This is a genomic window from Petralouisia sp. (assembly GCF_056822245.1).
Genome location: NZ_JBQIOP010000023.1, coordinates 1 through 56154, shown reverse-complemented (window position 1 = coordinate 56154; position 56154 = coordinate 1). Strand labels below are relative to the sequence as shown.

66 protein-coding genes (1 of these 66 only partly in view) are annotated in these 56154 nt (G+C 53.9%); 3 read left to right on the top strand and 63 right to left on the bottom strand.

All coding sequences use genetic code 11. The annotated features are described in order from the left end of the window. From ACTO17_RS10865 to ACTO17_RS10835, 7 genes are all read right to left on the bottom strand, one after another. Positions 1-69 carry the 5' end (the start) of a DUF7768 domain-containing protein gene (locus ACTO17_RS10865; RefSeq protein ID WP_482557943.1) on the bottom strand. It extends 378 nt beyond the left edge of the window, so 69 of the gene's 447 nt are visible here — the first part of the coding sequence; its start codon is at positions 67-69; the stop codon falls past the left edge of the window. Beyond that, the gene (locus ACTO17_RS10860) at positions 69-227 is read right to left on the bottom strand and encodes a hypothetical protein (RefSeq protein ID WP_016303006.1); all 159 of its coding nucleotides are present in this window, start codon (positions 225-227) and stop codon (positions 69-71) included. The genes ACTO17_RS10865 and ACTO17_RS10860 overlap by 1 nt, the downstream gene beginning before the upstream one ends. A 172-nt stretch (positions 228-399) precedes the next feature. Continuing rightward, the gene (locus ACTO17_RS10855) at positions 400-858 is read right to left on the bottom strand and encodes an RNA polymerase sigma factor (protein WP_482557942.1); all 459 of its coding nucleotides are present in this window, start codon (positions 856-858) and stop codon (positions 400-402) included. 485 nt (positions 859-1343) lie between these two features. Further along, a complete protein-coding gene (locus ACTO17_RS10850) occupies positions 1344-1511 on the bottom strand; it encodes a hypothetical protein (protein WP_172550538.1) in 168 nt (55 codons plus the stop codon). A gap of 142 nt (positions 1512-1653) precedes the next feature. After that, complete coding sequence (locus ACTO17_RS10845) at positions 1654-7902, bottom strand: InlB B-repeat-containing protein (protein ID WP_482557941.1); 6249 nt, start codon at positions 7900-7902, stop codon at positions 1654-1656. 25 nt (positions 7903-7927) lie between these two features. Then, the gene (locus tag ACTO17_RS10840; protein WP_482557940.1) at positions 7928-8329 is read right to left on the bottom strand and encodes a response regulator; all 402 of its coding nucleotides are present in this window, start codon (positions 8327-8329) and stop codon (positions 7928-7930) included. After that, positions 8262-8594 carry a hypothetical protein gene (locus tag ACTO17_RS10835; RefSeq protein WP_482557939.1) on the bottom strand — a complete coding sequence of 111 codons (333 nt, stop codon included), beginning with the start codon at positions 8592-8594 and terminating at the stop codon, positions 8262-8264. The genes ACTO17_RS10840 and ACTO17_RS10835 overlap by 68 nt, the downstream gene beginning before the upstream one ends. 190 nt (positions 8595-8784) lie before the next feature. On the opposite strand from ACTO17_RS10835, the gene ACTO17_RS10830 reads away from it, so the two are divergent. Together ACTO17_RS10830 and ACTO17_RS10825 are read left to right on the top strand one after the other, a co-directional pair. After that, positions 8785-9540: a LytR/AlgR family response regulator transcription factor gene (locus ACTO17_RS10830; RefSeq protein WP_482557938.1), complete on the top strand. Its 756-nt coding sequence runs from the start codon at positions 8785-8787 to the stop codon at positions 9538-9540. Next, the gene (locus tag ACTO17_RS10825; RefSeq protein ID WP_482557937.1) at positions 9537-10859 is read left to right on the top strand and encodes an ATP-binding protein; all 1323 of its coding nucleotides are present in this window, start codon (positions 9537-9539) and stop codon (positions 10857-10859) included. Before ACTO17_RS10830 ends, ACTO17_RS10825 begins: the two co-directional genes overlap by 4 nt. Positions 10860-11801: 942 nt before the next feature. Here the strand turns inward: ACTO17_RS10825 and ACTO17_RS10820 are convergent. The 55 genes from ACTO17_RS10820 to ACTO17_RS10550 form a co-directional block, all read right to left on the bottom strand. Next, positions 11802-12254 (bottom strand): DUF3888 domain-containing protein, encoded by a 453-nt coding sequence (locus ACTO17_RS10820; RefSeq protein ID WP_482557936.1) that lies wholly within the window; start codon positions 12252-12254, stop codon positions 11802-11804. A 421-nt stretch (positions 12255-12675) separates the two neighbouring features. After that, positions 12676-13998 (bottom strand): N-acetylmuramoyl-L-alanine amidase, encoded by a 1323-nt coding sequence (locus tag ACTO17_RS10815; RefSeq protein WP_482557935.1) that lies wholly within the window; start codon positions 13996-13998, stop codon positions 12676-12678. Between the two features lie 2 nt (positions 13999-14000). Then, on the bottom strand, positions 14001-14420 hold the full coding sequence (locus ACTO17_RS10810) for a phage holin family protein (RefSeq protein ID WP_482557934.1): 420 nt from the start codon (positions 14418-14420) through the stop codon (positions 14001-14003). Positions 14421-14528: 108 nt separating this feature from the next. Continuing rightward, positions 14529-15923 carry a hypothetical protein gene (locus ACTO17_RS10805; protein WP_482557933.1) on the bottom strand — a complete coding sequence of 465 codons (1395 nt, stop codon included), beginning with the start codon at positions 15921-15923 and terminating at the stop codon, positions 14529-14531. After that, positions 15895-17763 carry a hypothetical protein gene (locus ACTO17_RS10800; RefSeq protein WP_482557932.1) on the bottom strand — a complete coding sequence of 623 codons (1869 nt, stop codon included), beginning with the start codon at positions 17761-17763 and terminating at the stop codon, positions 15895-15897. The genes ACTO17_RS10805 and ACTO17_RS10800 overlap by 29 nt, the downstream gene beginning before the upstream one ends. A gap of 108 nt (positions 17764-17871) precedes the next feature. Then, positions 17872-19509 (bottom strand): P-loop NTPase fold protein, encoded by a 1638-nt coding sequence (locus ACTO17_RS10795; protein WP_482557931.1) that lies wholly within the window; start codon positions 19507-19509, stop codon positions 17872-17874. Between the two features lie 152 nt (positions 19510-19661). Then, entirely contained in the window at positions 19662-20024 is a 363-nt protein-coding gene (locus ACTO17_RS10790) for a hypothetical protein (protein ID WP_482557930.1), read from the bottom strand. A gap of 2 nt (positions 20025-20026) precedes the next feature. Continuing rightward, on the bottom strand, positions 20027-22960 hold the full coding sequence (locus ACTO17_RS10785) for a phage tail tape measure protein (RefSeq protein ID WP_482557929.1): 2934 nt from the start codon (positions 22958-22960) through the stop codon (positions 20027-20029). A 99-nt stretch (positions 22961-23059) separates the two neighbouring features. Then, positions 23060-23224: a hypothetical protein gene (locus ACTO17_RS10780; RefSeq protein ID WP_482557928.1), complete on the bottom strand. Its 165-nt coding sequence runs from the start codon at positions 23222-23224 to the stop codon at positions 23060-23062. Next, positions 23221-23598 carry a hypothetical protein gene (locus ACTO17_RS10775; protein ID WP_482557927.1) on the bottom strand — a complete coding sequence of 126 codons (378 nt, stop codon included), beginning with the start codon at positions 23596-23598 and terminating at the stop codon, positions 23221-23223. Before ACTO17_RS10775 ends, ACTO17_RS10780 begins: the two co-directional genes overlap by 4 nt. A gap of 3 nt (positions 23599-23601) precedes the next feature. After that, positions 23602-24210 (bottom strand): major tail protein, encoded by a 609-nt coding sequence (locus ACTO17_RS10770; RefSeq protein ID WP_482557926.1) that lies wholly within the window; start codon positions 24208-24210, stop codon positions 23602-23604. 3 nt (positions 24211-24213) lie between these two features. Continuing rightward, entirely contained in the window at positions 24214-24531 is a 318-nt protein-coding gene (locus ACTO17_RS10765) for a hypothetical protein (protein WP_482557925.1), read from the bottom strand. A gap of 58 nt (positions 24532-24589) precedes the next feature. Further along, on the bottom strand, positions 24590-24970 hold the full coding sequence (locus ACTO17_RS10760; RefSeq protein ID WP_482557954.1) for an HK97 gp10 family phage protein: 381 nt from the start codon (positions 24968-24970) through the stop codon (positions 24590-24592). 2 nt (positions 24971-24972) lie between these two features. Beyond that, positions 24973-25314 carry a phage head closure protein gene (locus ACTO17_RS10755; RefSeq protein WP_482557924.1) on the bottom strand — a complete coding sequence of 114 codons (342 nt, stop codon included), beginning with the start codon at positions 25312-25314 and terminating at the stop codon, positions 24973-24975. Beyond that, a complete protein-coding gene (locus ACTO17_RS10750) occupies positions 25314-25589 on the bottom strand; it encodes a head-tail connector protein (protein WP_304957065.1) in 276 nt (91 codons plus the stop codon). Before ACTO17_RS10750 ends, ACTO17_RS10755 begins: the two co-directional genes overlap by 1 nt. A gap of 105 nt (positions 25590-25694) precedes the next feature. Then, on the bottom strand, positions 25695-26915 hold the full coding sequence (locus ACTO17_RS10745) for a phage major capsid protein (RefSeq protein ID WP_482557923.1): 1221 nt from the start codon (positions 26913-26915) through the stop codon (positions 25695-25697). Next, positions 26912-27796 (bottom strand): phosphoadenosine phosphosulfate reductase domain-containing protein, encoded by an 885-nt coding sequence (locus ACTO17_RS10740; protein ID WP_482557922.1) that lies wholly within the window; start codon positions 27794-27796, stop codon positions 26912-26914. The genes ACTO17_RS10745 and ACTO17_RS10740 overlap by 4 nt, the downstream gene beginning before the upstream one ends. A 184-nt stretch (positions 27797-27980) precedes the next feature. After that, positions 27981-28706: a head maturation protease, ClpP-related gene (locus ACTO17_RS10735; protein WP_482557953.1), complete on the bottom strand. Its 726-nt coding sequence runs from the start codon at positions 28704-28706 to the stop codon at positions 27981-27983. A 63-nt stretch (positions 28707-28769) separates the two neighbouring features. Next, positions 28770-30215: a phage portal protein gene (locus ACTO17_RS10730; protein ID WP_482557921.1), complete on the bottom strand. Its 1446-nt coding sequence runs from the start codon at positions 30213-30215 to the stop codon at positions 28770-28772. Between the two features lie 25 nt (positions 30216-30240). Then, positions 30241-31842 (bottom strand): terminase large subunit, encoded by a 1602-nt coding sequence (locus ACTO17_RS10725; RefSeq protein WP_482557952.1) that lies wholly within the window; start codon positions 31840-31842, stop codon positions 30241-30243. Between the two features lie 11 nt (positions 31843-31853). After that, complete coding sequence (locus ACTO17_RS10720) at positions 31854-32078, bottom strand: hypothetical protein (RefSeq protein WP_482557920.1); 225 nt, start codon at positions 32076-32078, stop codon at positions 31854-31856. Positions 32079-32126: 48 nt separating this feature from the next. Next, a complete protein-coding gene (locus tag ACTO17_RS10715; protein WP_482557919.1) occupies positions 32127-33200 on the bottom strand; it encodes a DNA cytosine methyltransferase in 1074 nt (357 codons plus the stop codon). Then, entirely contained in the window at positions 33151-33672 is a 522-nt protein-coding gene (locus ACTO17_RS10710) for a ParB N-terminal domain-containing protein (protein ID WP_482557918.1), read from the bottom strand. Before ACTO17_RS10710 ends, ACTO17_RS10715 begins: the two co-directional genes overlap by 50 nt. Next, complete coding sequence (locus ACTO17_RS10705) at positions 33669-34106, bottom strand: ParB N-terminal domain-containing protein (protein ID WP_482557917.1); 438 nt, start codon at positions 34104-34106, stop codon at positions 33669-33671. Before ACTO17_RS10705 ends, ACTO17_RS10710 begins: the two co-directional genes overlap by 4 nt. A gap of 35 nt (positions 34107-34141) precedes the next feature. Beyond that, positions 34142-34744, bottom strand: a complete 603-nt coding sequence (locus ACTO17_RS10700; RefSeq protein WP_482557916.1) for a class I SAM-dependent methyltransferase — start codon at positions 34742-34744, stop codon at positions 34142-34144. A 4-nt stretch (positions 34745-34748) separates the two neighbouring features. Continuing rightward, the gene (locus tag ACTO17_RS10695; RefSeq protein ID WP_482557915.1) at positions 34749-35288 is read right to left on the bottom strand and encodes a P27 family phage terminase small subunit; all 540 of its coding nucleotides are present in this window, start codon (positions 35286-35288) and stop codon (positions 34749-34751) included. A 111-nt stretch (positions 35289-35399) separates the two neighbouring features. Further along, entirely contained in the window at positions 35400-35756 is a 357-nt protein-coding gene (locus tag ACTO17_RS10690; protein ID WP_160281068.1) for an HNH endonuclease, read from the bottom strand. A gap of 112 nt (positions 35757-35868) precedes the next feature. Next, positions 35869-36360 (bottom strand): hypothetical protein, encoded by a 492-nt coding sequence (locus tag ACTO17_RS10685; protein WP_482557914.1) that lies wholly within the window; start codon positions 36358-36360, stop codon positions 35869-35871. After that, the gene (locus ACTO17_RS10680) at positions 36353-37594 is read right to left on the bottom strand and encodes an SNF2-related protein (RefSeq protein ID WP_482557913.1); all 1242 of its coding nucleotides are present in this window, start codon (positions 37592-37594) and stop codon (positions 36353-36355) included. Before ACTO17_RS10680 ends, ACTO17_RS10685 begins: the two co-directional genes overlap by 8 nt. 135 nt (positions 37595-37729) lie before the next feature. After that, positions 37730-38236, bottom strand: coding sequence for an HNH endonuclease (locus ACTO17_RS10675; RefSeq protein ID WP_160280995.1), 507 nt, complete (start codon positions 38234-38236; stop codon positions 37730-37732). Next, positions 38214-38498 carry a VRR-NUC domain-containing protein gene (locus ACTO17_RS10670; protein ID WP_482557912.1) on the bottom strand — a complete coding sequence of 95 codons (285 nt, stop codon included), beginning with the start codon at positions 38496-38498 and terminating at the stop codon, positions 38214-38216. The genes ACTO17_RS10675 and ACTO17_RS10670 overlap by 23 nt, the downstream gene beginning before the upstream one ends. Before the next feature lie 173 nt (positions 38499-38671). Further along, positions 38672-40912, bottom strand: coding sequence for a phage/plasmid primase, P4 family (locus ACTO17_RS10665; protein ID WP_482557911.1), 2241 nt, complete (start codon positions 40910-40912; stop codon positions 38672-38674). Between the two features lie 5 nt (positions 40913-40917). After that, positions 40918-41340, bottom strand: a complete 423-nt coding sequence (locus ACTO17_RS10660; protein ID WP_482557910.1) for a DUF7768 domain-containing protein — start codon at positions 41338-41340, stop codon at positions 40918-40920. Next, positions 41321-41512: a hypothetical protein gene (locus ACTO17_RS10655; protein WP_160280991.1), complete on the bottom strand. Its 192-nt coding sequence runs from the start codon at positions 41510-41512 to the stop codon at positions 41321-41323. The genes ACTO17_RS10660 and ACTO17_RS10655 overlap by 20 nt, the downstream gene beginning before the upstream one ends. Before the next feature lie 45 nt (positions 41513-41557). After that, on the bottom strand, positions 41558-43486 hold the full coding sequence (locus ACTO17_RS10650) for a DNA polymerase (protein WP_482557909.1): 1929 nt from the start codon (positions 43484-43486) through the stop codon (positions 41558-41560). A gap of 92 nt (positions 43487-43578) precedes the next feature. Then, positions 43579-44151 (bottom strand): DUF2815 family protein, encoded by a 573-nt coding sequence (locus ACTO17_RS10645; RefSeq protein ID WP_160280989.1) that lies wholly within the window; start codon positions 44149-44151, stop codon positions 43579-43581. A gap of 12 nt (positions 44152-44163) precedes the next feature. Next, entirely contained in the window at positions 44164-45285 is a 1122-nt protein-coding gene (locus tag ACTO17_RS10640) for a DUF2800 domain-containing protein (protein ID WP_482557908.1), read from the bottom strand. Further along, entirely contained in the window at positions 45285-45623 is a 339-nt protein-coding gene (locus tag ACTO17_RS10635) for a DNA ligase (RefSeq protein WP_302595728.1), read from the bottom strand. Before ACTO17_RS10635 ends, ACTO17_RS10640 begins: the two co-directional genes overlap by 1 nt. After that, on the bottom strand, positions 45611-45832 hold the full coding sequence (locus ACTO17_RS10630; protein ID WP_482557907.1) for a hypothetical protein: 222 nt from the start codon (positions 45830-45832) through the stop codon (positions 45611-45613). The genes ACTO17_RS10635 and ACTO17_RS10630 overlap by 13 nt, the downstream gene beginning before the upstream one ends. Positions 45833-45904: 72 nt before the next feature. Further along, positions 45905-46717, bottom strand: coding sequence for a sigma-70 family RNA polymerase sigma factor (locus ACTO17_RS10625; RefSeq protein WP_482557906.1), 813 nt, complete (start codon positions 46715-46717; stop codon positions 45905-45907). A 163-nt stretch (positions 46718-46880) separates the two neighbouring features. Beyond that, the gene (locus ACTO17_RS10620) at positions 46881-47066 is read right to left on the bottom strand and encodes a hypothetical protein (protein WP_160280984.1); all 186 of its coding nucleotides are present in this window, start codon (positions 47064-47066) and stop codon (positions 46881-46883) included. Positions 47067-47081: 15 nt separating this feature from the next. Beyond that, positions 47082-47873, bottom strand: coding sequence for a helix-turn-helix domain-containing protein (locus tag ACTO17_RS10615; RefSeq protein ID WP_160280983.1), 792 nt, complete (start codon positions 47871-47873; stop codon positions 47082-47084). 193 nt (positions 47874-48066) lie between these two features. Further along, a complete protein-coding gene (locus tag ACTO17_RS10610; RefSeq protein WP_482557905.1) occupies positions 48067-48390 on the bottom strand; it encodes a hypothetical protein in 324 nt (107 codons plus the stop codon). Next, positions 48383-48670, bottom strand: a complete 288-nt coding sequence (locus ACTO17_RS10605; protein ID WP_160280981.1) for a hypothetical protein — start codon at positions 48668-48670, stop codon at positions 48383-48385. Before ACTO17_RS10605 ends, ACTO17_RS10610 begins: the two co-directional genes overlap by 8 nt. After that, on the bottom strand, positions 48667-49623 hold the full coding sequence (locus tag ACTO17_RS10600) for a ParB N-terminal domain-containing protein (protein ID WP_482557904.1): 957 nt from the start codon (positions 49621-49623) through the stop codon (positions 48667-48669). The genes ACTO17_RS10605 and ACTO17_RS10600 overlap by 4 nt, the downstream gene beginning before the upstream one ends. Then, positions 49613-50425, bottom strand: a complete 813-nt coding sequence (locus tag ACTO17_RS10595; protein ID WP_482557903.1) for a ParA family protein — start codon at positions 50423-50425, stop codon at positions 49613-49615. The genes ACTO17_RS10600 and ACTO17_RS10595 overlap by 11 nt, the downstream gene beginning before the upstream one ends. Beyond that, the gene (locus tag ACTO17_RS10590; RefSeq protein WP_120409407.1) at positions 50415-50726 is read right to left on the bottom strand and encodes a SymE family type I addiction module toxin; all 312 of its coding nucleotides are present in this window, start codon (positions 50724-50726) and stop codon (positions 50415-50417) included. Before ACTO17_RS10590 ends, ACTO17_RS10595 begins: the two co-directional genes overlap by 11 nt. 157 nt (positions 50727-50883) lie before the next feature. Continuing rightward, positions 50884-51354 carry a hypothetical protein gene (locus ACTO17_RS10585; RefSeq protein ID WP_482557902.1) on the bottom strand — a complete coding sequence of 157 codons (471 nt, stop codon included), beginning with the start codon at positions 51352-51354 and terminating at the stop codon, positions 50884-50886. Then, a complete protein-coding gene (locus ACTO17_RS10580) occupies positions 51351-51821 on the bottom strand; it encodes a PcfB family protein (RefSeq protein WP_300830968.1) in 471 nt (156 codons plus the stop codon). The genes ACTO17_RS10585 and ACTO17_RS10580 overlap by 4 nt, the downstream gene beginning before the upstream one ends. A 57-nt stretch (positions 51822-51878) precedes the next feature. Then, entirely contained in the window at positions 51879-52679 is an 801-nt protein-coding gene (locus ACTO17_RS10575) for a hypothetical protein (RefSeq protein WP_300830966.1), read from the bottom strand. 6 nt (positions 52680-52685) lie between these two features. Then, positions 52686-53183: a YodL domain-containing protein gene (locus ACTO17_RS10570; protein ID WP_482557901.1), complete on the bottom strand. Its 498-nt coding sequence runs from the start codon at positions 53181-53183 to the stop codon at positions 52686-52688. A 218-nt stretch (positions 53184-53401) separates the two neighbouring features. Further along, positions 53402-54520 carry a tyrosine-type recombinase/integrase gene (locus tag ACTO17_RS10565; RefSeq protein WP_482557900.1) on the bottom strand — a complete coding sequence of 373 codons (1119 nt, stop codon included), beginning with the start codon at positions 54518-54520 and terminating at the stop codon, positions 53402-53404. Positions 54521-54593: 73 nt separating this feature from the next. Beyond that, positions 54594-54743 (bottom strand): hypothetical protein, encoded by a 150-nt coding sequence (locus ACTO17_RS10560; RefSeq protein WP_482557899.1) that lies wholly within the window; start codon positions 54741-54743, stop codon positions 54594-54596. Further along, complete coding sequence (locus tag ACTO17_RS10555) at positions 54740-55255, bottom strand: hypothetical protein (protein ID WP_482557898.1); 516 nt, start codon at positions 55253-55255, stop codon at positions 54740-54742. The genes ACTO17_RS10560 and ACTO17_RS10555 overlap by 4 nt, the downstream gene beginning before the upstream one ends. 75 nt (positions 55256-55330) lie before the next feature. Further along, the gene (locus tag ACTO17_RS10550) at positions 55331-55498 is read right to left on the bottom strand and encodes a hypothetical protein (RefSeq protein ID WP_482557897.1); all 168 of its coding nucleotides are present in this window, start codon (positions 55496-55498) and stop codon (positions 55331-55333) included. A gap of 224 nt (positions 55499-55722) precedes the next feature. Here ACTO17_RS10550 and ACTO17_RS10545 point away from each other — a divergent pair, with 224 nt between their 5' ends. Continuing rightward, complete coding sequence (locus ACTO17_RS10545) at positions 55723-55902, top strand: hypothetical protein (protein ID WP_147424683.1); 180 nt, start codon at positions 55723-55725, stop codon at positions 55900-55902. A gap of 52 nt (positions 55903-55954) precedes the next feature. Here the strand turns inward: ACTO17_RS10545 and ACTO17_RS10540 are convergent. After that, a partial coding sequence (locus ACTO17_RS10540; protein WP_482557896.1) for a hypothetical protein occupies positions 55955-56154 on the bottom strand: 200 nt, incomplete at its 5' end.

The window sequence follows — 56154 nt, the reverse complement described above, 5'->3', positions numbered from 1 at the left end:
CGCCGCTTTCCTTGCATTCCCTTCCATGTCTCCCCGGAAGGGGCTGCAGATAAAAACCTTCTTACGCATCAGTGCCTCCATCCTTTCTTCATTTTCCTGTCATGTGCCGCTTTTGCGGCTTCATAGGCTTCCACTTCCTTCTCGATCTGCATCAGCTTGGCGGCGAGGCTTTTCGCAACGATGCTGATTGCCTGCAGGATGCCGATAAGCTCCTGTGACTTTTCCATAGGCTCCGTTCCCTCCTTTCCTGCCGTTTTGGAAGGCTCCCAAAATATACCCTCCTAAAAACCGTAATGACATTTTTTTGGAAAGTGGCGAAGGAAAACAGGAAGAAATTTATAAACCGTTCGACAAACATACGGAAATATGCCGGATTATTCCGTATGCCGTCAGATAATGTCATTTATGCACATCAAATCCCCTGTCCTCGAAAAACAGGCGCAGCTTCTCCAACACCCTGTCCCTGCGGCTGACAAGCGTCCTCCTGTTCTCTTTTTTCATCCGGGCAAACTCAGCCACCGGCATTTCCTCACCGATCACCCTGACAGCCAGCTCCCTTTCCTCCGGAAGGAGCGCATCCAGGGCTTCCCCCAGGATTTCCAGCAGTTCCCTTTTTTCAATGACCGCATCCGCGCCTTCCACCTGCGGGCCTTCGTCCTCCTGCCCGTCCGTAAGCCCGTCCTTCCATCCCTCGTAGGATTCTTCCGTGTAGCCGTTCTGCTCCATCGCCTCACGGTTCCGCTGTTCCTTTTTCTTCATCCGCCACCACGGGCGGTAATACCTCTGGTATTCCTCTTCCGTGACATCCATTGTGATTTCTTCATTCCCTGACTTTACTGTGATTTTCCTAAAAGACATAAGGCGTTCCTTTCTTTACGCCTTCGTAAAGCCAGATACGCCTTGATGCAGATATGGGACACACCCGGCAACGAAAAAAGGCCGGAGTAAGCTACTTGAATCTCTAGCTTTACTCCGGCCATTCGGTGACTCGTTGTTTAAGCGGTCCCACTCGCTCGGTCGTAAACATTATTCTGTTTACACTGGATTTGTCATGCCGCCGGCATGATGATCTTTACTATTTTTCCGCAGTGCGGGCATCTAAGCCTGAAAACGACTTCAAAAGCCCTGTCGCGCCTGACGTCCAGCACCCTCCGGCTGCATACCGGGCATACACCTGTTTCCATCATATGGCTTCCTTTCCCCGTTTCCCGTATGCCGGGGAAACGTGTTTCCAATATTTTCCATCCATGTTATAAAGTATTGCCCGGTTTTTATTTCCTATACAGTTTTGCAATAAAAAGGCAGCCGGATTTTTAGCGTTCCCGGCTGCCCTTATGTATGCATTATTCTTTTTTTGGTTCCCATACTGCCGTGACAAGGTTGTTGCATTTGGGGCATTTCGTTGTGATCTCCACCTTTCCGGGGGAATCCGTCCCTATGTCCAGCAGACGCCCGCCGCATCTTGGGCATCTTAACTGTTCCATCGGGTATTCATCTTTTTCAGGAATCATTTTCCACCCTCCTTTGGCTGTTTATGCCGAAAGGGAACCGGGCAGATAATCCCGGTCCCCTTTTCTTTTGTCGCCCAGGGGCGAGGGGGTTCTCCCGCAATGCCCTTCTTTGCATCTCCACGGCATACGGCAGCCCTTCCGGTCACTGCCTGCCGTTTTCATCTTTCCCTTTCTTCTTTACTGCCACGAACACTCCTGCACCGATAGCGGCTGTCAGCAGGAGGATCACTATCATAATCCACCATACCGCGCCTGTCTGCCCGGTACCCGGATTTTCCGGCACACTGCTGTTCTCCGCCGTCCCGTCCCCGGCTTCCCCATCGGTTCCTTCCGGCTGTATGGGTTCCGCAGCGCCGTCTCCTTCTTCCTGTTCCCCGTCTATCGCGATCACATAATCGGACGCATGGGTGAATGCAAGGGATACCGTGCCGTCCTCTGCGATCTGGTCTTTACAGATAAATTCAAGCTCCCCTGTGCTTTCGTTGTAATAATACAGGCTTGCCGTGTATCCGGCGTTCTCTTTGCCAAGATTTATGGAAAGTACCGCCGTAAAGCCGAACTCCCCTTCATAGGCGAGGCTGATCTGGATGCTGTAATTCTCCCCGGTGACATTGTTAATAATATCAACCGGCACAGTCTTTACGCCCGTCTTTACGGAAAAATCAATGTCGCCCGCCTTGTCGGTGGTGATGTTCTTCCCGTCCACACTCCAGAGGATGCCGCTGCCCATGTCGAAGGTGATGGTGATGTCCTTTCCCTTAATGCTGTCAAATATATCTCCCGGAACCACGGTGGAACCGTTCATATCCACGTTGATAACGCTGCCTTCCTCTGCGTTTTCTTCCTCGGCGCGGATGACCTCCCAGCCAATCTTGCCGTCCGCTCCCTTGATGAATGGCTGTTTTGTCCCCTGTGCGGGTGTCCCCGCGCTGCCGCTGCCCGGAGTAGTTCCCGGCCTTACTGTATTTCCGGTTCCCGGATTTACGGGCGTTGTCCCTGTTCCCGGTGTGGCTTCGTTACCTGGATTTGTATTATCTGCTGGCGGGATCACGGGTATCTGCGGCGTATTGCTTCCATTGCCCGGATTTGTACTGTCACCTCCGCCGCTGCCCTGTCCGCCGTTATTTTCATTGTCCCCGGAATTTCCGCCACCATTATTACCGGAACCGCCCGAATTTCCACCATCACCCGAACCGCCGCCATTGTTTCCGCCGCTGCTGTTGCGGGTGTAGTTCGCCTTTACGGTCACTGATTTTGCGGGCATGGTAAAAGTTGTGGTCTTTGCTTTGCTGTCGGCAAAACCAACGCCGTCTTCGCTGCTCCAGCCGGTAAAGGTATAGCCGCTTCTGTCATTTGCCGTGACCGTCACGGTGTCCCCCTCGGCATATTCGCCGCCGCCCGTGCCATCCGTCACGGTGACGGTGTAAAAGCGTTCCACGATATTCAATGTGCCGTTCACATAAGTGATATGATAGCTTTCGCTGTTTCGCAGCGTGCCGCCGTTTATCACAATATCATATTTTCCAAGGGTGTCCGTATTCTGTACACCGGCTATTATGGAAGGGGCTGTCGTAAAGGTATCGCCGTTCACCAGGCCGTCCGCCCGGTAAGTAAATGCAGGCATGGGATTCCCCCTCACAACCGTCTTGCTGTCAGCCCTCACCGTGAGCGCCTTCTTCGCAACCGTGACATTCCTGCTTGCGGAAGCCTCGTTGTATTTGTCATCCCCCTCTTTTATGGCGGTGATGGTGGCTGTGCCTGCCCCCACAATGACTGCCCTGCCGTCCTCTATGCGGATCACATCCTCATCAGAGCTTTCATACCTGACCGCGCCGCTGCCGTTTCCTCCGGTGGTCTTAAGGGTGACAGCAGCATCGCCATAGGTCTTTGCCCCGATTGCATCCAGGGCGAAATCCTGCTGGTTCTGCTTCGCCGCATCAAAGGTAAACTCCCGGCTTACAGCTTCCTTATAATTGCTGTCGCCTGCATAAACCGCCTTTATGGTATACGTTTTATCCAGAAGCCCATCCCATGTGTAAGAGGCTGTGCCATTACTTAACGTGGCTGCCCCTATCTCCACTTCCGTACTGCCCGTGCAGTCTATGAAGGTTACCGTTCCTGTGGGGAAAGCGCCTGCGCCTGCCTTTGCCACGTTCACGGTAATCGCTGACTGCCGGTCGTCTTTGCTGCCGGAGACCGCTGCCGTGATGCTGACTGCAGGAACCGCTTTTTCTACTTTGACTGACACCTTTTGGGTCGTATCTGTGATTGTTTCATAGTTTTTCTTCGTTTCTCCACTTGCCGTGAATACCACCGTATAGCCAGTATTATCCACAGCCGGTACCATACTGCCGTTTTCCCATGCAAATGTCCCGTACTCCGTACTGCCTCCGGTCAGGGCACTGTCAGATAATTTCTGCCCGTAGGCGATACTGCCTGCCGTAGGATAAGTAATAGCCGGTGCAGGCGCTTTCTCTATCGTAATCTTCCCTGTTGCCGTTGCCGCTTTGTAATTGTCGCTCTCCGCTTTGGTTGCGGTGACTGCCACGGTTCCCACTCCGATGATGGTCGCCTGGTCGCCGTTTACCATAAGTACGCCGTTATTTTCAGGAACCCGGTAAAGGACTGCGCCGTCCCCACTTCCTCCGGTGGTGGACAGGATGAATGTTCCGTTCTTTTCATACTGCGTTGTCACTGCCGTGGCTGCAAAATCTTTCTGTTCCGCCTTTTCTATGGAGAATGTTTTCTTTATCTCAAAACTGTAATTTTCTTTGCCTTTGACAGTGACGGTGGCAGTATCCGTACCAGCATTGATGTTATTGGCATAGGTTACGCCATAGTCTGTCTCCGCCAGCTTTGTGCCGTCCAGCGTAACGGTAACTCCGGGTTCACGAGGATTGCCATCATAGATCAGCCTCTCCGTACCTGCCAGGGCAACAGACAACGTGGAACCGCAGGCACACCTACTGTCAGTGTAGCTGCAATTTTCTTCGTCCCATTTCTTGCCGCAGGCAAGGCAGGTCTGCTGGTGGGTGGTGGTGCTGGTGGCATGGGTGTACTCACAGACGCCCTCGCCGGTATGGTTGCACTTCTTCACCGTCACTGTGCCGGTCAGCGTGGCTTTTGTATCAAGCGATACTTCCCCCCAAGTATTGCTATCCACCCATCCTTCTGCCTTTGTAACAGGTAGGTTATTTCTGTGATAGGCATAGCCCTCCGCAAGTAGATTTTTCAGCGTGACAGACGCATCGGCATTTATAGATACTGCATATCTTCCTATGAGGGTTCCGCCGGAGAGAACTGCTTTCCCGGAATTGTGTACCCACAATCCCGTTTCCTCTCCCGAGATAACTCCGCCGGAGAGAACTGCTTTCCCGGAATTGTCTACCCACAATCCCGTTTCCTCTCCCGAGATAACTCCGCCGGAAATATTGACGGTTCCACTGGTAATTGCCACACCGTAAAATCCCGAAACAGTCCCGCTTTCGATGGATAGAGTTCCGCCAATTACACTGACTGTAATATTTGAACTCTCAATCTTTCCACCGGTTCCGCTGTCTTGAATGGTAATGCTGCCACCTAAGATATTAAATGCGCCATAGTCAGCTGCTTTGACAGTTTGACCGTTCAAATCCAACGTGAAGGTGCAGCTATCGAAGATGCGAATGTAGTTGGTACCTAAATCTGCCTCCGACAGCAGGGTTACTGTTGCGCCGGAGTTTCCTTCTGTGAACGCATCGGCCAAAGCGCCCACGAAGGTGGTGGAGCTGCCATTTACGACCTTCGCAACGGCGGAAATGTTGACTGGCACCGTCCCTGCCGCGTCCGCCATATTGTTATTCCCTACGAATTTCGCGGTCAGGGTGATGGGGTCGCCATTCGGCACCACATTCCCCTGTTTCAGCACATCAGCGGCCTTTACTGCTATCGCGTAGCTGCCGTCTGCACCAACGTCCACCGCCTCGGACACCTGCATATCACCCACAAACACCGCCATCTGGCCTGCAGTCGGTCCGCTCCGCAGACGTGCCGCCGCTTTTGTTGGAGCCGCCCCGGTTGCGGTGGGCGTGGCCTTGACAGTGATGGTATCATCAGCAGTGAAGTCACTGCACACTACGCTGCCTTTATAGGTTTTCACAACACCATCCCCTACAAACTGCGTGCCGGATTGCACCACGGTAAATGTCTTGCGGATTTCCTTATCGCCTTTAGTGAATGTAACCTTATACTCTCCTGCATCTTTTACAACTGCCGGTTCGATGTTACGCGTCCAGCCCTTTGTATCTGCGGTAAACTCCACCCCGCAAACCGTAGCGTTCTCTTCCAATATAATCTGGTCTGTATAGTCCTTCCCTGTATAAACCCGTCCTTCCGGAACAGAAATCATATCCTCATTTACATCGATCAGGAATTTTCCGTTCCCTGTCAAAGCGCCTGTTCCGGTCAGAGAATCCTTTTCATGGATACGCATCGTACCGTTGTTTTCTAATATAATGCCATCTGGAATCGTCAGCGCAGCTCCATCCGGAATCACGAAAGAACCGTTCTCCGCCACAGTCAAATTCGCTGCAAGGGTGTGGCTGCCGTAAACCTGATAAGCCGCTCCCATATCGGAATTGAAAAATTCATAGATAATTCCCTTCATCGTACTGCTGTCATCCACGGTAATCGCTTTCTTAGAGCGAAGCAGAAACCGGCCGCTGCCTGTCACCTGTGAATTGGTAACAGCCATCTCTTCCTCACAATGGATACCTGCATCAGGAACATAAGCTGATATCGTGGAATTGGTAATAGACGCCTTATACTCCGATACCTGTGTGGATATCTTCGTCACATACACTCCAAAACCGCTGGGATTGGTTATCTTCAATGTGCTGTCGGTGATTGCTGCTTTATTGGTTGCAACACAGTAATCAACAGCGCCTGACAAATTGGTTATGGTCACATCGCTGCGATTTTTTATGGTTAAACCACCGTGCGTAGTGTAAATATAACCATTTGACCCATTCATGTTGAAGTTCACTGTTGCGTTGTTGATCTCCATGTCATAGGAAAGAAAAATCATCCCCTGTGTGGTGACATCCACGTTTACTCCGCGAATAAAAATATAGCGGTCAGACCAACTTTTTCCATCCAAAGAAAGGGAAGCCCCCTGATCTCCTGTAATCGTTGTACTTCCAAACGCATTTCCATAAATGAGTTTTTCACTCGTTTTTACAGAATTATCCCCCTTTAGATAAAGCGTAAACTCCAGGTCGGCATTGGTGATGTGAACAAAAACCTCACCGGAATTATCAGAATGATAATCCGCTAATGTCAGAACACCGTCTGCATAGCTCCAGCCATCTCCGCTGTCACCGCTACAGACCTTCTGTCCAAACAACTCCAAATCAGGCGTCCCCTCCTCCACCGGATCAGGTATATTGGCCGCATCCAGCGCCTCTTGCAGCTCCAGACAGTGGGATATATCAATCTTTTCCTGTTCGCCCTCGTTCAGCTCCCGGTAGAGGTCGAGGATATGGTCAAGCTGTGCCCGCACATCCGCCGCATTGTCCTCCGTCACCGTATCGGGCAGGGCGGCGATCAAGTCCTCAATGGGGCAGATACGGCACTCATAAGTACACGGACTTCCTTCACTGTCCTCCGATTCCGGCTGGTAGCCGCAGGCATCGTCATGTTCCTGATGATGCTTGCAGATGCCGGTATCTTCCGGCTGTTTTGTATCTTCTTTTTCAGCTTTCCCTTTGCAGTCCGACAGGCCGGCATCCTCTGCGCCGCAGACCGGGCAGTCAGGATTGATTTGACCCTCTGTACAGAGGGTCAAACAAGAGCATTGCTCTTGTTTGATGATTCCTGTTTCCGGTTCCTCGTCGGCTTCGCCGCTGTCCTGCGGATTGCAGATTTCACACACATAGGTGCATGGTGTTCCCGGCGTACTTTCGGTGTAGCCGCACTCGCTGTCATGCTCATGCCGGCAGTCCAATTTTTCCGTAATACAGCCGCTTTCCCCATCGCAGATATGGGGGCAGTTTTCCGGCTCCCGTTTCTCTGCGTTTGCCGGTGTAGCCTCGTTGCCCGATACGCTGTCCTCTGTTTCCTCTGGGTAACACTCCGGCGTATGCTCGTGGACGCACTCGGTCACTTCAATATAGCAATCTTCTGTGTGTTCGTGGCCGCATAGTGTTCCCGGCGTTTCTTCCGTGTAGCCGCAATCGTCCGTGTGCGCGGCGTGGTGTTCGCACAGCCCGGCCTTTCCCTCCGAAGCGTATGCGGCGAATCCGCCAGCCGGGAGCATATTGAATGCCACCGCCGCCGACAGGAGTATTCCCATAACGCGGTGCGCCATTTTCCGCTTCAGCCTTCCTCTATTTGATATAAAAACAGGTTCCATAATGATAATCCTCCACTTCAAATTCTTACAGGCAGTCTATTTCCATTCCCCGCCAGCAGGCGGGCATCTTCTGCCACGAATCAGTTTTTCCTGCCATGAGTTTCCTTACCGTCTCCCTGAACCGGGATTCCGCAAGCGGGCGGACGATAAAGTCAAAAATGTGCGTCCGTATCGCAACCCCCGCAAAATAGGGGTCATCCGTAATCCATATCACCAGCGCATCGCCAAACCGCTCCCGGTAAGCGCAGACAAGCTCCATCCCCTGCGCGCCATCCACGCCTACCACCACAATGTCGTACTTATGTTCCAGGTGGTAATGCCCGTCCATGCTGCCCTGCGACACACGCATTCCTGGTGACTCATCCGCAAGTATCCCTGAAAGCATCCCATATTCCTGCCTGCTCTTCGTAAAAACAACGGCATCCATTCCCGTTCCCTCCTTTTCCCTCCTGTGAAAACGCAAAAAGACCGCCGGGGAGCGCGGCATCCTGCACGGCATGATAAGCCTGCAGGAAATGCCCGCCCCTGGCGGTCCTGGTTCTGATGGAACTATATGTAAAAAGACATGACAAAAGGACAGTATTATCCTGTCTGTCTGTCTGTCTGTCTGTCTGTCTGTCTGTCTGTCTGTCTGTCTGTCTGTCTGTCTGTCTGTCTGTCTGTCTGTCGTTAATTATCTCCCGCTGTGCCATGCCCTGTCAACCTCCTTCCGCAAAAAATTCCTATTTTTAAGATAGCGGAATTCCGGTAAAAAACAAGGCTTCTGGCAGGAACGTCAATTTTCTGGCAAGAACGTCAGGGAATTTTTAAATGGGAGGCTGGCAGATTTGAAACTTATCTTCTTTTGTGCTATACTTAGATTGGATTTTTATACGAATTGAGGTGAAACCTATTTTAAAGATAGCTTTAGTGGATGATGAACAGGAATACCTGGACGGGATGGGAAAGCTCTGCAACAGTTTCGGCAGAAGCGCCGGATACCCTGTGGAGGCAGTCCCCTTCTGCAGCGCAGGGGATTTTCTTGAGGCGTTTAGCGGCGGCAGCTTTGACCTTGTGTTCATGGATATCTATATGGAAGGCATGGACGGGGTCGCCGCCGCACTGGAAATGCGTAAGTCTGACAGCGGCTGCCTCCTTGTGTTCCTGACCTCCAGCACGGATTTCATGCCGGACGCCTTCTCCTGCCACGCCTTTGAATATGTCACCAAGCCTTTTTCTGAAAAGCGCATCTTTGACATACTGGCGGATGCCGTGAAAGTGCTGCCGCAGGAACAGAAATACATAGAACTTGCCGCGGACAGGAAAACCGTGCGCGTGTTCCTGAGTGACATTGCTTCCGCAGCCACGGACGCACATTACATAATGGTCACACTTGCAGACGGCAGGGGGCTGCGGTGCCGCATGACCATGCCGGAATTCATGGAAAAAACAGGCGGCGACGCCCGCTTCATCCCCATCAATAAAGGTATTGCCGTGAATGCCGAATTCATCCTTGAATTTAAAAACGGATGCTGCGTCATGGAAAGCGGAGCCAGGTTCCCGGTCCGTGTGCGTGACAGTGCCAGGGTAGAGCAGATGGCAAGCGATTACCATTTTGAGAAAATACGCAGCAGACAGCGGCACAGGAAGGGGGAATGAACATGGATATGCACAGGCTTCTGTCAGCACTCCTGCAGCTGCTGGTCCTCATCCCAGGCGCGGTGTCCTGTTACCTTCCGGCAAAAGGACGGATGCGGTTTACGCCGTCAAAGACTGCCGCACTGTGTGCCGCTGTCCTCCTGCCCTGCGCTGCTGCCACAGCCCTGCTTTACGCACTGTTTTCCATCCACATGAACTGGATGCTGTTCCCATCCCTGGCGCTGTTCTTTTTCCTGTACCGCCGCACGGTAGACCTGGACCTGCCCCGCTCCCTCGCTATTTATGTGGGGGTCTGCGCCATAGAATCCTTCCCGGCACAGTTTGCCTGTTCCTTCGATGCTTTCCTCCATCCTGCATCGGGCGCGGCAGACCTTTCCCCGGAAGCCGCGCTTTTCCAGCTCATGATCTCCCTCCTGCTGCTTGCCGCTTTCTTCCGGCCGGTCACACGGCATTTCACATGGACGGTGGACCGGATTGGCTTCCCAAAAATCTGGTATTCCACGGTTGTGATTTCCGCTGTTTCACTGATCATGAACGTGATTGCCATCCCCCAGTCCTATGCCACCCTCCACACCGGACGCATGTACTGGATCTTCCCTGTGGCTGAGGCAGGCGCGCTCGCAGTCCTTACAGGGTTCTATATCCTGTTCTACCGCGGTGCGGCGCTCATACTGGAACAGGCAGAATTAAAGGAACGCTCCCAGCTGCTTGAGATGCAGTCCCGCCAGTACCATGTGCTGTTAGAACACGTCCGGCAGACTGCGAAGCTCCGCCATGATTTCCGCCATTCCCTGCGACTGATTGCCTCCCTTGCCGAGCAGGGCGATAACGGCAGCATCCGGGCGCACGTAGCGGAATATGAAACCATACTTGACCGGCACGCCATTGCAAATTACTGTAAGAACGCGGCGCTGAACGCCCTTTTCGGCCATTACCATGAGACAGCCGCAGCCGCGGGCATCCGGACAGACTGGAGCATTGAGCTTCCAGAGCCGTCCCCCTTTTTGGAGCTTGACATGACGGGGCTGTTCGGGAACCTGATGGACAACGCCATCGCCGGATGCCTGACCGTGCCGGAAGGCTCCCGGTATTTCTGCCTGACCGCACAGGTTCGCCACGGCAGAAGCCTGTATGTCGTTTCCACCAACAGCTTTGACGGGAAAGTCCGTAAAGGGAAGGAAGGATACCTCTCCACAAAGGACAATGGGAACGGGATTGGACTTTCCGCCATTGCCGCGGTTGCCGAAAAATATGGAGGCTCGGCAAAAGCCTCCAACAGCGATACGGAATTTTTTGTGGACATAGTGCTGAAGATATAAGGAAGGGTGCAAATGGACACGGGGGTTCACTTTTTCTGGACACAGGGTTCAAATGCCTGTTGGGGAGGGTGCAGAAGTGAACCCCCCTGCCCTCTGCCTGCCGCCTTTTTCCATGCCACTGCTATGAACCTGAAAAACTTATAAGGGCTTCCGTACACATCAAATGTGCCGGAAGCCCTAGTTTTCAACGGTTTTTCTAGTATTCTGTTCTTGCACTTTGTATCAATTAAGCGATTTTCATTTCCGCATAGATATAGGATTTCAGATTTTCTGTGCTTTGCCGATAAGCCTCACAAGCCATTGATGGATTCTGCTTTTCCCTATTACTTCGAAAGAAAGCCGTTCCTGCTAAAGTAGGAATCCCCTGAATTATATCATAAAATTTTTCTGTTTTTTACCCGATGGCATGAAACGACTATTTTTTGGAAATGGAAAGCAAAAAAGAGCCATTGAACAGCCCTTTCCTCGTCTCATCAATATTCCATTTAGTTTTTACCGTTTTTATCATATGCAAACACGGAAACTCTGCATACTATCACGGAAACCCTTATATTATCACGAAAACTCCCAGCAGGTTTCCGTGATAATACAGGCAGTTTCCGTGTTTGTATATGGGTTTTGCCTGCGAGTATCGACTTTTGCGTGATAGTATGGAGTTTTGCCTGATAGTATCCGGGTTTCCGTGATAATAAGCGACTTTTGCCTACGAGTATATACTATCAGGCAAAACAACCTCAGAACAACAGTTTGTACTATCGCCAATGTAAAAATGCCCTTAAAAGCACACGGAAATAATGTATCTTTCAAAGCTATGTAGTGCCAAAAATGGCGGATTTACGGGCTTTCCCGGCTTTCCGTGTCCGTATCTGCCGGAAACTAAGACACCATGACAAAATTCGACAATATCGCCTAAATTTCAACACCATTTTCACAGAAATATTCTCACTCAATAGGCTTTATCATATACTTTTGAAACTTCTCCGGCACTTCATAGTTTTTTAGATGTTCATAGCCCGCCAGTTCTTTACTCCCACTTGACTCAACACGATAAGCCAGTTCATCATATCCTAAAGGATTGTGCGCCCCTACCTGTGGAGTAACACCGAATTTTACAGAAATAAATCCCGGCTCTTTCTTTCCAATATCTACAATCTCTATTTCATAATCGTAAACTGCAATTTCTCCCGAATAATATTCTGAATAAAAATTTGTAACTGCATTGGTAATGTCCTCAATAAATAAAGCTATGACCAGTTCATCCGTAATTTCTTCCTTTGTTGTAGCATCCGCATTGAATGTTTCTATGGTCGAATTCCTATTCCCATTAAAAATATTGAACAATAGAAATGCCAGTAAAATTAACATGCAGGCAGTTATAAACCTATACTTTTTCATAAGACTCCATGCTTTTTATTACTATATCTACACCACGCCTATCTGCAATATTCCATTGACATTTACATAGAGACGTTTCCGTGTTTGTATTATATCCCCCATATTTCAACAGCATTTTTCTACAAACAGGCAAAACTCCATACTATCACGGAAACTCTTATACTTTCACGCAAAACTCGGATACTATCACGGAAACTGCCGACTTTTGCCTGATAGTATAATTCCGCCCCAATCGCCCGACTATCAGCGGCATCAAAAACCCAAAAAAGAGAGGCCCACCAACCACTCCGGTGAACCCCTCTACGCTCAAAATTCCTTGATTTTAAGCCATTCTTCAATACTTTCGCCTGCAAGTACCCAAATTCCTATGGCATCATTTGGAAATAGCCGCCTGTGCCGCTGTTAAATACTTTTTAATCTCCTACACCCTCTCGCAGAAATCAAGGGAAATCCACCCGGCTCCGCTTTTCAGCTTTCCCCACCTGGAAGCCCCTTTCCCATTAGCCTCCTCAACAACCGTGAAAATCCCGGCTCCCGTGTACTTCCCTGTCTTCTCCTTATCCGTCCCAGGTCCTTTCCGAATGTTCAGGTCAGGGATGGACACCCGCACCAGATATGGCCGGAACACATCCCCTCCCGCCATACCCAGGATGCCCTCCAGGATAACAAGTATCTTCTCCCCATAACCTGCCCCGGCAGCCCATCCTTTCCCTGCCGGGTTCTCCTTCTGCCCAAGCCACTCCACATACTCCGCACAGCCCCTTGTGACATATTTGAACCTCGGGTCAATGCAGGCGTTCCTCAGCCCCTCCACGGAAGCATAGGCTTTCAGATGCTGCAACTGTGCCCGGATGCCCAGCAGCGGCGTGTCAAAGGAATTCCCTTTCAGACCTTTCCCCGTCACGCCCATACCGCAGAAATTATTCTGCGCCAAAGTGACCACAGAGCCGGAAAACCCGAAGTTCCCGGTCTCAAGGCAGGACTGCGCAAAGGCAATATCACCCCTCACGCCCTCCGCCTCTCCTTCCGAAAGGTACAGCGGGATCATGTCAAAGACAGACTGCGCCGCCTCCGGATTCTTCGCTTTAAGATACGCCTCCATCTGCTCCGCCGTTGCTTCGGCTCTCCCCATGATCCTGGTATAGCCATCCGTGCCTGAAGGACCGCCCGCCATTGCCGCCCTGACCGCCCTGCGGAACCCGTCCATCGTGTATCCCAGGCCAAGCTGTGCCCACAGATGCTCCGGGTCGCCGTGGTTGCTGGCAATGCCCCTGGCACAGCCCTCCCTATGGCTGATGACAACACCATCCGCCAGCGGGTCAAGCCCATACTTCCCGCAGAGCATGACAAACAGCTCCACCGCCGCTCGGTAAGTCCTCTCCGCCACCGCCTTTGCCGCGGCTGTATCAGAGCAGGTAAAATTTGAGCCTGACGTGTACCGGATACACGCAGGCTCACACATCTCCACCCCGATATGGGTATTATTCCCGCTGCCCCTGCTGCCGGAGCCGCAGTGCCATCCCCTGTGGTTCCAGGGGAGCGTCTGGTACACCGTCCCGTCCTCCCCGTCAATGAACCCATGGACGCAGGAACTGTCATGTGACGGGCTGTCCCACGAACTCATAAATGCGGATGCCTTCGGCTGTGGGCATCCAACGGAATGGAGCATCAGCCCCTTTACCGTAATTTTCCTCCCCGCCGCATAACACGGATTCTTAGTCAGAATGCTTTCCACCAGCTTCATGCCTACTCATCTCCCTTCCCATTTTCCGCCCTGTCATGGAGCTGCTCCAAAATCTCCTTCAATTTCTCCGGAATAGGCAGCCCAAGGTGCCCCGCATTCTCCAGAAGGCTCACGCCCTCATTGGAGAGATAGAAAAAGATGACCGCCGTGCGGAGCACAGAGCCGCTGCCGATGACCTGCGCGTCAATAATGTTCGCGATCCCCACCAGCAGAAATACCAGCACCTTCTTCGCAATGCCCCTAAACCCCACCTCGCTGGACAGCTCCTTATCCGCCACGGCACACATCACCCCCGTGATGTAATCCACCACAACGAACGCGACCAGCGCATACAGCAACCCGTCACAGCCTCCAATGAACCAGCCGAGCCATCCACCGACAGCCGCAAAAATAAGTTGGACCGTGTTCCAGAATTCCTTCATGTCAAAACCCTCCGTTTCTGAAATTTTTTTGTATGATAAAAGGCCGCCCGCCAGACGGCAGACAGCCCTGTATCCAGATGATATTTATTTACCCGCGGGAGCCGCCTGTCACGGCTCCTCCGTCAACGTGTACGTGATCTTCATGGTCTTATCCGTATTCTTCACCACGGCAGCCCCCAGGTTGTTGATGCTCGCCAGATAAGGCATGGCCAGGTACGCCATCCTGTAATCAGAACCATAGTTCCCGCCCCAGCCAAACAGAAACTCCTTATACTGGAACAGCGGCGTCGCCACATTCGTGAACCTTGCACCCCCTGCCGTCTGCACCACCGTATCATCCGGCTTCACCTGGAAATCCCACCCGATAATCAGGTCATTCACCATCAGCAGGTAATTGGAGCAGGTGCCGGAACCAGTCTGCGACTTGCCCGCGGACGTAAACCCGAAGGGTATCTGCGTGACATCGGCCACATTGCCCAGATTGATCTTATAAATGCCCGTATTGTCATAAGCGGGCGTATACAGATACCCGTCCCGGATGACGCCCCTGGACGACCTCTCCACATAAGTGTCAACCTTGAAGCTGCCAAGAGTCCTTATGCAGACATTGGACAGCGTCCACACGCCCTCAGTCATGGACAGGTCATCCTTCTTTATCTTCACCCAGTACACCGTGGCATTCCCGGAAGAATTCCCGGAATTGGAGAACCCGTACCAGTATCCGTCATGCCCGTCAAGGAAATCCCCGTAAGGCGTATAGCTGCCCTGGAACTTGAAGGTGCTACAGGGGATGGCCGTCTCCTCCAGCAGGGTGCATGTGGTATCGTCCAGCCTGTCATTGAGCCCCACCGTAAAGACCGGCAGCCTCTTTTTCTTCACAATCACCGACTGGTCCGCAAATGTCAGGCTGTACATCAGGTTGTTCCCAAAATCCACCTCAACGGCGCTATACAGCTCCGCCAGCTCCTCCTTCGTCTGCTCCTCCAGCTTCGTCTCCATGACCTGCAGGAAAGAAGTCGCGGAACTGTCCATGCTGCCGTATGCATTCTTCCCTCCCAGGGCCGAAGTCAGCGCCACGGCAGCAATCGTCCCGTTGCCCTGGCTCGGCGTGAACTCCCAGACAAACTTATACCCGTCCTCCAGTGCCTTGCTCTCCGTCAGGTTCAGGCTCCCCCTCGCCACATTCGCCGTGGCGTTCACATCATTGCCGGCATACGCCACCGGCAGCTTCGCCGTGGACGGGTAGATATTATCCGCATCCTCCTCCAATGGGTCAGAATAAAGCAGGATGCCGCCAACCATGTTCGGACAGATGGGCAGCAGCTTATCATTCCAGAGCAGGTGTGCGTCATACTCCCCGGCGACCGCATAGAAGATCCCCATGGGATTCAGCCCCAGGATGTCATTCACCGCATTGGTGACCATGTTGCCTTCCTCAATCCGCTCCTCCTCCCCGGTATTCCCATCCACCAGCTCAATCACCATGTTCCCTTTCAATTTCATACCAAACCTCCATTTCCACCGGCCTTGCAAATGCGCCGACCGCTGCCCTGCCGCGAACCACATCACTGCATTCCCGTTTCATTGTCTCGTCAATCTCCATCCCAATCTCACCGTCGGCCGGAACAGCCCGGATGCCGCCGCCAATGGCTGCCCTGCCGACCCATTCCTCAACCTTGATTTCCCCGTCCCATGCGGACTGCGCTCCCATGGACTGCCCGCTGATGCTGGCAATGCAGGAGCCGGTATCCACCGTTCCCGTGCCGCCGCCCATCCGCATATACACATTGAATACATTCGTATAGTTTGCCACCACGCCCTCAATGGGGTAATACAGAAGGATGGTATGCCGCCCAGAATGCCAGGTCTCCTCCGGCTGATGAATCGCCACCACAGAATCATTAATCTCAAACGTAAAATGCGCTGCTGCCTGCCCGTCCTCAGACCAGATGACAGGCAGCTCCACCTCCAGCGCCTGCCCCGCATCCCCAGGGCTTTCCTCCCCGCCTGTTCCGGCATCCGTACCGCCGGCCGCCGGGATAACAATTTCCCCCTTTGCCAAAGCTGTCCGCTCCACCGCATCCGCCTCCACATCCACGATGACGGAACCAAAAAACTGCGCATGGTTATCCTCGCTTGTGGCAAACTCAATGGTGATGATCTTCACGTCCGTCTCCGCCACCGTGAACGCAGAGGCATTCGTGAACGTATGGATGCCTATCCTCCCCGCCTCGATCTGGTTCAGCAGCCCGGAGATGTTCTTGTCATTCTTTGACTTCGCCTGCGCCAGCCGCGGGTTCTTCCCCACGCATTTCAGCGTCTGCTTCCCGCCAATCTTACAGTTGAAAGACGTGATACAAGCAATCTGCGCCCCGTCCGCCTGCCCGCCCGTGAAGGTCAGCACATCCCCCAGGTCCAGCGCCGGGTTCCCTATGGTGCTGGAATCGAAGGGCACATAATTCACCACAGCCAGGTCACCCAGAATATTCCTGCACAGCTTCTCCCTCGTCTCCTCCAATCCGAACTGCAGGAGCGGATTCACCGCAAGGTTCATGGTCAGCCCGTCATCCGGCTCCAATGCATAATACTCCGCCGTCTGCGTCCGCAGATTCGTGGAACTGACTGCCGTATATCTAGTAATGAAGTCGGAAAAACTGCTGGTGAACCGATGCCTGCTCTTAACCTCCATCACCGACAGCCTGCCATACTTCCTCAGCTCCAGCTTCCCCTCCCGGTTTATGCAGAAAAAGCCGCCCAGCACCTGCCCCACGAAGTACAGCACATCCCGGTACGTCTCAATGTCATTCTCCGTATAGACAGACAGCAGCTCCGCCCCGTTGGGCATCGCCTCAATCTCATCCTTCGTATGCGCCAGCTCCACAGAACAGGCTCTGCAGCACAGATCCAGAAAAGCATAGGCATTTCCCACGGTCTCAAAACCGTTGAATCCCTTCTCAAACCGCAGCATATAATCATAGGCTTTCAGCTCCAGGCAGTGCGCCGTCCGGTTCGCCTCGCTGACCTCAAAAATGCCCATCGGCACTTCCTCAAAACTCCCGTCCGCAAGCCGCAGATGGTATGAAAGCCGCACCTCCGCTCCTTCCAGCGTGTAACGGTCTATCTGGGAAAACAGCGTGATTCCCATCTCCGCGGCATACACCGTCCCCAGCTCTATCTCCGCGCTTCCGCAACACTGCGCCGTGATATACCCGCTCCCCTTCACGATATCCTCATAACCGAACGGGTACACGGCGCCGCCTTGCGTCCTGATTTCCCCCGTCCAGTAATACCGCCTGGTATTCTCCTGCACCGCCTGCAGGAACGCATCGCTAACCGGGTACATGAAAACACCCCTTTCCACAGAAAAAGCACCAGCCATTTCTGACCGATGCTCTTTGAGATTGCTATTTTACAAAACAGCAATCTATTTACCCTATACTTCTTTTTCTGCTTATTTTTTACTTGTTATTTCTTCTAATATTACATCAATTCTATGTGCTGCCATATTATCACAATGCATTTTCAATTCCTTGCAATAATCTAAAAATCTGTCTTTATTCTCATAATGTAATACATACATGATATTATAGTTGGTCCAATACCGTTGCTCTGTTACGTCATAAATCGGAAACGATTTTTCATTATACAAAGAATCTACATTACCTGAAATATCATTTTGGAAAAAAACATTGTCCACAAACTTTCTGAGATTATATGAATACTGGAAAGCTCGATCCCCCTGTGTATTCTCCGAAAGATATCTTATATGCTCATTGATTACCTTCTTTGTAACAATTTTACATACATCTTCGACAACACTTTGATTTATTGAAGATTGTATATGAAATGCGTTTACGCCAAATGTCAGGTAATCCATGACACCCTTCATAACTTCATTATAAATCATTAAAATAAGCTTTTCTTTATATTCATTTTTTGTTTGTCCAATATCCAGTTGTAAATGCTCACTCCAAATAAAATATTCATCAGCATATTGCACTATTGCTGCAATATTAGTCCCTTGTCTAATTTTTTCAGCCAAATCAGGTAATAGCTGTTTTATTTCTTCATCTGATTTATAATAATTCGCTTTGTCACCAGCATGTATAAATATTTGATATCCAGCTTCAATCTCATCAGCAGTTATATCAGTTTCATTTTTATAATATTTTTGCAACATTTCAACCATACTATTGCTTATTCTAGTTCCTTGTAGATAGTGTAGAATAATTCTTCTTTCGAGTGTATTATTGATTTGTTTCACAACTTCCAGAGCAACACTATCTTGATTTTTATCAGGTTTTTCCACATATAAGTTCTCAATAGTCTCAACTACTATAGCATAACAAACCAATCGAATTTCATCATAAAATTCTTCTTTATAAATATTTTTCAACTTCAGCTTAACATCATCATATAGATTCTGTGCCTTTTGCAGTGTTCGCAAATTCTTGACATGATGTTTATCAAGAAACCCCTCTATAAAATCATGATGGATTCCTAAATCCCCCCAGTTAACTTTTCCAGGGCGTTCTGTTATATAATAAGTTCTATCAATAACCTTTTCGCTATATTTATCAAACATTTCCCGTTGTGACAATTGTTCTATATTAGCAACCAAAATTACTTTTACATAATTACACCTTTTTAATTCATCTATAATACCAAATACTTCTTCTAGCCTGATATTCTCATTCATTCTTTCCAAATCATCTATCACAATAAAGTGAAACTTATTAAAAGTTTTAGATAGTTTTAGAAATAATTCTTTCTCCTGTATCAAGGATTCTATAACACTCTTTACATTAGATATTTTTTTTGAAAATATGGCAGCAACATCTTCCGCTTTAGAAAGAATATTACGAATCGTATGTTTATCCTTCACTACTAGCCGGAAAAAAACTTCATGATAAATTTTCTGGGCATCCTCCATCCCAAACATTGAAATATGACACGCATCACTATTATTCCCCAGCATTTCATTTATCGCATATGACTTACCTACTCCCCATGGACCACTTATAAGAATACATCTATACGGCAATTTATCATATAATTCTATAATATCCTTTATGCAATCAGCTTTCATTTTTAACCTCGCTTTGATACAAATCTATATGCATATTCGATTTAACAGCAAACTGTTGCTGATATAAATCCATAAAATTATATATATTATTTTTTCAATCTGCCATTCCATTATATCAAACATGCGGTAAAAAATCATCCATCACTTGATTCTCAAAATTCCTTCAACGTGAAGGAAACCTTCCACAGCCCCTTATAGGACGTGTCCTTCACAAGGCTTGCCTTGTATCCGTCAATGAACATCTCCGTCCGTTTGATCTCCAGCGTCTCCGTGTCGAAATAATCCACAGACAGCTTCTCCTTCTGCTTGAACCCCGTCAGAACCTTAAGCCACTTCGGGGAAAGGGAAAACGTAACGGGGATGGACACCACGCCCATCCTCACCACGTCCCTCTGCGTAGTCCCGGCCTCCGTCTCGCCGCCGGAATCCGCCTCCACATCGCTCATCTGCACCCCATAGGAATCCGGCAGAGGGAGCGGCACCCCGTCAAGCGTCAAATACTGTATATATGCCATACTTATCTCCCTCCTGACCTTAAGTTCTGCCTTGCCTGCGCGTCCACCACCACTTCATCCAGCAGCGTCCCGCCCACATACACAGGGATACAGATAGTGCCTCCCCCTGCCATCTCCTGCAGGCCGGAGAGCATCTCCCTGAGGCCGCCCAAAAGCTCCCTCACGGAATCCCCGGACGCGCCGCCTCCGCCCTGCATCTGGACGGCTGCCGCCTGTGGCTGGAGCATCAGGTCAGACGCCACGCCGGACACCGCCTCCTTCACCATGCCCCGGCCTTTCTCAATGCCCTTCGCCAGCCCTTTCATGAAGTCCGGCATCCAGCCCTCATAATCCGTCAGAGGCCCTTCATCCGGTACCGAGAAATGCAGGAAGGAGCGTATCTTGTCCGCCACGTCCGACACTGCGCTCACCACGTTGCCAATGGCGCTCCGGATGCCGTCCGCAATCCCATTGATGAAATCCTTCCCCCATTCCAGAGCTTTCCCCGGCAGCGAGGTGATGAAGCTGATGGCGGACTGGAACCCGGACTGCACCACGCTCCCCAAAGAGGACAGCGCGGAGCCGATGCCGGAAACCATACTTTTGAAGGCGTTCACCGCCGCCTGCTTTAAATTGGACGCAATAGACGACACAAGGTTTTTCAGCCCGTTCCATGCGGACGAAGCCGTATTCTTTATAGCCGCCCAGATATTCGCCACAGTATTTTTCAGCCCGGTGAACAGGATGGAAACATGGTCCACAAGCCCCTGCGCCAGCGAACCCACCACCTGCTGGATACCCGACCAGATAGAAGACGCCGCATTCTGTATATTCGTCCAGATATTCAGCGCATCCTCTTTCAGCTTCGTAAAGTTCCCCGTCACCAGGTCAATCAGCAGCAGCACCGGCCCCAGGATGACATTCTTGATCAGCTCCCATGCCCCGGAAGCCGCCGTCTGGATGCCCTGCCAGACGCCCTGCAGCGTCGTGGAAAGGTTCTCCCAAAGGGAGCGTATCATGTCCACGATCCCGGTCAGGACAGGGTTGTTCATCATATCCGTCCAGATACCGCTGAAAAAGTCACCCACGGACTGCCACAGCCCGCTCCACCACTCCGGGATCCCCTGGAAAAACGACACCAGCGAATTCCACGCATCTGGTATGGTCTCCGTAAAGAACGAACAGATGGCCTGCCATGCAGACACAAAAAATTCTTTGACCTGCGACCAGATGGCATTGACCGCATCCCGGAACCATCCGCACTTGTTATACAGCACCACGAGGATTGCCACCACCGCGGCAATCGCCAGAGGCACCCATCCGATAGCCGCAACCACCGCAGAGATGGCCGGGATCACCGTCCCGGACACAAACCCTATCACGCCGGAAATCGCCCCGGCTATCTGCGGCACCACCGTCATGATAGTTCCGATGGCCCCTACCACCTTCCCGACCACGATCAGCATCGGCCCCAGCGCGGCCGCCACCAGGGCAACCGTGACAATGATCTTTTTCGTGCCCTCGTCCAGACTGTTCAGCCAGTCCACAAGCCCTTGTATCCACCCAACGATCTGCCGGATATAGGGCATCAGTATCTCACCGATGGAGATGGCAAGCTCCTCCAGCTGGCTTTTCAAAATCGTAAGCTGCCCCGCAAGGTTATCCTGCATGGTCTCCGCCATCTTCTCCGCCGTGCCGTCACAGTTACTGATGGCACTGTTCAGCTTCTCAATGTCACCCGGCGCGGCATTCATCACCGCAAGGAACCCTGACATGGCATTCTTCCCCACCAGCGCCTCCGCATTGGCCGCCTTCTCCGATTCGGACATCTGCGCGAATGCCGCCCGGCAGTCCGTGAGGATGTCCCCAAGGCTCCTCATGCTCCCGTCCGTGTTGGTGGTCTGCACCGTCAGCTCCCCGAAGGCATCCCCCACAAACTTCACTTCCCCGGTGAGGTTGGTCATCATGGAGCGCATAGCCGTCCCCGCCTGGGAAGACTTGATGCCCGCGTTCGCCATCAGCCCGATGGCCTCCGCAGTGTCCTCCGCCGTGAACCCCAGGGCGCCTGCCACCGGCGCACAGTATTTGAACGTCTCCCCCATCATGGATACGTTCGTGTTGGCATTGGAGCTTGCCGCCGCAAGGATATCCGCAAAATGCCCGGAATCCTCCGCGGACAGCCCCAGGGCAGTCAGAGCATCCGTCACGATATCGGACGTAGTCGCAAGGTCTTCCCCGGAAGCGGCGGCAAGGTTCATGATACCCTCGATGCCAGAGAGCATGTCAGAAGTCTTCCAGCCCGCCATCGCCATGTAGTTCATGGCCTCGGCAGCCTCGGACGCAGAGAACTTGGTCTTGCTCCCCATCTCCCGCGCCTTGTCCCTCAGCGCCTCCAGGTCCTTTCCTGTGGCCCCGGAGACCGCCGCCACCTGGCTCATGGCCGAATCAAAGTCAGCCGCCACCTTCACTGCCGCAGTGCCAAGCCCGCCCACAGCCGCAGTGACCGGCATCAGCTTCTGCCCCACGCCCTCAATGGCGGATTCCACCGTCTTTAACTTCTCCCCTGTGGCAGCTATCTTCTGCAGCACCACGGCGGACCGGTCTGCCTGCTGCTCCAAATCCCGCAGGTTATGCTCCGTCTCGATGATCTCCCTCTGCAGGGCATCATACTGGCTCTGGGAAATCTCGCCCCTTGCCAGCGCGTCATTCGCCTGCTCCGCCGCAATTTTCAGCGTCTCCAGCTTCTCCTTCGTCTCTTTGACCGCATCCCCAAGGAGCCGGTGCTTCTGCGCCATCAGTTCCGTATTGCCGGGGTCCAGCTTCAGCAGCTTCTCCACATCCTTAAGCTGTGACTGCGTGTTCCGTATCTCTGTATTCACGCCCTTTAGGGCCGTCTGGAGCTTCGTGGTATCGCCGCCGATCTCCACGGTGATGCCCTTGATCCGATTTGCCGCCACACCAACACCCCCTCAATGGCACAAAAAAAGCCCGGCTCCCCAGACTTAAAAAGGATGCGGGATACCTCATCCCATCCCGCATCCACACACTACTTCCAGTTAAAATAAATCAAACTCATCCTGCCCCGCGATGACGGCATAATCCGCCCCGTCATTGCTGTACTCCGCATACATGTCATTGACCATGCCGATGGTCAGAAGGTCCAGGTCCCGGATGGAAATACCAAGCTGCACACACCGCAGAAGGAACAGCGGCGTGGTCATCGGGCGGTCAGTTGCGCGAAGTTTTTTTTAGCCTCCACATCAGTCTTCACGTTCAGCCCCCACAATTCGATGAGCTGTGGAAGAATCTGGTAAATGGAGAACGTGCCGAAACCGTCCAGCCACTCCTCCGGCGTGTCCGGGATGGCGGGATCGGCGTGCTTCGCCATGATAAAGGCAATGTTCTCGAACAGCTCCAGCGAGAACAGGTCCAGGTTCGAGTTCTCCGAATCGCTGTCCCCGATGCTCTTCTCCAGCGCGCTCAGATCCTTATAGATGTCCCTGTGGAACTTGATACGGTAAATCCGCGGCACCGCCGCCGATGCCCGGAAAGGCACCTCTTTCTCGTCAATCATGATCTTCCTCGTCATGCTCATACGCTAAACCTCCCCATACACATCATCTTCCCCACCGCCGGCATCCGCGACCGCCGGCATATACACCGCCTTGTACCAGTCGTTATACACCGCCTCATCCGTGGAGTCCCCGGTCTTCGCCTTCACCATCCCGTCCGCCAGCGGCGTGGCCTTGACGGTCAGCGTCTCCGTCTGCACCTCCCGGCTCTCCTCGTTGGTCTTGCCCTCAATGCCCGGCCTCGATGCCGAACAGTTGTAAAGCACATGCCGGATATGCCTCTGGTCGCCGTCAAACTCGAACAGCAGAGCGAACGCCGCCAGCTCCGCCGAAGCGTTCTCGATCAGCACGCCCTTGCTGTCCAGCACCTCCCTTAGAGCGTCCTTGCGGAAGGACTCCGGGATCATGGCAAGCTCCAGGTCGCCGTCATAGCCCATGTTGTTGTTGATGACATAATAGGCCGTCCCGTCCGCATAGAAATTCTCCGGCTCCCCGTTGGCGTCCAGGGAGATGGAGACCGAGCCGGGCATCGGCACAGGCGTCCCATAGGACACCGCCCCGTCCTCCGACACGGTGAGCATCGCATAATGCGTGTTCTTAAGGTTATATTTCACTTTGTTCTTCTTATTCTGCATCCGTCATGCCTCCCATCCAAAAATATACAGCACCTCGTAAAGCCTCTCGCTGTCGATCCATGTCTCCGATTTGTTATAGAAGACCTCATGCGCATCCAGCACATCCTCCACCCGTTTCTCCAGCTCCGGGGCTTTCTTATCCGTATAGACTTCCATGTGGACGTCTGCGCCTTTATGGTACACCTTCCCGTCCGCCGCAAAATTATCACTCCCCGGCAGCAGGTAACACAAAAACGGCGGCTCCGGGGATTCCCCTTCCGCAAAATGGTCATAGGCAAAAGGGAGCCCCGTTTCCCGTATCATCTTCACCAGTTTCTCCATCCTGTCACCTCCTCAAAGCCTTTTCTTCCACTGCCATCTTCATCAATCCGTCCTCCCGTCACCCCTTCAAAGCCCTTTCAATCTCCTGCTCCAGCGTCCGCTCCGCCCGCTGCTCCGCCGGCGCGATATGCGCCTTTCCCGGGACGCGCCCGCCGCCCCGCTTCGCATGGCCGAACTCCAGCAGGTGCGCCAGCTGGTAACGGTTCCTGGAATGCACCACCAGCTCAATGGAGCTTGATGTCTCCTTCACATTCTTCACAGCCCAGCTCTTCGCATAGGCGCCCGTGTCCTTCGGCGCATCCGCCTGGATATCCTTCCTCACGGAACTGCCCGTCTTTTTCACCGCGGCCTTCATTTCATCCGCCACAAGCTCCGCATACTCCGTCAGCCCCTCCATCACCGCTGCCGCAAGCTGGTCTATCCGCACCCTGTCCGACATCTTCACCGCCTCACTTTCCTGCAGGTAAACTTCAAAGATTTCTTCTTGAAATTCATATGGTCCACATTCACAATGTCATAAACCTCCCCACGGAACAGGACCCGGTATCTGGTGGACATGATGTCCACCGCTTTCCTGCAGTACCGGACAGTCACCGTCATGGACGCATCCTCCACGGTCATCCCGGCCTCCTGCACTTCCTTTGAAGATGCCAGCCCCTCCCCTCCGATAGTGGCAGAGCAGGCATAATAATCCGTCCAGACATTCCTGTGGTTCCCCACATCATCCGCGACAGCCTCATTCTTCTGGAACGTCACCCTCTCATTCAGCAATGCCACATCCATCAGAAGCCCTCCTTCCTGCTGCCGAAGAGCAGCGCCCGCAGGGTCAGGGTGAGCGCATGGTGGTCAGCCTCCTCCCTGTGCTCATAAAGGTAGGCCGCCGCATACAGCACGGAAATCCTGGCATTCACCACGGCGGCAAACTCACTCCTGTCATCCATCCTCGCCACATCCATGCAGATCTTCTCCGCCGCCCCGATCATGCTTTCAATCAGGTCATCGTCCTCATCATAATCCACACGTAGATAGTTCTTCATCTCTTCCAGCGTCACCAACAGCACCGCCTCCTTTAAACCTCAAAATGCACCTGCTTTATATGGGCGGGATGCCGGCTCCTGCACCGGCATCCCCAATACTCCCAAAGCCTCCGGAACCGCTGCCCTTTATGAGCCGGATGCCGCTTTCTGCGCCAGCACCTTCACCGCTTCCGCCAGGACCAGCTTGCCGTCCACACGCTGGGAAGCCAGAAAGCCCACCTGCCCGGTGGCCGCATACAGCTCATTCAGCCGCTTGAACGAACGCCCCTGCCTGTCAGCGATCCAGTAATAAGAGAAATCACCGAAGGCAATGGTCTTTGCCCCTGCCGCAATGGCCGGCATATATGCGGAAGTCTTCACCGGCCTGCCAAGGATAGTGTCCGGCGTGCCCGCCACAAGGGAAGGCTGCCACAGGTACTGCCCGTTGCCGTCCTTCAGCTTGCGGATGGCCTTGATGGTGGAATCGTTCAGCACCCACACGGATTTCTTCCTGTAAGGGGCCTTCAGCGAATAGAACAGGTCTATCATCTCATCCGCCGTCACTGCCGTAGCGGATGCAGCCGTCACGCCCGTCTCCGCACCGCCTGCTGCCGCCAGCACGCCCAGCGGCTTGCCCTTGCCGTCCCCAACAAAGAACGCCTCCTCTTCCTTCGCCCCGATCCTGCGGGCAAACTCACGGGAGATATAGGACTGCAGATCAAACACGCTGTCATTCAGCAGCTCCTCGGAGACCTTGATCATCGTCCCCAGCTTGTATGCCCCGATGGACACCTGCCCGAAGGAATCATCACTCTCCGGGAACGCGCCCTCCTCGTCAATCCAGGATGCCGTACCCTTGCCTGCAACCACGGGGATCTTCCGGTCGCCGCTGGAAGTCCTGATGACCTTCGCCATCTGCCGGAAAACGTTCTCCTCCTCCAGAGCCTCCACCAGCGTGCGCTCATACTCATCCGGCACCAGGTAGCCGCCCTCGGAGTCCGTGCCCACCTGCAGGGCATTGGCCACATTCGGCATAGGGGCCTTGGAGCGCATGGCATTCCAGAAATTCTTCCGGTAGTCATCAGAGGCGCGTCCCGTCTTATCCCCCTCCCCGTCATCCGCCCTGCTGCCGGGCTTCGCCGTGATCGGCGTGCTGGTAGCCCTGGACAGCTCCGCGTCGATCGCCGCCTGCCGCTCCAGCCGCTCGATCTCCTTCCCCAGGTTCACCACGTCCGCTTCCATCTTCTCATAGGCAGCCGTGTCCTCCGCGGACAGCATCCCGTCCGCTCCCCTTTTGGCATCCAGGAACTTCTTTGCAGCATCCCATGCCTTTGCCCTCTTCTCACGCAGTTCCAAAATCTTACTCATAAAAAACCCTCGCTTTCTTGATTTGCGGCATCCGCTCCCGGGATGCCTGTTTCTGTGCAAAATAAAAGAGCCGGTTCCTCAGCCCCTGACTCCTTCTTCCTGTGGCGGCAGAACTTCCTGCCCTGTTCTTCCGCCTCAAAACGTTCATCCAACGCACCGACCGTCCAGCCCTTCCGGAACATCCCCAGCGGGGTCTCCCCGAACTGCCCCAGCGCACGCGCATCCATTTCAAGCATCCTCCCCCATAATTCTGGATGGTGCTTCCTTAACTTCCGCAGCTCATCTATCCTCTGGAACGGGCAGCACCAGCAGGAACACCGGTGGTAGATTTCATACAGCCCGCCCCAGTCAAAACCCTTCCCATAGCAGTACCGCAGGGCCTGTTCCTCCGTCACCTGCCACTCCACAAGCGGGTAACGCTCCCCCTTGCACCGCTCCTGTTCATCATAGGCAATCCCGACATAGGAGACAGCATCGTACTCCCCTTTCAGGCGGTTGACCTCCTTCGTGATCAGGTGTGTCTTTAACTGCCCCGTACACCACCTCACCCGGATGCCCGGCCAGCCATTCCCGCATAAAGGCACCCCGTCCCGGATGCGCCGCTCCACAGCGGATTTCTTCTGCTTCGGCTCATCAAACATCAGCCACTCAAAACCGCGCGGATGGCGCAGGACATGGATATGCAGCCCCCGCTCCCGGAACAGGTACGCATCCACTTTCCCGATATGCCGGTACATCTCCGGGAACTCCATGCCCGTATCCGCCCAGAACACACCGTCAACCGGCATCCCTTTCTCTATCATCATGAGGAGCATTGCCGTACTGTCCTTCCCGCCGGATAAGGACACTGCATGGTAATCCCCTTTCCCGGTCTTCTTCACCGTTTCCACCTCCCCCCAGAAACAGAAAAAGAGCCGATTGCTCAGCCCTTATCCCATTCTTCCTGATTTCAGCAGAACTCCCTGCCTCCTTCTCCTTGTAATGTCTGGACTCCCTGCCCTGTCCATCTGCTTCAATGCTTCAAGACATCCGATGTGCCAGCCGCCCGCCTCTTCTAAACCGCCCCTAATGCAGGAGCAGGTTCAGCCTCTTCTCCAGCTGCTCCACCGGAGTCCCCGGCTTCTTCGGCGGGATGAGCCTGCCCAGCATGGAATTCATGACCGCCTGCCTGGAAAACATCACCGGCGCATCCATTTCATCCGAAAACAGCACGCCGCCAGCATCCTGCGCATTCTGTCCAGAGAACATGACCTCGTCCGCGAACCCAAGCTCCACCGCCTTCTTCGCATTGAACCAGCTCTCCGCATCCATCAGCCTTGAAATCTTATCCCTGGCAAGCCCGGTCTTGATCTCATAGGCGTTCATGATGGACTCCTTCACCTCGTCCAGCATCTTGACCGCTTTCTTCATCTCCTCGGAATCCCCAATCGCGATCGTGGCCGGGTTGTGGATCATCATCATTGCCACCGGCGACATCCGCACCTTCGTCCCCGCCATCGCAATCACCGATGCGGCACTCGCCGCCAGACCGTCAATCACCACCGTCACATCATAGGGATAATCCATCAGCATGTTGTAGATCTGCGCCGCTGCGAACACATCCCCACCCGGGGAATTGATCCAGACATTGACCGGCCCCTTCCCGGCATTCAGCTCATCCCGGAAGATCCCCGGCGTGACTTCATCCCCGAACCACGTCTCATCTGAAATCTCCCCATTCAAAAAGAGCGTCCGCATCTCTGCCCCGCTCTCATCCTGGTTTTTTATCCAGTTCCAGAACTTCCTCTTCATCATCCACCTCCATAATCCGCTGCACTATCGCAGCACTTCTCCGGTCTCGCAAATCCGCAGAGCCTACATCCCCTGATCCGGATGCCTGGCCTCCAGGTTACCGCCAGTCCTTTTTCCGGGATGCCCTCTGCCTTTCCCGGTATTTCTGTCCTTCCCAGGGCTGCTGCCGGAACCATCATCCCTTTCTGCTGCTCCCACAGAACCGGCTCCCGGATTCCTCTGTCTTCCCTCCCTGACAGCCAAACCGCCGCCATCTTCCGTGCCTCCTGCAGGAATACCCACGCCGTAACCCAGCCCGGCATCCTCCAGCTTCATCATGTTCCCGTTCACCAGATACAAATCTCCTCCAAGCTCCTCCGGGATGCGGTCAAGGTTCTCAAGCTCCCGGATATCATTTGCCGACATCCACCCGTTCTGCCGCCCCACGGCATACCCGTTCATGCGGCTCTGGTAATCGCCCCGGAGGAGCCCATCAACGTTGAACTTCACGAAATACTCCTTTTTCTCCTCCGCAGTAAGCAGAGACCGCGACATGGACTGCTCCCACCGGGACACCCACGGGTCAAGCGTATATTTCACAAACTCAAGGCTCTGCTGCTCAATGTTTGAAAAAGAAGACTTATCCAAGTCCCCGACCATATGCGGCGGCACACGGAAAATCCTCGCGATCTCATTGATCTGGAACTTCCTTGTCTCCAGGAACTGCGCCTGCTCCGGTGAAATGGAGATAGGCGTATATTTCATGCCCTCCTCCAGGACCGCCACCTTGTTCGCATTGTGGCTTCCCCCAAAAGTGGACTGCCAGCTCTCCCTCACCCGCGCTGGGTCCTTGATGGTGCCCGGATGTTCCAGCACGCCGCTGGGCTGTGCGCCGTTGGCAAAGAACTTCGCCCCATATTCTTCACAGGCAATCGCCATCCCGATGGCATTCTTCGCCATGGCAATAGGCGAATACCCCACCAGCCCGTCAAACCCCAGGCCGGGGATATGCAGCACCTCCGAAGGCGGCAGTACCACCGTGCTGCCCTTCACCGTAGGCGCGTCATCCACACCTAACGTATACTCATAATAAAGCTGCCCGCTGCCGTCCCGCTCCACACTCATCCTGTCCGGCATCAGAGGGTACAGCGCAATGACCTCCCCCCTGCCGTTGCGGATGATCTGCGCATAGGCATTCCCCCAAAGGAGCAGGTGTGTCATCAGCGTCTCCCGGAACACAAAAGAAGTCATCTCCGGATTGGGCTCATCATGGAGCAGAAAATACAGCGGATGCCCCGCCGCCTTCTCCTTCCCACCGTCCTCCGTATAACGGTAAAAATGCAGCGGCAATCCTGCCACCGCCTCCGAAAGAATCCGGACACAGGAGTACACCGCCGTCATCTGCATGGAAGAACGCTCATTCACCCGTTTCCCGCTTGTACTGTTCCCCAGGAAGAAACTGTAAGCGCTTCCTGATGTCCTGTCCTGAGGTTCGCCCCTCGCCCGAAACAGCCCTCTCAATAATCCCATTGCTACCACTTCCTTCCTACTCCTGTCAGAATACCAGCAGCCCCCTTGTGTCATAGACCGACTCCCGCGTGTCATTCCCACACCGTATTGCCCTGTCCAGCCCCATGATCATGGCAATGGCACCGTCAATCTTCTCCGTTGACTTCTCCTTGTCCGCCTTGATATTCCCCGCCGGATCCGTCCGAATGAAAATATTGTCCATCATCCACCGCAGGACAGGGTGCCCCCCGTGGGCTATCCCCTGCTCCAGCGTCAGCTTCATCAGCTCCTTGGTCGGCGGCGACATATCCTTGAACCCCTGCCCGAATGGGACTACCGTGAACCCCATCCCCTCCAGGTTCTGGACCATCTGCACCGCTCCCCACCGGTCAAAGGCGATCTCCCGGATATTGAACCGCTCCCCCAGCCGCTCAATGAACTTCTCAATATACCCATAATGCACCACATTCCCCTCCGTGGTCTCCAGGAACCCCTGCCTCTCCCACACATCATAAGGGACATGGTCACGCCTCACGCGAAGCCCCAGCGTCTCCTCCGGTATCCAGAAATAAGGCAGCACACAGAACTTATCCTCCTCATCCAGCGGCGGGAACACCAGCACAAAAGCCGTGATGTCCGTTGTGGAAGACAAATCCAGCCCGCCATAACACACACGCCCCTCCAACTCTTCCGCATCCACCCGGAACCCACAGGCATCCCACTTCGCCATCGGCATCCACCGGACAGCCTGCTTCACCCACTGGTTCAGCCTAAGCTGCCGGAAGGAATTCTCCTCCCCCGGGTTCTGCTTCGCCGACTCGCAGGCCGCCTTCACCTTGTCAAGCCCCACCGTGATGCCCAGGGACGGGTTGGCCTTCTTCCAGACCTTCGGGTCCGTCCAGTCAGCCGCCTCATCCGCGCCATAGATCACCGGATAGAAAGTAGGGTCATTCTTCCGCCCTTCCAGGATATCCACCGCTTTCTGATGCGTCTCATAACAGATGGAATTCGTATCCGTCCCCGCAGTGGTGATCAGAAAATACAAAGGCTGCATCCTGGCATCCCCGGATCCCTTCGTCATGACGTCAAAAAGTTTCCGGTTCGGCTGGGTATGCAGCTCATCAAACACAACCCCATGGATATTGAACCCATGCTTGGAATACGCCTCCGCCGACAAAACCTGATAAAAAGAGTTGGTCGGCTGGTACACGATCCTCTTCTGGGACGCCAGTATCTTCACCCTCCTGTTCAGCGCCGGGCACATCCGCACCATGTCCGCCGCCACCTCAAAGACAATGGAAGCCTGCTGCCGGTCAGCCGCACAGCCGTACACCTCCGCACGCTCCTCCCCGTCCCCGCAGGTCAAAAGCAGTGCCACCGCTGCCGCAAGCTCACTCTTCCCCTGCTTCTTCGGAATCTCCACATAGGCTGTGTTGAACTGCCTGTACCCGTTCGCCTTGACCGTCCCGAACACATCCCGGATGATCTGCTCCTGCCAGTCGATCAGCTCAAAAGGCTTCCCCGCCCAGGTCCCCTTCGTATGGCACAGACACTCAATGAAGCTGACCGCATAATCCGCAGCCGCCTTGTCATACACAGACCCCCTCGCCTTGAACTTCGTGGGCCTGTACTTCTTCAGCTTCCGCATCGCCACCAGCCTCACCTCCTTCCGTCATGCCCCGGCTTTTTCCCTGCCAGCATACAGAACCGCAAACGACAATCCCGCCCAAACAACCGGGCATCAAATTTCATCATGCAACAGAGCAGAACCAGCCCTCCTTCCTGCCGCATCCTGCCCCACATCAAATACACCATAACCATATCCCGGAAACACAGCCACCGGGACAGACAACCGCCCACCGTTTCCTGGCAAGGGCAACCCATCCCGGCATGGCTCCATAGACGCAGGCACCCATTCAGCCCCGCCACCTGTCATTTCAGCCACTGCCAGTACACTTGCTCCGCAATCTTCGCCATCATCACCGGCGGCACGCTCATCCCACAGACATACTGCACATTCTGGTCCATGAAATCATAATCCTGCGGGAACGTCTGGCAGCTGATGATATCCCTGTCCGTCATGAGCATCCCGTCACACATGCGGAAATTATACCCTCCTGCCGTGATCGTCCTCACCGGCTCATCATCGTGGTTGATCGGGGACGTATAACCGCTCTCCTTCCTCCGCACCCTCTTGTTGATGTCTATGACCTTCCTGTCCGAAGGAAGCCGGTACTTCATCAGCTTCCCAAAAAGGCTGCCCTCCGGGACCGCTTTCCCATACGGCTCCCGGACATCCGCAAAGGGGATCGGCTTTGAATCAAAGGCCATGGACAGCTTCGGATAATGCAGGTCCTTCCTATGGGCGATGAAAAACACCCGCTCCCTCTTCTGCGGGACTCCCATCCGCGCGGCATTGAAGAGGAACACCTGCACGGCATACCCCGCCCCGTCAAATGCCTTCACGATCTGGTTCACCCAGCCTTTCGCATTGCCGGTGACCAGCCCCTTCACATTCTCCGCAATAACCACCTTCGGCTGCAAACGCTCCGCCACCCGGATGAAATAGAAAAACAGGTCATCCAGCCGCTGCTTCGCCTGCCCCTCCCGGAAAGCCTTCTCCACATTCCATCCCTCCTCCCGGACACCCGCCAGCGAGAATACAGAACAGGGCGGCGAACCGTCCAGGACATCCAGGCATTTCAGCTTTTCCGGCAGCTCCCCGTCCGGCAATTCAACAAAATCATGGATGTCCATGAGGAAACTGTGCTCCGGGTGGTTGTTCTTCCGGTATATCTTCATCATGTCCGGGTCGATCTCACAGTTGCCGACAACCTCATACCCCGCCAGCTTATACCCCATGGAAGAGCCGCCCCCGCAGCTGAAACAGGAAAAGACCGTATGCCCGTGCTTCGGGCGCTTATCCAGGTCCCCCAGCCGCCAGTCCCACGGGAAATCAGTTGAACCGGAAACCGCACGCCGGGCACTGGTACTTGAACTCTTCATCCCCGAACACCTCCGCATCATATTCCGTGGAGCCCGTGATCTCCCTGTCCGCGCCGCTATCCGTGCCGCCGCCCGCGCCATCCCCCGCGCCTGCGCCGTCCACGGGCAGCTCCTCCGCCATCCCGAAGAAATCGAACCCTTCCAGGTCAAGCCCCTCCAGCTCCACTTCCAGCTTCAAAAGGTCCCACGTTGCCTTTTCCCCGGTCTTGTTGTCCAGGTACCGGTATTTCCTCTTCTGCTCCTCCGACAGCCCCTCGCAGACCAGGCACTGCGCCTCCTCCACGCCAAGCGCTTTCAGCGCCTTGTACCGGGTATGCCCCGCAATGATGACATTCCCCTCATCCACGATGATGGGCGCAACATAGGAGCACTGCCGGATGCTCTCCGCCACGGCATTCACCGCCCCGTCATTCTTCCGCGGGTTATTCCCATAAGGGACGATATCCGCAAGTTTCAAAACCTCCAGCCTCATACTTCAAACACCTCCCCACAGCACGGGCACGTCTTCACCACAGGGCCTCCCTGCTCCCCTCCACCGGGAGCGGCAGGGGCAGGCTGCCCGAAATCATACCCGCAGAAATCCACGTCCGCCAGCTCCGCGCCCAGCTTCTTCTGGTCCCACCCGGCAAACTCCGCCGTCTTGTTGTCATAAAGCCGGTACTTCCTCTTCTGGCCCTCCGTAAGCCCGGCGGCTATGACCACGTCACACTCCTCATACCCCAGCTTCAAGAGCGCCTTATACCTGGTGTGCCCCGCCAGGATCACCCCGTCCTCATCCACGATGATGGGGGCGATATAAGAACACTGCCGCATGCTCTCCACCACGTCATCCACCGCCCCGTCATTGATCCTGGGGTTATTCTCATACGGCCTGATCTCCGCAAGCCTCTTCTTCACATACTCCATTCCATTCCTCCTGCAAACTTTTTCCTGCGCCTCCGTCAGTTTATCCACCGGATGACCGGCTCGCCGGCAAATCCCTTTTCCCACACGAACCACGCATACGCCACCGCGCTGGAAGGCATCTTCACAAAATCGCCGTTCTTTGCGCACCCCAGCCTTGACGAACTCACATATACCGTCTTCGGCGGGTTCTCCAGGAAGAACCGTTTCCTGCCCTTCCCTTCCAGGAACTGCAGCTTCAAAAACATGGCCACCTTCCTGCCCGGCTGTACAATCCGCAGCGCTTTCCGCACAAACTCCAGCGCATATTTATAGGGCGGGTTCGTGATGATGTCACCGTCAAAACCGCCCTCCGCTTTCAGGAAATCCACCGCTTCCTGCCTCCCATACCCCCGGTAGACCAGATCCGTGCTGACCACCTCATGCCCGTGCGCCTCCAGTACCCTTGACAGGTGCCCTTCCCCACAGGCGCACTCCCAGACAACCGGGGCAAACCTTTCCTCAGCAAGCAGTAGCTCCATTGCCTTCGGCTCCGTCGCATAATAATCATCCGGCGCCCTGGCATCCGCACTGTGGCTGGATGCGCCCAGAACCGCATACACGCTCGCCCCGTTCCCTGTCCAGTCCTTCTCCGCACCCATCCCGTCACACCCCGTTCCTTGCCCGGAGCAGCCGCTCCATCACGTCATCCTGCGGCGTGGCCCCCTGCCATGCCACGGAACAGTTCTCCTTCACGACCTGGTAGATCTGGTACCAGACCTGGTTGACCTGCTTCATATACTGCTGGGACATGGAGACATAGGGCGAGGCAATGGCGTTCCCTGTCGTTGGGTGCTTCGCCAGGAACCCGTATTCGGAAATACATTCCTCGCACTGGATCCACCTGGACACCGACATGGCATACTGCTCCACAAGCTGCACGCCCACAAGCCTCTCGCACCCACGCTCCTTCAGCCACCTCCAGGTCTCCTCATAGACCTCCGCCGCGCAGAGGTCCTTCCCGCTTTTCTGCGCCGCTTTCAGGTAATCCTTTACCGGCGGCATATCCGCGCCGTCAATCGCGGGCGGCTCCGGCAGCTCCATCACCGCCGCGCTGCCGCCCTCGCCGATCTTCTCCGCCAGCGCCTTAGGCTTCCGCCCGGCCCCGGCCCTTGCGCCGCCCCTTGCAGTCCCGTCCTTTGCCATTTCCCTCACCCCTCTCCCGCAGGGGATAATACCCCGTTTGATTTCCGCTTTTTGTGCGTGTGACCCCCGCCCCGTTCCCCAGGGGAGGGGCCATGGAGATTTCCATCCCCCCTACCGGCCCCACCGGTCGCCGCGCTCCGCATGGATGCGCGAGTGACACGACTTGCACAATGAAATCAGGTTGCCTGCATCATGTGTGCCACCTTCACTCAGCGGTACCTTGTGGTGCACTTCCTCCACGGGCACGGCCGCACCCTTCTCCAGGCACTGCTCACAGAACGGATGCCGTGACGCATACCTGTCACGTATCCTCTTCCACGCCCTGCCGTACCGTTTCTTCGCCTCCGGGCTCCTCCCGTACTTCTCATACCTGCTGTTCATCACCCTGGCATGTTCCTCACAATACCTGCCATCCGTCAGTTCCGGGCATCCCGGATACCCGCATGGGTGCTTTGGTTTCCTCGGCATCTGCCCCGCCTCCTTCCAGGCATAGGAAAAGCCCGGCAGGACTTTCTCCCGTCGGGCTTCCCCGTTTTTCATTTTTGCCACTTTAACATTACCACACATACCCCTTTGACATCTACTGACATCCAGTGACAACTTCAGGAATCTTGATCTCCAGCAGCGCCCTGTCATGTATCCGGTACAGATGCCTTACATTGTACCCCATGTCCACGGCGATCTGCCCCCAGGTATGGAAGTTCAGGTACCTCTTCTCCAGAAGCGTCTGGAATTCCGGGTCATCCACCTGCCTGATCACTTTCATGATTTCCGTTTTCAGTCCCACTATCCTGTCAATGTCCGCATTGATCTCCGCCTGCAGGTCAACGATCCTTTCCACGGCATTGGCCATGGAGGACACCGCCCGGTCCGGGTTCCTGGGCATCCCGCTGATGGCACACCCGGCTTTCCTCGCCAGGTCATTCAAGGACTCCACCTGCTCAATCTTGCTGTTTATCCTCTGGTCCAGGTAATATGCCTGGGACAGATATTCCCTTGCTGTCATCCCGGCAGACCCTCTTCCATCCAATTCCCCGCCCTTTCCCGTGCTCACCTGTCCTGACTTACCCATACGCTCCCACCTCCGCTTTCACCGCATCGATCAATGCGGACTGCATGTTATCTTTTTCTGACAACGCCTTCATGATTCGCCCGTCTATGGTGCCATCCGTGATGATGTGCTGCACCACCACGGTCTCCGATGACTGCCCCTGCCGCCACAGCCTCGCCACTGTCTGCTGATATAATTCCAGTGACCAGGTAAGGCCGAACCACACAAGGGTGGAACCACCCGCCTGCAGGTTCAGGCCGTGCCCGGCAGATGCCGGATGGATCAGCGCCACTGGGATTTCCCCTGCATTCCATTTCCGGATGGTGGCATCCACGTCCAGCCTGTCATATGGGATTTTCAGCTTTTGGAGCCGCTCTGAAATCATCTCAAAGTCATGCCGGAACCAGTAAGCCACCAATACCGGCTTGCCGTTCGCTGCTTCAATGATGTCCTCCAGCGCATCCAGCTTCCTCTCATGGACGGAAACGGTCTCCCCTGTATCCGTATATATGGCCCCGTTCGCCATCTGCGACAGCTTCCCGGAAAGGGCCGCCGCATTGGCGGCTGTGATGTCCCCGTCCGGCAGCTGCAGGACAAGGTCTTTTTTCAGTTCCTCATATCTTTCCTGCTCCTTTTCGGAGAGGTACACCGTGTATCTGGAATTTACAAGCTCCGGCATCCGCAGGTGGTCAGTGGACTTCATGGAAATGGTGATGTCGGATATCCTGCCGTAAATCTGCTTCTCCGCACCCGGCAGCGGCTTATAGGAAAATACCACCTGCCCGTTCTGCTTATCCGGCCGGAAATAGGATGTCCGGTACTGCCCGATGAACCGCCCAAGCCTCTCCCCCATGTCCAGCAGCCGAAACTCCGCCCACAGGTCCATCAGCCCGTTGCTGGAAGGCGTCCCTGTCAGCCCCACGATGCGCTTCACCTTCGGCCTCACTTTCATCAGCGCCTTGAAGCGTTTTGTCTGGTGGTTCTTAAAGGATGACAGCTCATCGATCACCACCATGTCAAAATCAAAGGGGATGCCGCTCTCTGAAACCAGCCACTGCACGTTCTCACGGTTGATCAGGTAAATGTCCGCCTGCCGTCTCAATGCAGAAAGCCTCTCCGCCGCCGTGCCGACCGCCACGCTGTACCTCATCCCTTTCAGATGGTCCCATTTCTCCATCTCTGCTGGCCAGCTGAATGAAGCCACCCTGATGGGCGCTATCACAAGCACCTTATGGACCTCAAAGCTGTCAAACATCAGGTCATTCACCGCCGTCAGCGTTATCCCTGTCTTGCCCTCAACCCAAGCCCATATCCAACAGAACAGCCGCTATCGGATGGCTTTCAATATATTCGATCGCAAATTTCTGATAACTGTGTGGTACGAACTTCATCAGGCATCACCTCCCTCTGCATCCAATTTTTCAAGTTCTTTTATGAACCATCTGAACTCCGCATGAAATTTTGCATGGTCGCTTTGGGATTCAAATACCCTCAGATTTTCTGGCTTATTGTTACGCTTATTGCCATCAATATGATGAACAACCTCTTCTGGCAATAATGTCCTGCCAAGAATCTGTTCTGCAACAATACGGTGTTCATGCTTTCCATAACGTTTGGCATAGGTTCTCCCTTTGCCTGTATTCAAATGGATTTTTCTTAATTTTTCTCTGACCTCTGCGGTCATTCTCGTTTTATTTGTCACCTTGTTTATCCTTGTGAACGTAGCTGCAATATTGGTAAAGTCTTTCAGCGATGCATAACCGTCTGGATTTTTAGATTTACTGCTAAAATCCGCTAAACACTGCCTACAGCAGAAATGATGCTTCTTCCCCTTTAGGAAAGCTGAATCCCTCATGAATTCCTTCCCGCACCAGTCACACCGAATTTTTAATTTCATCAATCATCCCTCCAATCTGTGACTCATCATCCAAAACATACACCTTAAACCCCAGCTTCCGTAAAAGCCTGTGCCGTGCCAGCTGCAGGGGGCGGGGCTTTTTCCCCGGTGCCTTGACCTCCACAAACGCCATCTTCCCATCCGGGAGAAGTACGATTCTGTCAGGCACCCCATCAAAACCGGGCGATGCGAACTTTAATGCCAGACCACCTGCGGCCTTGACTGCCGCCCTGAATTTCTGCTCTATGGTCTTCTCTCTCATGCAATTGCCTCCAATCCCTTATTTTTCAAGCATTCCAGCCTTTTGGGTGCAGGTCGGTGCAAGTCGTACCTAAAACTCCTCTATAAGTGATTTTTTGCTGAAAAAACTGCCCTAAAGGGGGTTTATACCAAGACCTGCACCGACCTGCACCTTTCCCCAAAACATGGGCTTTCTCAGCCTTCAAAATCTTCCTCCTTTATCCGCAGCCCATACACGATAATGCCGACCTTTGCCTTCCTCCGGGAAAAGCCGGCAGACTCCAGCGCGTTATAAAAATCTGCCGTACTTCTGGTGTACTCACCCGTCCTCATACAGTAACTGCGGTATTCCTGGTACAGCACGCCGGACTTCTCCCGGTATGTCTTATCAGCCTCGCAGCACTCACACAGAAAATGCCCAAGCCAGTCATTGTCCTCCCTATACGCTTTGATGGCATCTTCCACGCATACAGGACAGGGGATATGAAAGTTCCTGCTGATTGCCTTTTTTGCACCTTCAATGATCCATGCCATGACAGCCGGTGCCGCCTCCGCCACAAGGAAATCCGCATAATTCTTCACATCCCCCGCCCCTTCAATTTTGGCATGGAAAGGAATCACAATCAGGCGCCGCCATGTCCCCGGGTCATTCGCGCCCACCCTTGGCAGGTGGTTGGTATAAAGCACCAGCGTATGGCTCGGCGTAAAAGAAAACGGATCCTTATACTTTTTCTCCGCAAAAATCTCATCCGTGGAACACATCTGCTTCACCACGGAAGTATTCAGCCTCATCCCCTCCTCCAGCTCGGCGGCAATAATAAGCCGCTTCCCCTTCGCCTCTGCAAGTTCCGGCTTCACATTCCGCTTGCACCCGACCGTGAGGGTATCTGCGGACATATTCCCGCTGTAGGTCCCAAGCACACGGGCAACCGTGTTCCAGAAGGTGGACTTCCCGTTCCTTCCCTCACCATAGGCAATGATCAGCGATTCCATATAGACGCGCCCCACCGCCGCCATGCCCACGATCTGCTGCACATAGTCAACCAGCTCCGCATCACCGCAGAAAATGGTCTCCAGGGAATCCAGCCACAGCTTCTCCCCCTTGTCACCGGGAGCTGCCGCCGTTATTTTTGTGATATAGTCCTCCGGGCTGTGGTCACGCTTCCCCTCCAGCCCGTCCGGGAGGTAATAGGTGCCGTCCGGCGTGTTCAGAAGGAACCCGTCTTTATCCAGGTCAGACACGCTGATCTCCAGCATAGGCTTCGCCGCCTGCAGTGCGGAAACCACATACTTCATGTCCCGCCGCTTCATCACGAACGCCTTATACGCCTGGGCGGACATATACGCAAGGTAGGCGTCCATCTGCCCGCCGCTTATTTTCTTCTCCAGCGACTTGCCGCCGGAGGTGATGGCCTCCTCCGATATGCCGGTATCCATGAGCGCCTGTTTCGTCCGGGCGATCTCATCCTTCGCATCCGCAAGCTGCAGGTCAAGGAACTCCTCCGCCGCTCCCACCGCCTGCTGCTTCGACTCCACCCAATACTGCCCGCAGAAACGCAGGTAATCCGTAGCCGCCGTATAGCGCAGCTCCACTCCGTACTCCCTGGTCAGCACCTTCGCCTGCCCGATGTCGGAATAATCGCCCGGCTTTAAGGACTCCCTCCCGAACTCGTCATTGTACGCATCCGGGGCGACATAGCCCTCCTGCCCCTGCACCTTTTCCGCAAACCGGCAGGCGCTCTGCCAGATCATGGCAAGCTCCGCATCCTCCAGAGGCGGATTGCACTTTCCCGCCTCTTCCATGAAGATTTCATGCGCCTTTTCCGTTGCCCCGTACCGTTTCACCACACGCCCCGCAAAATGGGACATGGTGGCGTTCCTCTGCCCCTGGGGTATCTCCCTGCCGCCCTGCGGCTTCACGATGCAGTCAATGGTGATCTCGCCCTCATGCCAGAGGATGGAATCTGCCGGATGCCCGAAAATGAAACGGGCAGAGTCCAGCGCCTTGGCGTCAAAGAACGGGAATTTCTGCTGTATGGCCTTCTTCAATGCCGCACACGCCTCCCCGTCAGTCACCGGGTCATGCGGAAAATATACATGGAACCTGGGCCTTGCAGACTTCCCCTCCTTCGGCTTCATGTTGTTCCGGCTCGGCACCACGGCAAACGCCACATCTGCCCCGACCTTTTCTTCCAGGTATTCCGGATGAATCCAGTCCTCCGGGTTGTCAGAATGGCTGTTGTCACAGTCCATCACATCCACATCGCAGGAGAGGAAATTATCCCCGCTCCTGCGGCAGTTCCGAAACTCCGCGCACACATGGTCAAACGCCACCACCTCCATGCAGTCATCCTCATTGTCAATGACCCGCCTGTTGGGATACAGGCTGTTCTTCGCGTTCCCCTTGCAGTTCGCCGTGTAAAATGTCATCCTCATGCCCTTCACACCTCCTCGCAGTCCTCCGTGAAATAACGGATGACCATATCCCGTTTCTCCGCTTTCTCAATCTCCGCCGCCATCCCCGTGGATATGGTGCTGCCGAACACCCACAGCTGGTCGCACTTCCCCAGGAGCACCAGCCCCGCGAATATGCCGACCGCCCGCTCCGCAGGCTTCCTGTCATCCAGGAACTGCGGGAACAGCAGATGCGGCGCAACAGGGATCGCGCCGTTCCCCACCGCAAACCTGCTGTACCGCCTGGCCTTCTGCACATTCCCCTCCATATCCCCGGCAAACGGGGAACATATATAGACAAGCGGCCTGTATGCCCGCTTCCCGGCCATCTCCTCCCTGCTGATCCCTTTCAATGCCTCATAAGTCGTGGGGTCAGGATACCCCTCGCTGTTATACCTTCCGATCCCCATGAACCATACCTCCATTCCGCCTGCGCTGTTCTTTCCGGACCGTATCCGCAGGCTTGTAAAACGGGCAGTCCCTCCCGCCAAAGTCATTGTCCTTCAAGCAGGTACAGACGCCGCCCCTGTTTGCGAAACAGTCCCCATGCATCCTGCACCTCTGCATTTCCGCCTTGCTCATCTTCTCTTCCTCCTGAAATCAATCTGACATCCCATGCGTCCCCGCCTAATCTTTCTGGTAAAAATCACACTCATATCCATCCGCCCGCAGCAGCAGCCCTTTGGCCCAGGGCGGCGTCCTGCCCATCTGTTCACAAACCGCAGGAAGGGACATCCTCCTGTCCGCCTCAATGATGACCTCATCATGCACATGGGCCACAATCGAACAGTTCCGCAAAGTCCTCATGGCATAGCACAGGATATCCCGGCTGACTGCCTGCACGATGTTCTCCACGAATTTAGGACCGTAGCTTTCCAGCCGCTCCCACTTCTTCGTGCCGCCCACGCCCATGTATGTGACGGACTCCCCGCCGAACTGGTTCTCCCCGATCCTTGGCTTCACATAGGCAAGCCGCCTCCCGGAAAAAAGCGTGATGAACAGCATCCCTCCCTGGTAATCAAAGCGGATGCCGTGCGTCTCCGTCCCCGCCCTCATTTTGATGCATTCCTTCACGGCACGGTCAACCGCCCACCAGAACTCCGTGATGCATGGGTTGGAATCCCTCCACGCCGACACCAGCGGCTGCAGCTCTTCCTCCGCAAGCCCCATCTCCAGCGCGCCCATGGAGATCAGCGCGCCTACCGACCCGCCGTATCCAAGGGCCAGCTCCGCTATCTTCCCCTTCTGCCGCAGATGCCCGTTCACGCCGCGCTTCTCCACCGGGACATGGAACATCTGGCTTGCCGATGCGCAGTAAATGTCACCGCCGCCCTCGAACACTTTCAGCCGCCACCGCTCCCCGGCGATCCATGCAAGCACCCTCGCCTCAATCGCTGAAAAATCCGCCACAATGAACTTCCTGCCGTCCTGCGGCACAAAAGCCGTGCGGATAAGTTCCGAAAGCACCTCCGGCACGGAATCATATAAAATTTCCAGTGCTTCAAAATCACCGCACCTCACAAGCTCCCTCGCCTGCGCCAAATCAGGCATTGTGTTTTTATACAGGTTTTGCAGCTGGATGATGCGCCCAGAGAACCGCCCCGTCCTGTTGGCACCATAGAAGGCAAACATCCCGTGCGCACGGCTGTCCGCACACACCGCGTTCTCCATCGCCTGGTATTTCTTTACAGAAGATTTGGCCAGCTGCTGCCGGAGTGCCAAAACCTTCCGCAAAGGCTCCTCCGCATCTTTCATCAGCTCCGCTACAGCCTTTTTATCAAGGGAATCCGTTTCCACCCCATTCTCCGAAAGCCACTGTTTCATCTGCTGAACGGAATTTGGGTTCTCCAGTCCTGTCAGTTCCTTCATTGCCGCCGACAGTTCCGCCTTGGAACGCCCGTCTATGGCAATCGCATTCCTGACCATCTCCATATCCACACCGATGCCCCGGTCATTTATCTCCTGGTCCTGCTGGTATTCCTCCCACACAAAATCCGGCACAGGGTATCTGGAAAGCCTCTGCTGTATCTGCATCTCCGCCTCCACATCACGCAGGTTATAGGCTTTGAACCGCTCCCACTTCTCCCTGTCATGCCCCGGCAGGTTCCGCGTCCGGCCGCCGTTTGCTTTGGTCTGCTTGCAAGGGACACAGAAATACCGGATCAGGTCTTTCCCCTCAGACAGCTTCTGCTTCTCCAGCCCAAGCACCGCGCCTACATCCTCCAATGACCGCGGAAGGCCAAGATAAGCCGCCCACACCATCGTGCAGCGCCAGCTCCCAGGCTCAAACCATGTGCCGAAATAATTTGACAGCGAAACACGCTCGAAATTGTTATTGTAGCTCCACTTGATGACAGAATCATCCGAAAGCGCCGCCACGATATCCGCTGGGATTTCCTCCCCCTGGCATAAGTCAACCACATGCACATCCCCACCATCCACGCTGTATCCGAACAGAAGGATGTCAAAATCCGGGGATGAGGCATACCGGTAAACGCCGCATTTGGATAAATCCACAGACGAAAACGACTCTATGTCAATATTGATAGACTCCATTCCCACCAGCTCCTTTCACCGCCTTAAGGGCAGCAGGGAAAAGGCAGATGCCCGTTCCCCGCCACCCGGCGGCCATATTTCTGTTTATCTGGTCATGACAGGAAATCCTCATCATCCCCGTCTCCGTCCGCAAAGTCATCCTCCGCACGTGACCTGCCGCCCAGCGGCTCCCCGTCACGGAGCTTCTGCAGGTTGTTCAGCCCGCAGGCGATCCCTTTATTTCCGTTGGAATTGAAAGCATAGAAATTGATGCTCGCCCTGCCATATACGCCGCTGTACACCTCGGAATGGTCAAGGATCGGCTGGCGGTCTGCATCCACGATACCGGGAGCCGTGGAGCTGTTGGCATTGACAAAATAGGAATCCGCATAGGCTTCATCATCCGGGCGCTCCGTATCCCCGTCACGCAGCGGGGTCTTCAAGACGGAAAGCGCCGGGACGCTCCTGCCGTTTCCTTTCAGTTTCGCCTCGCCCTCACGGTATGCCGCCTCAATCGCCGCCTCGATCTTCGCAATGGTCTTCTTATCCGACTTCGGGATGATGAGCGACACGGAGAACTTAGGCGTGCCTCCATTGATTGATTTTGCTTCCCATGCGTTGCAGTAGCTCCACCGGGTATCAGGTCCAGTAATCACTTTTGTTGGATTGTTGACTGTGTTTGACATATGGTTTTCCTCCTAATCTTCCTTGAAATCTTCCTGCGCTGTGTTCAGTTCCGGCCTCTTGTCGCTCTCAGGCACCAGGGCCGGCTTGCCCTGCGGCTTCTCCACAAGCCCTTTCAATATCTCCGCAAATTTCTTCCTGCCCAGCAGCTTCTCCATGGCCGTGATGCCTAACAGCTTCGGCTCATACGGGTCATATCCCGCTTTCGATACGGTATCAGCCACCGCCTTTTCATCCGTGTACTTCCTGTTTGACCTTCCGGCCACAACCTTGAACCCGGCATACTTCACTCCAGAGAGCGCCTGCTGCAGTGCGAACTCCTTCACATCCGCCGCCCATGCCGCCAGCTCATCCGCTTTCACGAGGATCGCCGCGATCTCGTCTTCCTCCAGCGTTGCGGGCATCTCAAAATCGTACTTCGCAAGCTCCAGGTTGTACTCCGCCCGCTTCCTGCAGACCGCCTTCGCACGGCAGAAACGGCAGTGCTCCCCGGCTCGGAACTCACCCTCACCTGCATAGGCCAGCGCCGCCCTTTCCTTGAGCTCGCCCTCCGCCCACCGCAGAAGGTCCTCCTTCGCCATGGCCCACACGCTCACGTTCTCCCGGCGCGGCTGATAGATCGCCATGCGCACGGAATCAATGTCATAGATGCCGTCAAACAGCTCCAGCGCGCCCAGTGCGTACAGCATCATCTGGGGGTTCCCCTCCGCGGAGACCTCCACGCCCGTGCCGTGCTTGTAGTCGATGACGTACAGCGTCCCGTCCGCGATGACCAGGCAGTCCCCGGTGCCGAACCCCTCCTCCACATACCGGGAGAAGTCCAGCCGCTGCTCGACCAGCACCGCCGGGTCCCTGCAGGCTTTCTTCGCCTCCTCCACCAGCGAAAGGACATACTCCGCATACCCGCAGGCGCATTCCTCCATCTCCTCGTCATAGAAGGAAAGCCCCTCTGTCGGGTCTGTGGTCTCCATGCCCAGCAGGGCTTTCAGTTTGTGCTCGCAGAGGCTGTGGGCATCCGTGCCCTGCTGTGCGTATTCGCTGCCCGTGTCCTCATAACCCTCGCAGAGCCTTGCCGACGGCGGGCAGGCAAGCCACCGGTGGCTGGAAGACGCAGACAATAAAGCGTGCCTACCCATCACAGCACCTCCACGTCCGCAACCAGGGCCGCATACTCCGAAGGGTCGATCCCGGACAGCTTATCCGCCCCATGCTTTGCAAGCAGCTCCCTGACCTCCGCCGTGAAGCCCGCCCTGGACTTCTCCGCCAGGAGCGCCCTGACTTCCGTGAGGGAATACTGCTTCTCCGGTCCGGACGTTTTCCCCGCAGATTCCTTCTTCCCCGGCTTCTCCACGGCTTCCTTCTTTTCGCCTGAACCGGACAGAACCTCTGCCAGTTCCTCTGCGATGCACACCAGGCTCTCCCCGCACTTTTTCAGTTCCCGGAGCACCCTGTCCAGTTCACTCATCTTTGACATGCCGCACACCCTCCTTCCCTGACTTCCTTGATGTCAACCGATTCCACGGTCTGCCCCGGCGCTAAAAGGTACACCTGGGTGAAATCCCCGAACAGGAACCTCACAAGCCTTGCCGGGAGCTTCATGTCCGCGCCCTTCAGCACGTTCCTCTTCCTGCCGCCGGAATCCGAAACATTGATGACGACCTTGTGCTTTAATGCCATCGCCATTACCTCTCTTTCTGTGGGAATCTCCTTCCCCCCACACCCCAGTCCGCGGAAAGCAGTGCTTTTAAAACCATTTCAGAATTTTTTTTCAAGTTTTTTCAGGCATTCCTTTTTCAGGGCGGCTTCCAGCTTTTTCAGCCTCTTGCTGACCGCCATCTGGGAGATCCCGAACTCCTTCGCAATCTCCGCCTGGGCGGCATCCTCCATGTAATACCTCTGGTAAAGCCTCTGCGAATCCCCATCCATTTCCTCCACGCACTCATGCAGGAGTTCCTTCAGCGGGTCTGCCTCTTCCTGCGCCGCCCTGTCCACTGCCTCCTTCATATACCGGCTGTCATCCGCCATGCCGCTGCCGTCCTCCCCCGTAAGGCTGTCCAGCGACAGCACCCAGTTCTTCGGCGGCTCCTCATCCGGATGCCGCTCCCTCCACTGCCTGGCCGCCTCCTCCTGCCATTTCTGGATGCCCGGCTTCCCTGTACTCAGGTTGTTCCTGACCTCGCTGTCATCCATCCGGTGCAGCAGGCTGACCGTCTCCGCCCTGTACTCTTCCGCGCTGATGCGGAACTTCTCCCCCGTCACGGACTCATAGCAATAGCTGACCCTCCGGCTCATGGGCGTCTTCCTGAACCTCATCTTCATGTCCTGCCTCCTTCCCCGGCCAAGAGGCAGCAAAGGCAGGACAGGCCCATGATCCAGGCCATGGCATCCGCAGCACAGCACAAAAAGAGCGCAGGAAAGCAGGGATGCCTGCATCCGGCTTCCCACAGCCGCCTTTATCGCGGCTGCAAGAAGCCCGGTATGTCGTATCCCGCCCCACTGCGCACATGCGGCCGGTATGAATTTTTTATCCCGGGTACCTCCCTGGATACCCATCAGGACGGACATCATCCGATATCCGCCCTGATCCGTAACCAGGCTCTTTCCTTGGAAACAAAAAAAGCCGGAGCCATACCCTGAAACAGGGAGAGTACAAAAATACTCTCTCTGCTGTCAGGATCATGGCTCCGGCGGTCGGTAACTCAGTATATCGGATCCGGTTGCTCGGTAGCTCTTACCCTACTGCATTCTTTTCCAAAAACTCATTTATCTGCTTCTGTACGTCCTCTGAATCCACAAAGGCGCTCCCCTTTATGTTCTGGGTGAAATACCTGTGGATCACGCCCTTCTCGTCAGCTTCCACGTCAAAGACCCTCTGCTTCTTCGGTAGTTTCCGGTTATAGATCGGTATATGCCACATACTGTGCCTCCTTCCTTAATTGAACGGCAGTTCCTCGTCCCCGTCCATCATGTAAAGGTCAATGATGCCCTTCACTTCGTCATTGATGCCAAGGTTGGAATCCGCATCAACGATCACTTTATACAGGTTCTGTATCTGCCTGGAAATCTCGCCGCATACAAAATCACTGCAGCCCAAAGGCTTTACGCTCCCCCCGTTAACCAGATAGACTTCAAACTGGTCATATCCTATTTCCATGTTTGCTATTTCATTATCCACCTTCATGATGTACAGCTCCGCATCAGAAGGGGAAAGAGCCGCATGAAACCCATCTCCCGCAATCAGCGTATCCCCTTCCGGAAAAAACCTGCTGCAGTAGCATGGAGTCAGATAAAACTTGCCCTCTCCACCCGCCGGGGTTTCCGTTACCGTAAACAAAGGATGCCGCACATACGCCTCACCACTCAGGTCATAGCCGCATTCTAAATTCAAAAGCTGCTTTTTGGTCTCCTTCTCCCACTGCAATTCCCCAGACAGCGTTTTTTTTATGAGCCTGTCCAGAAATTTCAGCATGTACTTCTCGTTGGAGCTCAGCCCCTCATACTCCGAATAGACCAGCATATCAATGGTAACGCCCAGAACCCTGGCGACAGCCACCAGCAGCTCAATGCTCGGCGAGGACGTGTTCTCCTCCTTGTTCAGCTTGGACAGATACCCCGTGCTCACGTTCGCTTCTTTCTCTAGGTCCCCTATCTTGACACCCTTTTCTTTCGCAATGGCGTATATTGCGGACATACATCTTCTCTTATCGAACTCCATTTTCCCCATGCTCGCACCACCTTTCTCCACAAAAATACCACTTACTGGATTATTTGTCAAGTCTATATTTATAATTGAATTATTATCCACGTTTGTGCTGTATAAATCCGACTCATATCCAATTACTCCAATTTATAAAATTTATCAGAATAAACTTCAAAAGACACAGGATAGTAGAACCCCTGTGCCTTATCCACGCCGCTCAACGCGCCTTTCCATTTGCCCTACTGGCCTCTTTCCGTCCGCCGCAGGCTCTGCCCTCCCTCACCTCAATCTGATACCTGTCATGCCCCTGTATGCTCTTCACCGCCTGCCGCAGGCTCCCCGCCCGGCCGTGCCTGTGGTATGGGTGGGATGCCCGGTGCTTGTGGAATATGATGCAGTTGCCCGGCTCCGGATACTCCGGGTTATGGATATACCAGACATGCCCGGTATTCTTCGACATGATGGTAACGTCATACGCATCCGCGCAGATGACCGAAAAATACGAACGGTCCAGGGACTCCAGCTCCTCCGTGCTAAACATCCGCAGCCTCCCTTCCAGCGCGCCCCATGTCAATCTTCCCCCTCAGGTAGGAATAGAAATTCCAGAGGTTAGCCGTGACCGGGAAGTCCCGCCTGTAGCAGAACCTCGTACAGTACCGCACCCCATGGCTGGCGCACCATCCGTAAATATCCTTCATCACCATCCGCTCCCCGGCCATGATCCTCTCTTCCAGGAAGGAGAACCACCTGCGCTCCCTTTCATCCTTAAGCAGCAGATAGAACCTCACATTGTAATACCGTATGACCGCGACCATCCTCATGCCCCCTTCCCCTCAAAATACTGCTCCAGTGCCGCCTCCAGGATGCCCTGCACGTCCTTCGCCGCCACATTGGTGAAATACCTGCTGTACAGCTTCGCGGGCAGCTTCACGCTCACCGGCTTCTCCGCATCCGTTTTCACCGGCCGGTCAACGCCCAGGATCTCCTGTGCCTTCCCTTCCGACAGGCTCCCCACCGCTTTCCGCAGCTCGCCCGCCTTGTCCGCTTTCAGCCGGATGCAGCTCTGGTCCATGACCTTCTTCACCGCCGCCTGCTCCTCCTCCGGCAGGTAGGACAACTCCACTGCCGACACCATGGTCAGGCTCCCGTCATCCAGCATGTCCTTGAACTCCGGGATGAGCTCCTTGCAACGGACATACCTTGCGACATGCCGCCCGGTCAGCCCCAGCTCCTTCCCCAAAAGCTCCCGGCTCTTCGCCTGCTGGTGGACATCATGTCCACCGCCCCCATTAAGCGCCTGCAGCTCCGTCAGTATCTCCTCCCGCTTCTTCGTGCCGCAGACCTTGTCATAGCGCTCCGCCAGGACCGCGATTCGTTCCGATATGCTCAGGTCATTGAAGGAGCGCTGGAGCATGTTGGTCTCTATCACATACACATACGCCTCTGCATCCGGCAGCCCCTCTTTCACAATGGCCGGTATCTCCTTAAGCCCCGCAAGCCTGGCCGCATTCAGACGGTTATGCCCTGCCAGCATCTCATATCCCCCGGGAGCCGTGCGGACAATGGCCGGGACCAGGACGCCATGCTCCCGGACGCTCTCCACCATGTCGTCCAGCCGCTCCCCTTCGTACAGATGGAACGGATGGTTATGGAACGGCTTTATGCTCTCCACCGGGAGCATCTGCACTCCCTTCCCCGCTGCCGCAGGCTCCCCGCCTGTCAGCATGTCCACTGCATCATTGAACACTTTCCTTTTCGGTGCATTAGCCTTCATCCGCGATCACCTCCTTCGCCAGGTCCTGGTATGCCGCACACGCCCCGCTCTCCGGCGCATACTCCAAAAGCGGCTTGCTGTAATAGACGGACTCCCCCACCTTGACGGTGCTCGGTATCCTGCTCCCAAATATCCGTATCTGCCCCTGGAATGTCTCTGACACCTGCTCCGTGATGACCTTGCAGAGGTTCGTCCTCGCATCGCACATGGTCAGCAGGATGCCCTCCACCTGCAGGGCGGGGTTGATGCGGCTCCTGATCTTGCCTACCGTTTTCAGGAAATCCTGTAGCCCCATCATCGCCAGGAGCTGGGGATTGACGGTGATGATCACGCCGTCCGCCGCCGAAAGCGCGTTGATGGTCAGGCTCCCCAGCGAAGGGCAGGTATCCACCAGTATGTAATCATATCTTTCCTTCAAAGGCTCCAGAATCCCGGACAGCATCCGCTCCGCCCCCATCTCCAGCCTCAGCTTTGCTTCCACCACGGACAGCATGATGGATGAGGGGATAAAATCCACGCCGTTCCTGCTCTGGATATACTCCGATGCATCGGGAAGTTCTTCGTCCTCAATCCTGTGCATCATTAGATGCCCGACTGTCACCGGCACTGCCGCCGTGTCCTCAATCCCGAAGCAGGTGGAGAGGTTCGCCTGGCTGTCAAAATCAACAGTCAGAACCTTCTTCCCTTCCTTTGCCAGCGCATATGCGAGATTGAACGTTGATGTGGTCTTCGCCACGCCGCCCTTCTCCGAACCTAATATTATGATCTTTCCCATATTTTCTTCTCCTCTCTTATGCTCCATACTGTGCTCGCCGCTCTGCCACAAACCTTGCGCGGATATCCTCTTTCTCCGCCTCAAAACGCATTTTCAGCTTCCTTGTCTCCGCCTCCATGAAAGCCCTCTCCGCTTCCAGCTCTTCCTCCCTGGCCTTATCCAACAGGATGACCAGCTTCCCGTCCTCGCACTGCACCTTTATCAGCGACCCGATTTCAAACCCTATTTCTTTCAGCCACTGCCCGCTAAGCTTAATTTCCGGCGCCGGCTTACGATTATATCCCGGCTGCCTGCACACTTTAATGTTCCTTGTCTTTTTATCTGCCATATGGAAATTCCTCCTGATTTGATAGATACCAGGCTCTTCCCTTGGGCAAAGGAAGATGCCCGGATGATGATGTGGGCGGAGAACCCGGCGCCGTTGTTTCCCCCGCCAGTTACTAAAAGGACTAAACCTGTGCGGCTCCCTGATTTCTGTCAGCTGTTCAGCTTAGTCCTATAATAACGCTATCACCCACAACCAGCACGTTTTTATTCCTGGCATGGGCTGGGTTCTTCGTCCTGCCCTCCAGCATCAGCCCTTCGGTCTGCGTCAGGATGATGTTGCTCTCCGGCTTCGGCGCCATAAAGGGGGCAATATCTGACTTGTTCCCCCACCTGGCGCTGCCGTATTCCTCATTCTTCCGGTATTTCTTGGCGTCTTTTCCCCTCACATAGACAGCGATCCTCACAGCCGCCGCGCCGCAAAGCCCTGCCAGCCAGTCAATCCCTGCCCCCGGCCACATACTCTGAAAGGCCAGGGAAAACCCTTCCGCAAGGCCTAACATTTTCTGCGAGGCGTCCGCTCCGGGGGCAAGACGCACCGCCTGCCCTAGCTTGGCAAACACCAGAAGGAACAAAAGATAGGGAAGATGGAGGATCACCTGCTTTTTCAGTGTGTCCTTGTCTATTTTCAACGCTCCGGCCCTCCGTGTTCCTTATTCTTCACCCGGTCACGGCCAAGCGCCTGCGCCAGCTCCTTAAACTTATGAAGCTGGGAAAGAAGCGACGGCCTGGCGCTGCGGGCAAGGTCCCTTTGGGTGTATTCCTTGAAAGCCGCCGTCAGCGCATCCGCCTGGTTCGCCTTGAAATAGACCGTCCACTTCGGGGGAGCAGTCCCCAGTTCTTTTTCAATATGGTACCGCACCTCATGTTTCCGGGCTATGCGCTCAAAAGAGCGAATCCGGCCGGTTACTTCAATGGTGTTGGCCCCGCCGTCCCTTCCGGAAAGCCGCTTCATGCTGTTCCTGCCGACTTTCGGGGTGGTGCGTTCCTGCTCCATCTTCCTTAACACGGCGGCAACCGCAGACCGTAGCACCCGCCCGGACAGTTTTGCCGCCTGAATGGAAACCGAAACGGTCCGCTGTTCCAGATCTTCCTGCATAAGCATCCTCCTTCCTGATAAAATCAAATCTGTAGTTACAAATGGGGAATAACTGCTTTACCGGGCGTCCCCGATCACCTGTTGGCGGGGTGAGCGTTCAAAGGCTTTTGCCGCCTGGTCCACCTGGATCTTCGCATGTTTCAGGAGCGTCTTGATGATGGTCGCCGGCTGATTGTGTTCCTCCAGGTGCGTCACCATATCCTTACAGCCCTCCGGGAGATATTCAGCCATATCTTTACAGGCATCGTCCAGGTCACCCATGAAGCCCCAGCAGCTATCCGACAGCTCGCCGTTTTTGTAAAGTTCAAAGCCGTAGCACTCGCCCCGCAGGTAGGAATCATAAGCGGCCACTTCGCTGCGCATCAGATCCTCCGCCTTTTTCCGAATGGCGCCGGTCATTTTTTCGCCGCCAAACTCCTTTAGAGCATCCTCTTTGGAAACATAAATCCATCCGACCTGCCCGCTGTCCCAGGGGTCATTGAAACTCGTGGTCTGCATGGCAAGGCCGCTGTGGTCCATCAGATAGAGGGGGAGCGTAATGTATTTTTCGGAGATCACCTTAAGCATGGCGTCATCAACCGCCCGTTCCTCCGTCTTTGGCCCGTGCCGGAACCGGCTGCTCACAATGTTTACCATGTGTTCATAGCGTTTCAGCCCCGCTTCATCATGCCCCACGGTATCTAAATACATCTCCCGCAGGAAATCGTCTTTATCCATGTAATTGTGGCTGTCACCCAGCGCATAGCGGGAATGGAAGCAGGCCATTGTCCCAAAATGTTCATCTACCTCACGGGGAGAGATTAAAATGTCGTCCGGCTGCACCATCAGCGCATACGGGCCTTCAACTGCCATCAGCATAAGCCATCAACTCCTTTCCGGTTCCCTGGGCTTTTTATCCGGCGCTTTCGGCTCCGTCTGTGCCGCCTGTTTCCTTGCGTTGTCAAGCTGTTCCCGCACGGAAACATCCCGCTTTGCCTCCGGTGTTCCTGCGCCGAAAAAATCAGGCAGCTCCTTAAAGCCGATACTGTCCACGTACCAGGCGGCATCCGCACCATTCCCATGCAGGACTACCACATCAGAAACGGAAAGGGAATGGCCCTTAAAATCTTCCGGGTGGTCCATATTGAACCGCCGGTAAATATCCTCCAGCGTTTCGCCTGGTTCCCGCTGCATGGCATAAACCATCCGGTAATTGTCCCGGTCCACGGAAAGCCCCCTGCTTTCCAGCCAGTCCAGGGACATAAAACGCAGGTTGTCTGTATTGTCCGATAAGTCAAGCTGGTAAATGGAATAAGCGCTGATCCCATACTCTTTTTCATAGGAAGAAATACGCTCCAGAAGCGGCGCCGTTTCTCCCTCCATGTGTTCATCATGTACATAAGCATAGGTTTTATCACTTTTTATCTTTATTTGTTGTTATCCTCTCTAAGTGCTGATTTTACAATGATTGTCCAACATTATTCATGCCTTTATTGCTTATCATATTTTGTCTTTATCCATGTATTGATTATTGGAATTAGGGGTAAGAATTGGGGTATTTGTGGGGTAACGAAAAGGGCGGTCACAATGCCGCCCCTCTGCTATAAAACTATTTTCAGATTGTCCATTTCCTTTTGTTTGGTATTCGGCAAAACGTGGCTGTACAAGTCCATTGTCATTGCAAGGCTGCTATGCCCTAAGATTGTTTTTAAGGTCTGCGGACTGCCGCCCTGTTCTATGTACCGTGTTGCAAATGTATCTCTCAAAGCGTGTACTGTAAAATCCTCTATCGGCTTGCCTTTTCCATCCAACCGGGCAAGTGCGCTTCTGATTGCCTTATTTACGATGCTATTATCTACCATCTTGCCATACACCGATACAAACACCCTATTTTCTTCCTTGTCTATCGGAATAACAACGCTCCGCTTCTTCCTCTGCCTTGCCAGTATGCCCCTGATAGTGTCATTCAATGGGATATCCCTTTTGCCAGATTCACTTTTGGGCGTTCCTGTAGTCCGTGTGTTATCCTCGTTGTATGTGGCTGTTTTTGTAACGTGGATTACATTCTGCTTATAGTCAATGTCACTCCATGTCAGGGCGGCGGCTTCGCCAAATCTCATTCCGGTACAGAGAAGAAAAGCCACGAACTCATAATAATAATCACTTGCCATCTCCTGCATGAACTCCTTCTGCTCCTGCTCCGTCAATGCCCTGTGGTAAGTTTCTGCCGCTTTTGCGTTGACTTCCTTTAAGGCTTTTATGCCCTCTGCCGGATTCTTCATGATGATTTCATCCATTACCGCATCTTTCAGGACGATTTTAAGGATTTTCATAATATTGTTGCACGTCCTGATAGACAATTCGCCCTCTGACAAATCTTTCTGGAAAGACAATACCTGTCTGCGCTCAATCTTCTGAAGCTTCACATTCCCCAGGCATGGGGAAATATGCCCTTTGTAATATGTTGCATACCATTTAAGGGTATTTCCCTTTATGCTCCCTCTCTTTCCGTTCAGCCATTCATCAAAATATCCATCCAGTGTAATGTTGCGGTTATCCGTGTATATCCCGGCTTCAATCTTTTTCCTGACATCCTGCTCTTTCTGTGAAATCTCCTTTGCGTTCTTTCCGTAAATGCTGTACCGCTTGCCATCTATGGTAAATCGCTTTTCCAGTGTGCCGTCCGCACGTTTCCTTGTGCCTGCTCCCAGTCTTGCCACAATAAGCACCGCCTTTCTATAATGCGGGATAGGGCGGCAGGCATATAAGCCGCTGCCCACTCCCTTATATCCGTTACCTGAAAATCCATACTGCTGCCTGAATCACATTCCCGGCCAGTGAGATGATAAGTGCAATCCTGCAAATGATAAGCCGCTTTTTCATGCCCCAAATAATCTCCGTTGCAAGGTTCATTCCCTCTTTTTTCTTTGCTCTTAATCTCATGATAACTGCCCCTCCCATTTCAGCTTTCCACTTCCCAACAGATAACCCATAAAGTAGATATATGCCTGATCTGTACTCCATTCCTTAAACTTGTAATGTCCTTTATCTGCTAAATATGACATAGCTTTCAGCAGTTCATCACAATAGGGGATTGACGGCTTATTCATGGTTTTTTCAATAATCGGGAAATACTCCTGCGCTATCTGTTCAGCGACTTTCTCACGTCCTTTTTTCAAATATGCGCTGTGCGCTTCCTGAATCTCGTTGTATACCGCAAAACCGTACTTGTTGTAAATGCTTTCCGCTGTCCTATAATTCAGGATTCTTTTTTCACTTTCTATCAGAGTGACAAACCGCTTAACCTCGCTTTCTTTCAGGTTGTTGTAATAGAGGGTGTCCTTATTACTCCATATTGCAAGCCGGTACTCTGTTACTGGAATCTTTTCACAATACAGAACGTGCATTTGCATAGCGTCCGGCAGTTCGTCAAATGTGCATTTTTTAATATTCATTGCCATTTCCTCTCTTTACTCTGAGCAGGGGAAATGTTATAATTCCCACATACCCTATTTTGCAATGTTATCGGGCTACTCGCTCCTATCGGTATTCGTGGTACTGGTAGGAGCATTTTTCTTGTAGCGGCTCTGTATTTCATCAGCCATTTTCATAATCTCGTTGTGTCGCTCCATAAACTCCGGGCTGTTCACTCCAAGACGCTTTTCCTCTGCGGCTGTCAGTGCCGCCATATCTTCCATTGATAGCAGATTACCACCTCCCATATTTTTTGTTTGGCTGTCAGATAGCCAGATAAGAAGTGTATTTATCACAAGAAAAGTGATAGATATGCTTTGATTGCGCATAGGTTGCACAACCATTATACAACTATATCATGCTATAACAGTTGTGTCAAGTATGAATCACCTTGATTTTTCCGTTATGTTATGATAATATAAATTCAAAAAGAAAAGGCGGTGATTATATGGCAATCTCTGATTCAAAACAAAGAATGTCTTTAGTGATAGAAAAAAACGATAAAGCAATTTTGGAAGACATAGCAAAAGAGAATGACCGTTCTGTAAATTATGTAATAAATCAGGCAATAAAGGAATTTATAAAAAAAAGTTCATTTAATAACCAAAAGCCGGAATTACAGAAATAACTACTATGTCCCCTATACCCCTCTATCTGCCTCATATCGGGCTTGTACTGCCTTACATGATAGAAATACTGTCTATGCCGTTAAAATGCGAAATAGGGGCTTGTGGCGTGTTTCTATGGGTATTCTGAAAAGTGGAATCACCTGATAAGAGACTTAACTTGACCCACAAGTAATCATGGATATTTATCTGTTCCCATGCTATACTAAAGAAAAAGGGGCGATCCAAATGACGGCTGAATGCAGGAATTGGCA

Coding starts and splice junctions, on each gene's coding strand:
- ACTO17_RS10665 (WP_482557911.1), bottom strand. CDS start 40,912: ATGAGGATGACATTTTACACGGCGAACTGCAAGGGGAACGCGAAGAAC.
- ACTO17_RS10560 (WP_482557899.1), bottom strand. CDS start 54,743: ATGAGATTAAGAGCAAAGAAAAAAGAGGGAATGAACCTTGCAACGGAG.
- ACTO17_RS10625 (WP_482557906.1), bottom strand. CDS start 46,717: ATGATGTCCGTCCTGATGGGTATCCAGGGAGGTACCCGGGATAAAAAA.
- ACTO17_RS10795 (WP_482557931.1), bottom strand. CDS start 19,509: ATGAAAGCTGATTGCATAAAGGATATTATAGAATTATATGATAAATTG.
- ACTO17_RS10735 (WP_482557953.1), bottom strand. CDS start 28,706: ATGAAGAGGAAGTTCTGGAACTGGATAAAAAACCAGGATGAGAGCGGG.
- ACTO17_RS10820 (WP_482557936.1), bottom strand. CDS start 12,254: ATGAAAAAGTATAGGTTTATAACTGCCTGCATGTTAATTTTACTGGCA.
- ACTO17_RS10600 (WP_482557904.1), bottom strand. CDS start 49,623: ATGAAGGCTAATGCACCGAAAAGGAAAGTGTTCAATGATGCAGTGGAC.
- ACTO17_RS10635 (WP_302595728.1), bottom strand. CDS start 45,623: ATGTCAAAGATGAGTGAACTGGACAGGGTGCTCCGGGAACTGAAAAAG.
- ACTO17_RS10805 (WP_482557933.1), bottom strand. CDS start 15,923: ATGAAATTGAAAGGGAACATGGTGATTGAGCTGGTGGATGGGAATACC.
- ACTO17_RS10685 (WP_482557914.1), bottom strand. CDS start 36,360: ATGGGTAAGTCAGGACAGGTGAGCACGGGAAAGGGCGGGGAATTGGAT.
- ACTO17_RS10695 (WP_482557915.1), bottom strand. CDS start 35,288: ATGGCAAAGGACGGGACTGCAAGGGGCGGCGCAAGGGCCGGGGCCGGG.
- ACTO17_RS10700 (WP_482557916.1), bottom strand. CDS start 34,744: ATGGGTGCGGAGAAGGACTGGACAGGGAACGGGGCGAGCGTGTATGCG.
- ACTO17_RS10770 (WP_482557926.1), bottom strand. CDS start 24,210: ATGCAGAATAAGAAGAACAAAGTGAAATATAACCTTAAGAACACGCAT.
- ACTO17_RS10650 (WP_482557909.1), bottom strand. CDS start 43,486: ATGGAGTCTATCAATATTGACATAGAGTCGTTTTCGTCTGTGGATTTA.
- ACTO17_RS10595 (WP_482557903.1), bottom strand. CDS start 50,425: ATGGAGCATAAGAGAGGAGAAGAAAATATGGGAAAGATCATAATATTA.
- ACTO17_RS10825 (WP_482557937.1), top strand. CDS start 9,537: ATGAACATGGATATGCACAGGCTTCTGTCAGCACTCCTGCAGCTGCTG.
- ACTO17_RS10545 (WP_147424683.1), top strand. CDS start 55,723: ATGGCAATCTCTGATTCAAAACAAAGAATGTCTTTAGTGATAGAAAAA.
- ACTO17_RS10605 (WP_160280981.1), bottom strand. CDS start 48,670: ATGAGGATGGTCGCGGTCATACGGTATTACAATGTGAGGTTCTATCTG.
- ACTO17_RS10755 (WP_482557924.1), bottom strand. CDS start 25,314: ATGGATGTGGCATTGCTGAATGAGAGGGTGACGTTCCAGAAGAATGAG.
- ACTO17_RS10615 (WP_160280983.1), bottom strand. CDS start 47,873: ATGGGGAAAATGGAGTTCGATAAGAGAAGATGTATGTCCGCAATATAC.
- ACTO17_RS10725 (WP_482557952.1), bottom strand. CDS start 31,842: ATGCGGAAGCTGAAGAAGTACAGGCCCACGAAGTTCAAGGCGAGGGGG.
- ACTO17_RS10645 (WP_160280989.1), bottom strand. CDS start 44,151: ATGTCAAACACAGTCAACAATCCAACAAAAGTGATTACTGGACCTGAT.
- ACTO17_RS10765 (WP_482557925.1), bottom strand. CDS start 24,531: ATGGAGAAACTGGTGAAGATGATACGGGAAACGGGGCTCCCTTTTGCC.
- ACTO17_RS10775 (WP_482557927.1), bottom strand. CDS start 23,598: ATGAGCATGACGAGGAAGATCATGATTGACGAGAAAGAGGTGCCTTTC.
- ACTO17_RS10810 (WP_482557934.1), bottom strand. CDS start 14,420: ATGAAGGAATTCTGGAACACGGTCCAACTTATTTTTGCGGCTGTCGGT.
- ACTO17_RS10730 (WP_482557921.1), bottom strand. CDS start 30,215: ATGGGATTATTGAGAGGGCTGTTTCGGGCGAGGGGCGAACCTCAGGAC.
- ACTO17_RS10790 (WP_482557930.1), bottom strand. CDS start 20,024: ATGGCATATATACAGTATTTGACGCTTGACGGGGTGCCGCTCCCTCTG.
- ACTO17_RS10610 (WP_482557905.1), bottom strand. CDS start 48,390: ATGTTTAGCACGGAGGAGCTGGAGTCCCTGGACCGTTCGTATTTTTCG.
- ACTO17_RS10845 (WP_482557941.1), bottom strand. CDS start 7,902: ATGGAACCTGTTTTTATATCAAATAGAGGAAGGCTGAAGCGGAAAATG.
- ACTO17_RS10575 (WP_300830966.1), bottom strand. CDS start 52,679: ATGCTGATGGCAGTTGAAGGCCCGTATGCGCTGATGGTGCAGCCGGAC.
- ACTO17_RS10835 (WP_482557939.1), bottom strand. CDS start 8,594: ATGGCACAGCGGGAGATAATTAACGACAGACAGACAGACAGACAGACA.
- ACTO17_RS10815 (WP_482557935.1), bottom strand. CDS start 13,998: ATGAAGCTGGTGGAAAGCATTCTGACTAAGAATCCGTGTTATGCGGCG.
- ACTO17_RS10550 (WP_482557897.1), bottom strand. CDS start 55,498: ATGGAAGATATGGCGGCACTGACAGCCGCAGAGGAAAAGCGTCTTGGA.
- ACTO17_RS10715 (WP_482557919.1), bottom strand. CDS start 33,200: ATGAAGAGTTCAAGTACCAGTGCCCGGCGTGCGGTTTCCGGTTCAACT.
- ACTO17_RS10760 (WP_482557954.1), bottom strand. CDS start 24,970: ATGTCGGACAGGGTGCGGATAGACCAGCTTGCGGCAGCGGTGATGGAG.
- ACTO17_RS10850 (WP_172550538.1), bottom strand. CDS start 1,511: ATGATTCCTGAAAAAGATGAATACCCGATGGAACAGTTAAGATGCCCA.
- ACTO17_RS10675 (WP_160280995.1), bottom strand. CDS start 38,236: ATGAAATTAAAAATTCGGTGTGACTGGTGCGGGAAGGAATTCATGAGG.
- ACTO17_RS10680 (WP_482557913.1), bottom strand. CDS start 37,594: ATGTTTGACAGCTTTGAGGTCCATAAGGTGCTTGTGATAGCGCCCATC.
- ACTO17_RS10570 (WP_482557901.1), bottom strand. CDS start 53,183: ATGGAGGGAGAAACGGCGCCGCTTCTGGAGCGTATTTCTTCCTATGAA.
- ACTO17_RS10780 (WP_482557928.1), bottom strand. CDS start 23,224: ATGACCACGCCGCTGTTCCTTCTGCGGTGTGTGCAGCTTGGTATTTCC.
- ACTO17_RS10710 (WP_482557918.1), bottom strand. CDS start 33,672: ATGAGGCTGGAGGTTTTGAAACTTGCGGATATCGTCCCTTATGGGAAT.
- ACTO17_RS10580 (WP_300830968.1), bottom strand. CDS start 51,821: ATGCAGGAAGATCTGGAACAGCGGACCGTTTCGGTTTCCATTCAGGCG.
- ACTO17_RS10620 (WP_160280984.1), bottom strand. CDS start 47,066: ATGTGGCATATACCGATCTATAACCGGAAACTACCGAAGAAGCAGAGG.
- ACTO17_RS10630 (WP_482557907.1), bottom strand. CDS start 45,832: ATGGCGATGGCATTAAAGCACAAGGTCGTCATCAATGTTTCGGATTCC.
- ACTO17_RS10660 (WP_482557910.1), bottom strand. CDS start 41,340: ATGGGGATCGGAAGGTATAACAGCGAGGGGTATCCTGACCCCACGACT.
- ACTO17_RS10745 (WP_482557923.1), bottom strand. CDS start 26,915: ATGAGTAAGATTTTGGAACTGCGTGAGAAGAGGGCAAAGGCATGGGAT.
- ACTO17_RS10640 (WP_482557908.1), bottom strand. CDS start 45,285: ATGGGTAGGCACGCTTTATTGTCTGCGTCTTCCAGCCACCGGTGGCTT.
- ACTO17_RS10705 (WP_482557917.1), bottom strand. CDS start 34,106: ATGGAGTATGTGAAGAAGAGGCTTGCGGAGATCAGGCCGTATGAGAAT.
- ACTO17_RS10555 (WP_482557898.1), bottom strand. CDS start 55,255: ATGAATATTAAAAAATGCACATTTGACGAACTGCCGGACGCTATGCAA.
- ACTO17_RS10590 (WP_120409407.1), bottom strand. CDS start 50,726: ATGGCAGATAAAAAGACAAGGAACATTAAAGTGTGCAGGCAGCCGGGA.
- ACTO17_RS10860 (WP_016303006.1), bottom strand. CDS start 227: ATGGAAAAGTCACAGGAGCTTATCGGCATCCTGCAGGCAATCAGCATC.
- ACTO17_RS10840 (WP_482557940.1), bottom strand. CDS start 8,329: ATGGATGCCGTTGTTTTTACGAAGAGCAGGCAGGAATATGGGATGCTT.
- ACTO17_RS10655 (WP_160280991.1), bottom strand. CDS start 41,512: ATGAGCAAGGCGGAAATGCAGAGGTGCAGGATGCATGGGGACTGTTTC.
- ACTO17_RS10855 (WP_482557942.1), bottom strand. CDS start 858: ATGTCTTTTAGGAAAATCACAGTAAAGTCAGGGAATGAAGAAATCACA.
- ACTO17_RS10690 (WP_160281068.1), bottom strand. CDS start 35,756: ATGCCGAGGAAACCAAAGCACCCATGCGGGTATCCGGGATGCCCGGAA.
- ACTO17_RS10670 (WP_482557912.1), bottom strand. CDS start 38,498: ATGAGAGAGAAGACCATAGAGCAGAAATTCAGGGCGGCAGTCAAGGCC.
- ACTO17_RS10720 (WP_482557920.1), bottom strand. CDS start 32,078: ATGGGTTGCCCTTGCCAGGAAACGGTGGGCGGTTGTCTGTCCCGGTGG.
- ACTO17_RS10800 (WP_482557932.1), bottom strand. CDS start 17,763: ATGTACCCGGTTAGCGATGCGTTCCTGCAGGCGGTGCAGGAGAATACC.